This window comes from Agromyces binzhouensis (assembly GCF_042672355.1).
Classification (GTDB): domain Bacteria; phylum Actinomycetota; class Actinomycetes; order Actinomycetales; family Microbacteriaceae; genus Agromyces; species Agromyces binzhouensis.
Map to the genome: position 1 here is coordinate 108602 of NZ_JBHXVJ010000001.1, position 55429 is coordinate 164030.

General features: G+C 72.2%; 55 protein-coding genes (2 of these 55 cut by a window edge). 20 read left to right on the forward strand and 35 right to left on the reverse strand.

The features are described 5' to 3' along the window. Both ACFVHK_RS00570 and ACFVHK_RS00575 read right to left on the reverse strand, forming a co-directional pair. Positions 1–834 carry the 5' portion of a solute symporter family protein gene (locus ACFVHK_RS00570; RefSeq protein WP_129234772.1) on the reverse strand. 780 nt of this gene lie to the left of the window's left edge, so the window shows 834 of its 1614 coding nt (coding positions 1–834); the start codon lies at positions 832–834; the stop codon falls past the left edge of the window. After that, positions 834–1202 carry a DUF485 domain-containing protein gene (locus tag ACFVHK_RS00575; protein WP_129234771.1) on the reverse strand — a complete coding sequence of 123 codons (369 nt, stop codon included), beginning with the start codon at positions 1200–1202 and terminating at the stop codon, positions 834–836. The genes ACFVHK_RS00570 and ACFVHK_RS00575 overlap by 1 nt, the downstream gene beginning before the upstream one ends. A gap of 180 nt (positions 1203–1382) precedes the next feature. On the opposite strand from ACFVHK_RS00575, the gene ACFVHK_RS00580 reads away from it, so the two are divergent. Genes ACFVHK_RS00580 through ACFVHK_RS00595 form a run of 4 tightly spaced genes read left to right on the forward strand, consistent with a single transcriptional unit; the run spans position 1383 to position 5231 of the window. After that, the gene (locus ACFVHK_RS00580; protein ID WP_376927109.1) at positions 1383–2615 is read left to right on the forward strand and encodes a sensor histidine kinase; all 1233 of its coding nucleotides are present in this window, start codon (positions 1383–1385) and stop codon (positions 2613–2615) included. Further along, entirely contained in the window at positions 2612–3349 is a 738-nt protein-coding gene (locus tag ACFVHK_RS00585) for a LytR/AlgR family response regulator transcription factor (protein WP_376927110.1), read from the forward strand. Before ACFVHK_RS00580 ends, ACFVHK_RS00585 begins: the two co-directional genes overlap by 4 nt. Before the next feature lie 59 nt (positions 3350–3408). Further along, positions 3409–3768, forward strand: a complete 360-nt coding sequence (locus ACFVHK_RS00590) for a hypothetical protein (RefSeq protein ID WP_376927111.1) — start codon at positions 3409–3411, stop codon at positions 3766–3768. Beyond that, on the forward strand, positions 3765–5231 hold the full coding sequence (locus tag ACFVHK_RS00595; protein ID WP_376927112.1) for a sodium/solute symporter: 1467 nt from the start codon (positions 3765–3767) through the stop codon (positions 5229–5231). The genes ACFVHK_RS00590 and ACFVHK_RS00595 overlap by 4 nt, the downstream gene beginning before the upstream one ends. A 59-nt stretch (positions 5232–5290) precedes the next feature. On the opposite strand, the gene ACFVHK_RS00600 is transcribed toward ACFVHK_RS00595, so the two are convergent. The 5 genes from ACFVHK_RS00600 to ACFVHK_RS00620 all read right to left on the reverse strand — a co-directional run bounded on the left by ACFVHK_RS00600 (position 5291) and on the right by ACFVHK_RS00620 (position 10378). Continuing rightward, positions 5291–5944, reverse strand: a complete 654-nt coding sequence (locus ACFVHK_RS00600) for a GNAT family N-acetyltransferase (RefSeq protein WP_376927113.1) — start codon at positions 5942–5944, stop codon at positions 5291–5293. 172 nt (positions 5945–6116) lie between these two features. Next, positions 6117–7403, reverse strand: coding sequence for an adenylosuccinate synthase (locus ACFVHK_RS00605; RefSeq protein WP_376927114.1), 1287 nt, complete (start codon positions 7401–7403; stop codon positions 6117–6119). Between the two features lies 1 nt (position 7404). Next, a complete protein-coding gene (locus tag ACFVHK_RS00610; protein ID WP_376927115.1) occupies positions 7405–7953 on the reverse strand; it encodes a DUF3151 family protein in 549 nt (182 codons plus the stop codon). A gap of 83 nt (positions 7954–8036) precedes the next feature. Further along, positions 8037–8816, reverse strand: a complete 780-nt coding sequence (locus tag ACFVHK_RS00615) for an NAD(P)H-hydrate epimerase (protein ID WP_376927116.1) — start codon at positions 8814–8816, stop codon at positions 8037–8039. Between the two features lie 119 nt (positions 8817–8935). Beyond that, positions 8936–10378 (reverse strand): S8 family peptidase, encoded by a 1443-nt coding sequence (locus ACFVHK_RS00620; RefSeq protein ID WP_376927117.1) that lies wholly within the window; start codon positions 10376–10378, stop codon positions 8936–8938. 208 nt (positions 10379–10586) lie between these two features. On the opposite strand from ACFVHK_RS00620, the gene argG reads away from it, so the two are divergent. From argG to ACFVHK_RS00635, 3 genes are all read left to right on the forward strand, one after another. After that, positions 10587–12014 (forward strand): argininosuccinate synthase, encoded by a 1428-nt coding sequence (gene argG, locus ACFVHK_RS00625; RefSeq protein ID WP_376927118.1) that lies wholly within the window; start codon positions 10587–10589, stop codon positions 12012–12014. 196 nt (positions 12015–12210) lie between these two features. Further along, positions 12211–13686 carry a cardiolipin synthase gene (cls, locus tag ACFVHK_RS00630; RefSeq protein WP_376927119.1) on the forward strand — a complete coding sequence of 492 codons (1476 nt, stop codon included), beginning with the start codon at positions 12211–12213 and terminating at the stop codon, positions 13684–13686. A 119-nt stretch (positions 13687–13805) separates the two neighbouring features. Next, positions 13806–14444, forward strand: coding sequence for a TetR/AcrR family transcriptional regulator (locus ACFVHK_RS00635; protein ID WP_376927120.1), 639 nt, complete (start codon positions 13806–13808; stop codon positions 14442–14444). A 69-nt stretch (positions 14445–14513) separates the two neighbouring features. Here ACFVHK_RS00635 and ACFVHK_RS00640 read toward each other — a convergent pair whose 3' ends face one another. The 3 genes from ACFVHK_RS00640 to ACFVHK_RS00650 all read right to left on the reverse strand — a co-directional run bounded on the left by ACFVHK_RS00640 (position 14514) and on the right by ACFVHK_RS00650 (position 16510). After that, positions 14514–14882, reverse strand: a complete 369-nt coding sequence (locus ACFVHK_RS00640; RefSeq protein WP_129234446.1) for a DUF4440 domain-containing protein — start codon at positions 14880–14882, stop codon at positions 14514–14516. Positions 14883–15162: 280 nt separating this feature from the next. After that, positions 15163–15795, reverse strand: a complete 633-nt coding sequence (locus ACFVHK_RS00645) for a TetR/AcrR family transcriptional regulator (protein WP_376927121.1) — start codon at positions 15793–15795, stop codon at positions 15163–15165. An 82-nt stretch (positions 15796–15877) separates the two neighbouring features. Beyond that, positions 15878–16510, reverse strand: a complete 633-nt coding sequence (locus tag ACFVHK_RS00650; RefSeq protein ID WP_376927641.1) for a TrmH family RNA methyltransferase — start codon at positions 16508–16510, stop codon at positions 15878–15880. Positions 16511–16684: 174 nt separating this feature from the next. Here ACFVHK_RS00650 and ACFVHK_RS00655 point away from each other — a divergent pair, with 174 nt between their 5' ends. From ACFVHK_RS00655 to ACFVHK_RS00685, 7 genes are all read left to right on the forward strand, one after another. Continuing rightward, positions 16685–17602: a metal ABC transporter substrate-binding protein gene (locus ACFVHK_RS00655; RefSeq protein WP_376927122.1), complete on the forward strand. Its 918-nt coding sequence runs from the start codon at positions 16685–16687 to the stop codon at positions 17600–17602. After that, positions 17599–18387, forward strand: coding sequence for a metal ABC transporter ATP-binding protein (locus ACFVHK_RS00660; RefSeq protein ID WP_129235699.1), 789 nt, complete (start codon positions 17599–17601; stop codon positions 18385–18387). The genes ACFVHK_RS00655 and ACFVHK_RS00660 overlap by 4 nt, the downstream gene beginning before the upstream one ends. Before the next feature lies 1 nt (position 18388). After that, on the forward strand, positions 18389–19285 hold the full coding sequence (locus ACFVHK_RS00665) for a metal ABC transporter permease (protein WP_376927123.1): 897 nt from the start codon (positions 18389–18391) through the stop codon (positions 19283–19285). An 80-nt stretch (positions 19286–19365) separates the two neighbouring features. Beyond that, positions 19366–20025, forward strand: a complete 660-nt coding sequence (locus ACFVHK_RS00670; protein WP_376927124.1) for a metal-dependent transcriptional regulator — start codon at positions 19366–19368, stop codon at positions 20023–20025. A 52-nt stretch (positions 20026–20077) separates the two neighbouring features. After that, positions 20078–21721: an FAD-dependent oxidoreductase gene (locus ACFVHK_RS00675; RefSeq protein ID WP_376927125.1), complete on the forward strand. Its 1644-nt coding sequence runs from the start codon at positions 20078–20080 to the stop codon at positions 21719–21721. Next, positions 21718–22107 (forward strand): UBP-type zinc finger domain-containing protein, encoded by a 390-nt coding sequence (locus ACFVHK_RS00680; RefSeq protein ID WP_129235255.1) that lies wholly within the window; start codon positions 21718–21720, stop codon positions 22105–22107. Before ACFVHK_RS00675 ends, ACFVHK_RS00680 begins: the two co-directional genes overlap by 4 nt. Positions 22108–22184: 77 nt before the next feature. Beyond that, a complete protein-coding gene (locus ACFVHK_RS00685; RefSeq protein WP_376927126.1) occupies positions 22185–22982 on the forward strand; it encodes an HAD-IIA family hydrolase in 798 nt (265 codons plus the stop codon). Between the two features lie 4 nt (positions 22983–22986). Here ACFVHK_RS00685 and ACFVHK_RS00690 read toward each other — a convergent pair whose 3' ends face one another. The 8 genes from ACFVHK_RS00690 to ACFVHK_RS00725 all read right to left on the reverse strand — a co-directional run bounded on the left by ACFVHK_RS00690 (position 22987) and on the right by ACFVHK_RS00725 (position 31111). Beyond that, a complete protein-coding gene (locus tag ACFVHK_RS00690; protein WP_376927127.1) occupies positions 22987–23694 on the reverse strand; it encodes an NUDIX hydrolase in 708 nt (235 codons plus the stop codon). A gap of 34 nt (positions 23695–23728) precedes the next feature. Next, complete coding sequence (locus ACFVHK_RS00695; RefSeq protein WP_376927128.1) at positions 23729–23956, reverse strand: hypothetical protein; 228 nt, start codon at positions 23954–23956, stop codon at positions 23729–23731. A 10-nt stretch (positions 23957–23966) separates the two neighbouring features. After that, a complete protein-coding gene (locus ACFVHK_RS00700; RefSeq protein ID WP_376927129.1) occupies positions 23967–24914 on the reverse strand; it encodes a nucleoside hydrolase in 948 nt (315 codons plus the stop codon). Then, positions 24911–25849: a PfkB family carbohydrate kinase gene (locus ACFVHK_RS00705; protein WP_376927130.1), complete on the reverse strand. Its 939-nt coding sequence runs from the start codon at positions 25847–25849 to the stop codon at positions 24911–24913. Before ACFVHK_RS00705 ends, ACFVHK_RS00700 begins: the two co-directional genes overlap by 4 nt. Next, entirely contained in the window at positions 25846–28707 is a 2862-nt protein-coding gene (locus tag ACFVHK_RS00710; RefSeq protein ID WP_376927131.1) for a septum formation family protein, read from the reverse strand. The genes ACFVHK_RS00705 and ACFVHK_RS00710 overlap by 4 nt, the downstream gene beginning before the upstream one ends. Further along, positions 28704–29273 (reverse strand): orotate phosphoribosyltransferase, encoded by a 570-nt coding sequence (gene pyrE / locus ACFVHK_RS00715; RefSeq protein WP_376927132.1) that lies wholly within the window; start codon positions 29271–29273, stop codon positions 28704–28706. Before pyrE ends, ACFVHK_RS00710 begins: the two co-directional genes overlap by 4 nt. A gap of 73 nt (positions 29274–29346) precedes the next feature. After that, positions 29347–30762, reverse strand: a complete 1416-nt coding sequence (locus tag ACFVHK_RS00720; RefSeq protein WP_376927133.1) for a threonine/serine exporter family protein — start codon at positions 30760–30762, stop codon at positions 29347–29349. Between the two features lie 226 nt (positions 30763–30988). Next, a complete protein-coding gene (locus ACFVHK_RS00725) occupies positions 30989–31111 on the reverse strand; it encodes a hypothetical protein (RefSeq protein WP_277985213.1) in 123 nt (40 codons plus the stop codon). A 138-nt stretch (positions 31112–31249) separates the two neighbouring features. Here ACFVHK_RS00725 and ACFVHK_RS00730 point away from each other — a divergent pair, with 138 nt between their 5' ends. Then, positions 31250–32197, forward strand: coding sequence for a LysR family transcriptional regulator (locus ACFVHK_RS00730; RefSeq protein WP_376927134.1), 948 nt, complete (start codon positions 31250–31252; stop codon positions 32195–32197). A 7-nt stretch (positions 32198–32204) separates the two neighbouring features. Here the strand turns inward: ACFVHK_RS00730 and ACFVHK_RS00735 are convergent, their stop codons facing one another. Then, the gene (locus tag ACFVHK_RS00735) at positions 32205–32597 is read right to left on the reverse strand and encodes an SHOCT domain-containing protein (protein ID WP_376927135.1); all 393 of its coding nucleotides are present in this window, start codon (positions 32595–32597) and stop codon (positions 32205–32207) included. Positions 32598–32799: 202 nt separating this feature from the next. On the opposite strand from ACFVHK_RS00735, the gene ACFVHK_RS00740 reads away from it, so the two are divergent. Next, entirely contained in the window at positions 32800–35469 is a 2670-nt protein-coding gene (locus ACFVHK_RS00740; protein ID WP_376927136.1) for a LuxR C-terminal-related transcriptional regulator, read from the forward strand. Here the strand turns inward: ACFVHK_RS00740 and ACFVHK_RS00745 are convergent. The 3 genes from ACFVHK_RS00745 to ACFVHK_RS00755 are packed head-to-tail and all read right to left on the reverse strand — an operon-like array spanning position 35441 to position 36343. Then, on the reverse strand, positions 35441–35659 hold the full coding sequence (locus tag ACFVHK_RS00745) for a hypothetical protein (protein WP_376927137.1): 219 nt from the start codon (positions 35657–35659) through the stop codon (positions 35441–35443). The genes ACFVHK_RS00740 and ACFVHK_RS00745 overlap by 29 nt on opposite strands. 59 nt (positions 35660–35718) lie before the next feature. Continuing rightward, positions 35719–35883 (reverse strand): hypothetical protein, encoded by a 165-nt coding sequence (locus ACFVHK_RS00750; protein ID WP_376927138.1) that lies wholly within the window; start codon positions 35881–35883, stop codon positions 35719–35721. Between the two features lies 1 nt (position 35884). Next, positions 35885–36343, reverse strand: a complete 459-nt coding sequence (locus tag ACFVHK_RS00755) for a DUF6325 family protein (protein WP_376927139.1) — start codon at positions 36341–36343, stop codon at positions 35885–35887. Between the two features lie 184 nt (positions 36344–36527). Here ACFVHK_RS00755 and ACFVHK_RS00760 point away from each other — a divergent pair, with 184 nt between their 5' ends. Together ACFVHK_RS00760 and ACFVHK_RS00765 are read left to right on the forward strand one after the other, a co-directional pair. After that, positions 36528–38894 carry a sulfatase-like hydrolase/transferase gene (locus ACFVHK_RS00760; RefSeq protein ID WP_376927140.1) on the forward strand — a complete coding sequence of 789 codons (2367 nt, stop codon included), beginning with the start codon at positions 36528–36530 and terminating at the stop codon, positions 38892–38894. A 61-nt stretch (positions 38895–38955) separates the two neighbouring features. Continuing rightward, positions 38956–39747, forward strand: a complete 792-nt coding sequence (locus ACFVHK_RS00765) for an enoyl-CoA hydratase/isomerase family protein (protein ID WP_376927141.1) — start codon at positions 38956–38958, stop codon at positions 39745–39747. A 59-nt stretch (positions 39748–39806) separates the two neighbouring features. Here ACFVHK_RS00765 and ACFVHK_RS00770 read toward each other — a convergent pair whose 3' ends face one another. The 4 genes from ACFVHK_RS00770 to ACFVHK_RS00785 are packed head-to-tail and all read right to left on the reverse strand — an operon-like array spanning position 39807 to position 42974. Beyond that, positions 39807–40571, reverse strand: a complete 765-nt coding sequence (locus tag ACFVHK_RS00770) for an HPr family phosphocarrier protein (protein WP_376927142.1) — start codon at positions 40569–40571, stop codon at positions 39807–39809. Beyond that, positions 40568–41227 (reverse strand): dihydroxyacetone kinase subunit DhaL, encoded by a 660-nt coding sequence (gene dhaL / locus ACFVHK_RS00775; RefSeq protein ID WP_376927143.1) that lies wholly within the window; start codon positions 41225–41227, stop codon positions 40568–40570. Before dhaL ends, ACFVHK_RS00770 begins: the two co-directional genes overlap by 4 nt. 2 nt (positions 41228–41229) lie before the next feature. Continuing rightward, a complete protein-coding gene (gene dhaK, locus ACFVHK_RS00780; protein WP_376927144.1) occupies positions 41230–42222 on the reverse strand; it encodes a dihydroxyacetone kinase subunit DhaK in 993 nt (330 codons plus the stop codon). After that, positions 42219–42974 carry an MIP/aquaporin family protein gene (locus tag ACFVHK_RS00785; RefSeq protein ID WP_129235610.1) on the reverse strand — a complete coding sequence of 252 codons (756 nt, stop codon included), beginning with the start codon at positions 42972–42974 and terminating at the stop codon, positions 42219–42221. Before ACFVHK_RS00785 ends, dhaK begins: the two co-directional genes overlap by 4 nt. A 135-nt stretch (positions 42975–43109) precedes the next feature. Here ACFVHK_RS00785 and ACFVHK_RS00790 point away from each other — a divergent pair, with 135 nt between their 5' ends. After that, entirely contained in the window at positions 43110–43895 is a 786-nt protein-coding gene (locus ACFVHK_RS00790) for an IclR family transcriptional regulator (RefSeq protein ID WP_376927642.1), read from the forward strand. 33 nt (positions 43896–43928) lie between these two features. Here the strand turns inward: ACFVHK_RS00790 and ACFVHK_RS00795 are convergent, their stop codons facing one another. The 9 genes from ACFVHK_RS00795 to ACFVHK_RS00835 all read right to left on the reverse strand — a co-directional run bounded on the left by ACFVHK_RS00795 (position 43929) and on the right by ACFVHK_RS00835 (position 54221). Beyond that, positions 43929–45464, reverse strand: coding sequence for a CoA-acylating methylmalonate-semialdehyde dehydrogenase (locus ACFVHK_RS00795; RefSeq protein ID WP_376927145.1), 1536 nt, complete (start codon positions 45462–45464; stop codon positions 43929–43931). 90 nt (positions 45465–45554) lie between these two features. After that, positions 45555–46874: an aspartate aminotransferase family protein gene (locus ACFVHK_RS00800; protein WP_376927146.1), complete on the reverse strand. Its 1320-nt coding sequence runs from the start codon at positions 46872–46874 to the stop codon at positions 45555–45557. Between the two features lie 73 nt (positions 46875–46947). Next, complete coding sequence (locus tag ACFVHK_RS00805; RefSeq protein WP_376927147.1) at positions 46948–48090, reverse strand: ABC transporter substrate-binding protein; 1143 nt, start codon at positions 48088–48090, stop codon at positions 46948–46950. Positions 48091–48184: 94 nt separating this feature from the next. Then, positions 48185–49060 (reverse strand): ABC transporter permease, encoded by an 876-nt coding sequence (locus ACFVHK_RS00810; RefSeq protein ID WP_376927148.1) that lies wholly within the window; start codon positions 49058–49060, stop codon positions 48185–48187. Then, positions 49057–49950, reverse strand: coding sequence for an ABC transporter ATP-binding protein (locus tag ACFVHK_RS00815; RefSeq protein WP_376927149.1), 894 nt, complete (start codon positions 49948–49950; stop codon positions 49057–49059). The genes ACFVHK_RS00810 and ACFVHK_RS00815 overlap by 4 nt, the downstream gene beginning before the upstream one ends. Next, positions 49947–50876 carry an ABC transporter permease gene (locus ACFVHK_RS00820; RefSeq protein WP_376927150.1) on the reverse strand — a complete coding sequence of 310 codons (930 nt, stop codon included), beginning with the start codon at positions 50874–50876 and terminating at the stop codon, positions 49947–49949. The genes ACFVHK_RS00815 and ACFVHK_RS00820 overlap by 4 nt, the downstream gene beginning before the upstream one ends. Further along, a complete protein-coding gene (locus ACFVHK_RS00825) occupies positions 50873–51889 on the reverse strand; it encodes a TIGR03842 family LLM class F420-dependent oxidoreductase (RefSeq protein WP_376927151.1) in 1017 nt (338 codons plus the stop codon). The genes ACFVHK_RS00820 and ACFVHK_RS00825 overlap by 4 nt, the downstream gene beginning before the upstream one ends. Positions 51890–51908: 19 nt before the next feature. Then, positions 51909–53345: a dihydropyrimidinase gene (gene hydA / locus ACFVHK_RS00830; protein WP_376927152.1), complete on the reverse strand. Its 1437-nt coding sequence runs from the start codon at positions 53343–53345 to the stop codon at positions 51909–51911. A gap of 27 nt (positions 53346–53372) precedes the next feature. Then, entirely contained in the window at positions 53373–54221 is an 849-nt protein-coding gene (locus ACFVHK_RS00835) for a nitrilase-related carbon-nitrogen hydrolase (protein WP_129234631.1), read from the reverse strand. A 262-nt stretch (positions 54222–54483) separates the two neighbouring features. Between ACFVHK_RS00835 and ACFVHK_RS00840 the strand changes: the two genes are divergently transcribed. Then, a protein-coding gene (locus ACFVHK_RS00840; RefSeq protein WP_376927153.1) for an aminotransferase-like domain-containing protein crosses the window boundary here: on the forward strand, positions 54484–55429 show its 5' portion. The gene runs 452 nt beyond the window's last position; the window shows 946 of its 1398 coding nt (coding positions 1–946); the start codon lies at positions 54484–54486; its stop codon lies off the right edge, out of view.

The window sequence follows — 55429 nt, forward strand, 5'->3', positions numbered from 1 at the left end:
CGGGACCGTGTAGAAGCGCATGAGCACGTGCGGCAGCGCGGCGGTGCCGAGCACGAGCGCGAGGCCGAGCGACATGAAGTCGATCTTGCTGACCTCGGAGACGCCGTACTTCAGGCCCGGGTCGAGGATCGCGGGGTTCTCCGCCACGGCGACGGCCTTGTCGAGCAGCGCCGAGAAGTCGAAGCCGTTGAGCGCGAGCACCCAGACCGTCATGACGCCGGCGCCCGCGATGAGCAGCACGGCCTTGATGATCTGCACCCAGGTGGTGCCCTTCATGCCGCCGACGAGCACGTAGAGGATCATCAGCGCGCCGACGACCGTGATGACGACGGCCTGGCCGACCTGGTCGCCCACGCCGAGCAGCAGCGACACGAGGCCGCCCGCACCCGCCATCTGCGCGAGCAGGTAGAAGAAGCACACCACGAGGGTCGTCGTGGCCGCGGCGATCCGGACGGGCCGCTGCTTCAGGCGGAACGAGAGCACGTCGGCCATCGTGAACTTGCCCGTGTTGCGGAGCAGCTCCGCGACGAGCAGCAGCGCCACGAGCCATGCGACGAGGAACCCGATCGAGTAGAGGAACCCGTCGTAGCCGTTCAGGGCGATCGCGCCGACGATGCCGAGGAACGAGGCCGCCGACAGGTAGTCGCCCGCGATGGCCGAGCCGTTCTGCCCGCCGGTGAAGGATCGGCCGGCCGCGTAGTAGTCGGCCGCGGTCTTGTTGTTCCTGCTGGCGCGGAACACGATGACCATCGTCACCGCGACGAAGGCGCCGAAGATGCCGATGTTGAGCCAGGGGTTGCCGGGCGAGCTGGTCGCCGCTTCGAACGCGAACATCAGCGCACCGCCTTCTCGGTCTCGAAGTCGCCGGACTCGATCTCGGTGCGGATCTTCTCCGACTGCGGGTCGAGCCGCTTGTTGGCGTAGTGGACGTACCACATCGTCACGGCGAAGGTGGTGACCACCTGTGCCAGCCCGAGGACCATCGCCACGTTCACGCTGCCGAAGACGCGCGTCGACATGAAGTCGACCGCGTAGACGGCGAGCAGGACGTAGGCGAAGTACCAGACGAGGCATGCCGCGAGGACGGGGAAGACGAAACTGCGGTGGGTCTTGCGGAGCTCCTGGAACTCCGGGGATTGCTGCACGGCGGGGTAGTCGACGTGACTCAGGTCGACTTCCGCACTCAGGGCCTCATTGCCCATGGCGTCTCTCCTTCGAGGGGATGCGGCCGGGGCTGGCCCCGCGCCGCTGCGGTCGCAATGCGTCCATGCTGACCGCGCGGATGCCGCGAATGGGGCCCGGACCGCTCGTCGTCGGTGAGCGGCGCCGACCGTGCGACGAACGGCGCGGCGCGGCGACGAACGACGGATACAGTGACGTGCATGCCCGAGTCGATGCTGCTCGCCGCCGCTGCCGGCGTCGTCGCGGGCGCGCTCGCCGTGGGCGTCGTGGTGCTGCTCCGGCGCCTCGCGGTGCAGTCGAAGGACCTCGGCACCGACGCCGAGCGGGCCACCTACGAGACGCTGCACCTCGCCTCGCGGGCCGCGAAGCACCTGCGGGGCGACATGACCGAGACGGATGCCGCGCGCGCTGCGCGGCACCTCAAGGCGCTGCTCGGCGCCGACACGCTCGCGCTCGTTATGACGGGCGGCCCGGTCGCGGTCGACGGCGACGAGACGCTGATCTCCGCCGCGGAGCGGCTGGCCGTCGAGGCCGTGGAGACGGGCCGCTCGCAGGTCGAGCGGCGCGTGCCGACGCCGTCCGGCGAGACGGATGCCGCGGCCGCGCCGATCGTCGCGGACGGCGTCGCGGTCGGCGCGGTGGTGGCCTTCGCGGGGCGGGTCCGCGCGGGCCTCGTTCGGGCGACGGGCGAGGTCGCCGAGTGGGTCGCCGCGCAGGTCGAGCTCGGCGAGCTCGACGCGTCGCGCGCGGCGCTCGCCGAACTCGAGGTGCGCGCGCTCCGCGCGCAGATCAGCCCCCACTTCATCTACAACTCGTTGAACGCGATCGCATCGTTCATCAACACCGACCCGGCGAAGGCGCGCGAGCTCGTGCTCGAGTTCGCCGACTTCACGCGGTACTCGTTCCGCCGGCACGGCGACTTCACGACCGTCGCCGAGGAGCTGCGCTCGATCGACTCGTACCTGAAGCTCGAGCGCGCGCGATTCGGCGACCGGCTGAAGGTGACCCTGCAGGTCGCGCCCGAGGTGCTCTCGACCGTCATCCCGTTCCTGTCGATCCAGCCGCTCGTCGAGAACGCGGTGCGGCACGGGCTCGAGGCGAAGGAGGGCGGTGGGCGCATCACGATCACCGCCGAGGACCGCGGCGCGTTCGCCGAGATCACCGTGGAGGACGACGGCGTCGGCATCGACCCCGAGGTCGCCGCGCAGGTGCTCGCGGGAGGCACGCCGGGCGAGCACGTCGGGCTGCGGAACGTCGACGCGCGGATGCGGCAGGTCTACGGCGACGAGCACGGGCTCGTCGTGGAGACGAACGTGGGTGCGGGCACCCTGGTGCGCATGAGCGTGCCGAAGTCGCAGCCCGGTCGCTCGGCGGCATCCGTCGACGTGCGCGCGGGCCGACCCGCCGAGCCCGATGGGAGACTGGTGCCGTGATCTCGGTCCTCATCGCCGACGACGAGCAGCCCGCCGTGGACGAGCTCGCGTTCCTGCTCGGCCAGGACCCGCGGATCGGGACCATCCACCGCGCGACCTCGGGCGCCGAGGCCATCCGGATCCTGACGCGCGAGCCCGTCGACGCGGCCTTCCTCGACATCCACATGCCCGGGCTGTCGGGGTTCGACCTCGCCCGCGCATTGCAGCGCTTCGAGCACAAGCCCGCCTTCGTGTTCGTGACGGCCGACGAGGAGGGCGCGCTCGAGGCGTTCGACCTCGCCGCGGTCGACTACCTGCTGAAGCCCGTGCGCACCGAGCGGCTGCACCGCTCGATCACGCGGGTCGTCGAGTCGATGGGCCAGGGGCAGGCGACGGATGCCTCGGCGTCGCGCCCGGAGATGGTCGCCGTCACGCTCGGCGGCACGACCCGCATGATCCGGCGGGACGACGTGCGCTACGTCCAGGCGCAGGGCGACTACGCCCGGCTGCACACCGACGAGGCGAGCTACCTCGTCCGCGTGCCCATGTCAGACCTCGAACGGCAGTGGGCGGAGGCCGGCTTCGTGCGGGTGCACCGCTCGTACCTCGTCGCGCTCCCCCACGTCACGCGCGTCCGGCTGGGCGGCGATCGGCCGACGATCGTGGTCGGCCAGGCGGAGCTGCCGGTGAGCCGGCGGCTCCTGCCCGGGCTCCGCGAACGACTCGAGGCGGCGACGCCGCGGGCGAGGCCGTGAGCGGGGGCGCGCCGGGCGGCGACGAGCACGGTCCGACGGTACCGCCGCCCCGGGTTCGGGTGACCGCTCCGCGGAACGGCGGCCCCGCGGCATCCGACCGCCGACCCGCTGCGCGCGTGCGCAGGCCCGGGACCGACACGGGCCCCACCGACATCCACTCGGTCTACGTGCGCTCGCTGATCCGGTCGCAGCTCCGCCTCGCGCTGATCTGCGCCGGCGGGTTCGTGCTCGCGACGGTCGTGTTCGTCCTCGCCGTCGTCGCGCCCGCGCTCGACGGCGTGTTCGTCGCGGGCGTGCCCGTCTCGTGGCTGCTCCTCGGCTTCGGCGTGTACCCGCTCGCGATCACCGTCGCGGCGCTGTACGTGCGGGCCGCGTCGCGCAACGAGGCCCGGTACCGCTCCCTCGCGGAGGAGGAGTGAGCCCCGCGGTCGGCTACACGGCGATCGTCGCCGTGGCCCTCGTGTCGGTGCTCATCGGGTTCTACGGGCTGCGGATCTCGCGCACGACGAGCGACTTCTACGTCGCGAGCCGCACGGTGCGGCCGTGGTGGAACGCGTCCGCGATCGGGGGCGAGTACCTGTCGGCGGCGTCGTTCCTCGGCATCGCGGGGCTGATCCTGCTCACCGGCGCCGGCGGCATGTGGTTCCCGATCGGCTACACGGCCGGGTACCTCATGCTGCTGCTCTTCGTCGCCGCTCCCCTCCGGCGTTCGGGCGCGTACACGATCCCCGACTTCACCGAGGCCCGGCTCGAGTCGGTCGCGGTACGGCGGGTCACGAGCGTGCTGGTCGTGGTCATCGGATGGCTGTACATCGTGCCGCAGCTCCAGGGCGCCGCGCTCACGGTTCGGATCACCACGGGCCTGCCGAGCTGGGTCGGCTCGGTCGCCGTCGCGGCGCTCGTCGCGGTCGTCGTCGCGTCGGGCGGCATGCGCTCGATCACGTTCGTGCAGGCGTTCCAGTTCTGGCTGAAGCTCGCGGCCATCGCGGTGCCGGTCATCGCCCTGCTCCTCGTCACGGGCGCCGTCGAGCCCGAGCTCGCGCCTCCGCAGGCCTTCCCGGTCTCCGACGGTCCCGGTGCGCTCGACGTGTACCGCACGGTGTCGCTGATGGTCGCGCTGCTCCTCGGCACGCTGGGCCTGCCCCACGTGCTGGTGCGGTTCTACACGAACCCCGACGGGCCGGCCGCGCGCCGCACGACCGTCATCGTGCTCGTGCTGCTCTCGGTGTTCTACGCGTTCCCGACCCTGTTCGGGCTGCTCGGCCGGGCGTTCGCACCCGACCTCGCGACGCCGGGCGACGCCGACGCCCTCGTGCTCGTCCTGCCCGATCGCCTGCTCCCGGGCGTCTGGGGCGACCTGCTCACCGCGCTCGTGATCGGCGGCGCGTTCGCGGCGTTCCTCTCGACGTCATCGGGACTCGTGGTGTCGGTCGCGGGCGTCATCTCGCAGGACCTCCTCGGCGGGAGCGTCCGCGGCTTCCGCATCGCGGCGTTCGCGTCGACCGCGGTGCCGCTCGTCGTCGCGTTCGCGACCGAACCGGCGGGGCTCGCGGGCAGCGTGGGCCTCGTGTTCGCGTTCACGGCGTCGACGCTGTGCCCGGTGCTGCTGCTCGGAATCTGGTGGCGCGGGCTGACCGCGCGCGGTGCGATCGCGGGCATGGCGACCGGCGCGACGCTGTCGGGGGCGGCGATCCTCGGCGGCGCCCTCATCACGGCGGCGGCGCCCGCCATCCGCCCGCTCATCGAGCAGCCCGCGGCCTGGACGGTGCCGATCGCCGTACTCGTGACCGTGCTCGTGTCGCGCGCCGACCGGAGGCGGATGCCGCGCGGCACCGACGCCTTCCTCGCGCGGTTGCACCTGCCGGAGCGCGGCCGGGGCTGATCGGCCTCGGCGCACGGCTCGTCCCGATCCTCGGCTCGGCCCGATCCTCGGCGGACCCGCTACTCGGCTCGCTGCGGCTCCTGCAGCGTCACCGGTCGGTCGCCCCACTCCGCGAGCCGCGCCTCGAGGCCGGCCCGCACGGCGGGCCAGTCGTCGACGAGGATCGCGTACACCGCCGTGTCGCGCCACGTGCCGTCGGGGCGGCGCATCGCACGGCGGTGGATGCCCTCGAAGGTCGCCCCGAGCTTCAGGATGGCGGCGCGCGAGCGCGAGTTCACGGCATCCGCCTGCAGCTTCACCCGGCCGAACCCGTGGTCGAATGCGAGCCCGAGCATGAGGAGCTTCACCTCCGGGTTCACCGCGGTGCCCCACACACGAGGGTCGAAGCCCGTCCAACCGATATGGGCGGACTCGTTCGGCAGGTCGAGGTCGCCGAGCTTGGTCGCGCCGACGAGCGCGCCGTCGTCGGGTCCGCCGCGCAGGCGCACCCCGAAGGGGATCGCGTCGGCGGCGGGCGTGTAGGAGGCGCGTGCGAAGGCCGCGAAGGCCGCGTCATCGGCGGGGAGGCCGGACGGCCCGCCGCCGAAGCCGCCCGCGAAGACCTCGGGGCGCCCGATCGCCGTGCGCAGGGCCGGGACGTCGTGCTCGGTGATCGGAGCCAGGGCGACGTGACGGCCTTCGAGGGTGTGGATGAGCGGGCGGCGGGCTGGCACCGGCCCAGTCTGGCACGGTCGGCGGCACGTGCCCTCGCGCGCTTCGGGAGGAAGAACTCCCCGACACGCCGAGGCGGGCGGATGCCGCCACGGCGTGTCGTCCGGAAGTTCCTCCCGTACGGTCGAGCCGGTCGAGCCGGTCGAGCCGGTCGAGGAGGTCGAGCAGGTCGAGCTAGTCGAGCAGGTCGTGCAACTGCACGATCTCGTCGCGGCCGGGGCCGACCCCGATCGCGGAGAACCGCGCCCCCGACATCGCCTCGAGCTCGCGAACGTAGCTCTGGGCGTTCGCGGGGAGGTCCTCGAAGGAGCGCGCGCCCGAGATGTCCTCGGTCCAGCCGGGGAACTCCTCGTAGACGGGCTTGGCGTGGTGGAAGTCGGACTGCGAGACCGGGACCTCCTCCATGATCACGCCGTCGACGTCGTACGCGACCGCGACGGGGATGCGGTCGACGCCCGTGAGCACGTCGAGCTTGGTGAGCACGAAGTCCGTCACGCCGTTGACGCGTGCCGTGTACCGCGCGATCGGGGCGTCGTACCATCCGGTGCGCCGCCGACGACCGGTGGTCGTGCCGAACTCGTGACCCTTCTCGGCGAGGAACTCGCCCCACTCGTCGAAGAGCTCGGTCGGGAACGGACCCGAGCCGACGCGGGTCGTGTAGGCCTTCACGATGCCGATGACGCGGTCGATGCGGTTCGGCGCGATGCCCGAGCCCGTGACGGCGCCGCCCGACGTCGCGTTGGACGACGTCACGAACGGGTACGTGCCGTGATCGACGTCGAGCATGGTCGCCTGGCCGCCCTCGAAGAGCACGGTCTCGCCGGCCTCGAGCGCCCGGTGGAGCAGCAGCGAGGTGTCGGTGACCATCGGGCGCAGCCGCTCGACGTAGCCGAGCAGCTCCTCGACGATCTCGTCGACCCCGATCGCGCGGCGGTTGTAGACCTTCACGAGCAGGTGGTTCTTCTGGTCGAGCGCGCCCTCGACCTTCTGCCGCAGGATGTTCTCGTCGAAGAGGTCCTGCATGCGGATGCCGACGCGGTTGATCTTGTCGGCGTAGCTCGGGCCGATGCCGCGACCCGTCGTGCCGATCTGGCGCTTGCCGAGGAAGCGCTCGGTGACCTTGTCGAGCGTGCGGTGGTACTGCGTGATGACGTGCGCGTTCGCCGAGATCTTCAGCTGCGACGTGTCGACGCCGCGGGACTCGAGCCCTTCGATCTCCTCGAAGAGCACCTCGATGTCGACGACCACGCCGTTCGCGATCACCGGCGTGACGCCCGGCGTGAGGATGCCGGAGGGCAGCAGGTGCAGGGCGTACTTCTCGTCGCCGACGACGACGGTGTGCCCGGCGTTGTTGCCGCCGTTGAACTTGACGACGTAGTCCAGGCGCGAGGAGAGCAGGTCGGTCGCCTTGCCCTTGCCCTCATCGCCCCACTGTGCTCCGATCAGCACGACTGCGGGCATGTCAGTCCTCTCCTGCCGCGTCGGCGGCGTCGGGTTCGGCGATGGGTTCGCCGGTGCGGGCTTCGGTGCCGACGATCGGGGCGATGAGCCCGGCCGCGGCGCCGACGACGGTGATGACCTGGGTGGGCGTGAACTCCGAGGCGATGCGGGCGGGCGCCTCGGCGTCGGCGGCCTCGAGGGCGGATGCCGCGCGCGCGGCCCGATCGTCGAGACCCAGCCGCGCGGCCGCGCGACGCTCGGCATCGAGGGCGCGCAGGTAGGCCCGGTTCGGCTCCTCGGACCACGGCACGGGTTCGCCCGCGCTCCACCCGGAGGCCTCGAGCGACTCGCGCGCCAGGTCGACCGCGACGACGGCGTAGGCGAACGCATCGAGCGCGCGCCCTTCCGAATCGGCCCGATCGGCCAGCTCGGCCCACGCGAGCGGCGAGGACGGGTGGTCCACGACGACTCCGGCGACCGACCCGCGAGCGGCCTCGCTCAGCGCCTGCCGCACCTCGGGTTCATCGGCGAGCACCGCCTCGGGCTCGGGTGGGGTCTGTTCCTGAGTCACACTCAACCGTAACGCATGGGGTTCGGGCGGCCCGGGAGCGCGGGAGGACGACCGCGGGGCCCGCCGGCCGGCGAGGCGTGCCGTCAGGGAAGGTCGTGCCGCCCCCCGCCCGTCACGACCGGCTGCACCCCGGCGAGCGCCCGGCCGAGCCCGAGGTCGACGAGCACGACGCGTCCGACGACCTCCACCGCGGGCCCGAACAGCAGCCCCGCCTTCACGGCGCCCATCGTCACCGTCACGTCCGCCGGAAGCACCGTCGGGTCGGGCACGCGCCCGTCGTCGGGCGAGATCCCGCTCGGCAGATCGACGGCGACGACGAGCGGATGCCGCGTGCCGCTCCCGGCACGCGCGACCCACTCCGGCCCGAGCACCGTGCGCACGCGCGCCACGACCTCGCGAGCCGTGCCCCGCAGCGCGGGGCTCGCGGCTGCGCCGATGCCGAGGATGCCGTCCACGATCACGTCCGCCGCTCGGACCGCCGCGTCCACTGCGTCGGGCGCGGCCTCCGGGTCGAGGTCGCGTGCGCCCGCGGCGTGCGCCGCGAGTGCGCCGGACTCGTGCAGGCGCGACCCGACGGCCACGATCCGAACCTCGGCGCCGCGCGCGGCGAGGTGCGCCCCGGCGAACAGCGCGTCGCCGCCGTTGTCGCCCGACCCGGCGAGCACGACGACGAGCGGTCGCTCGCCGTGCACGGGGCCGTGCGTCTCGGCGATCAGCCGCGAGACCTCGTCGGCGAGGGCGTCCGCGGCGCGCTGCATGAGGGGTTCGCCCGCCTCGAGCAGCGGGCGCTCGGCCCCGCGGACCTGCTCGGCCGTGTAGCCGTCGCGCGGCGACGGGGAGGCGTGGCGGTCGGCGGTGTGCATGCGGCCGAGCCTACGCCGCGGCATCCGCAACGCCACCGGTTCGTCGGATCGCGGACCCCGGGCACGCGAGAGGGGCCGGGCCCGGAGGCCCGACCCCTCACGGTGGATCGCTCAGCGCGTCACTGCACGACGTTGAACGCGTTGACGTTGCCGGCTCCGTAGAAGCCGTTGCGCTCGCCGCCCGTGCACGTCGCCGGGTAGCCCGGACGCGGCTCGTAGACGCCCTCCGGGCACTCGAGTGCCGTGGCGGTGCGCTCGAGGAACGACGCGAGCTGGCCGACCTTCATGTCGGGGTGCGCCGAGATCGCCAGCGCGGCGACGCCGGCCGCGTGCGGGCCCGCCATCGAGGTGCCCTGCGACCAGCCCCAGCCGCCCGGGACGGTCGAGAGCACGGCGTCCGTGATGGTGGACGACGCGCCACCGGTGCGGAAGCGCGTGTCACCGCCCGGAGCGGTGACGTCGACGACGCCCTGGCCGTACGAGGAGTAGTAGCTCTTCTGCTCGGTCGGGCCGACGGCCGAGACCGTCACGACGCCCGGCGCCTCGGCCGGGAGGTCGCGGCACGCGCCGTTGATCGTGCGGTCCTCGACGGGGTAGCTGCCGTCGTTCGGGCTGCCGTCGTCGATGAACTTGTGCTGCAGGTCGACGTTGCTGTTGCCGGCCGACGCCACGGTGAGCGTGCCCTTCGACTGCGAGTAGCTCAGCGCGCGCTGCACGGCCTGCCAGACCGGGCGCTGGCGCGGGTCGTTCACGCAGTTGAACTCCCACGGGTCGATGTAGTAGCTGTTGTTCGTGATCGGCATGCCGTGGTCCGCGGCCCAGAGGTAGGCGCAGATCGCGGCCTCGGGGTAGATGTAGCCGTCGTCGTTCACGACCTTGACCGAGGCGACCTTCACGCCGGGCGCGACGCCCGCGATGCCGACGCCGTTGATCGCCGCCGCGATCGTGCCCGCGACGTGCGTGCCGTGCGACGACGTGGTGTTCCGCCACGCGGCCGGATCGGTGTCGACGACGCCGCCGAGGCACGAGGCGCTCTGGTCGAACGCCACCTGCGATGCGAGGTCGGGGTGGGTGTAGTCGATGCCCGAGTCGAGCACGCCGACGACGACCGACGGGTCGCCCGTGGTCACCGCGTGCGCCTCGGGGACGTCGATCTGCTCCATGTCCCACTGGTAGCTCCAGTAGGGCTCCGCGGTCGGGTCGCCGGTCGCCTCGAGCGCCGACTCGTCGAGCACCTCGATCGCCTCGTCGTCGATCAGCGTCGTCCCGAGCCCGTCGGTCGAGGCGACGGACTGCACGCCCGCGCCGACGACCGAGGTCTCGAACGCCGTGTTCGTCGACGACGCCACGAGCACGCCGATCTGGTCGTAGCTGGCGACGACGGTGCCGCCGGCCGCCGCGACGCGCTTGGCGGCGGCCTTCGTGTTCGCGCCCTGCGGCGCGAGCACGAGGTAGGTGCTCTCCGGGCCGGCCGCGGCGGCGGGCACGGCGGCTGCCGTCCCGACCAGGCCCACGGCCAGGGCGACGGCGGATGCCGCGCCGATCACCTTGTGGTTCCTCATCCTGTCTCCGTTCGATGTGCGTGGAGTGGTGCACCGACGGCAGCGTGGGCCGTCGGACCGGCGTGTCCAGTGGGTGCGACGATCGGCGGCGTCGGTGTAGGGCCGCGCGGCCGGTCCGGCGAGCCTATCGGCGTGTCCCCCGTCCGGGGGATATCCCTTCCCGTCGGCGCGTCGTCTCGCGCGCATGCGCGCAAGTAGGCTTGTCGGCATGTCGAAAGTCCTCTCGAGCCTTCCCGTCGGCGAGCGCGTCGGCATCGCCTTCTCCGGGGGTCTCGACACCTCCGTGGCGGTCGCCTGGATGCGCGAGAAGGGTGCGGTGCCGTGCACCTACACCGCCGACCTCGGCCAGCCCGACGAGCCCGACGTCGAGGCCGTCCCCGGCCGCGCGGTCGAGTACGGCGCCGAGATCAGCCGACTCGTCGACGTGAAGACCGCGCTCGTCGAGGAGGGCCTCGTCGCCCTGCAGTGCGGCGCCTTCCACATCCGCTCGGGCGGCAAGACGTACTTCAACACGACGCCGCTCGGCCGCGCGGTCACGGGCACGATGCTCGTGCGCGCCATGATGGAGGACGGCGTCGACATCTGGGGCGACGGCTCCACCTACAAGGGCAACGACATCGAGCGGTTCTACCGCTACGGCCTCATGGCCAACCCCCGGCTGCGCATCTACAAGCCCTGGCTCGACAGCGCGTTCGTCACCGAGCTCGGCGGGCGCACTGAGATGAGCGAGTGGATGCAGGCCCGCGACCTGCCCTACCGCGCGTCGGTCGAGAAGGCCTATTCGACGGATGCCAACATCTGGGGCGCCACGCACGAGGCCAAGAAGCTCGAGGAGCTCGACGCCGGCGTCACGATCGTCGAGCCGATCATGGGCGTGCGCTTCTGGGACGAGTCGGTCGCGATCGAGGGCGAGGACGTCACGGTCCGGTACGACCAGGGCCGCCCGGTCGCGCTCAACGGCGTCGAGTTCGACGACCCGGTCGAGCTCGTGCTCGAGGCGAACCGCATCGGCGGGCGCCACGGACTCGGCATGAGCGACCAGATCGAGAACCGCATCATCGAGGCGAAGTCGCGCGGCATCTACGAGGCGCCCGGCATGGCCCTGCTGCACATCACCTACGAGCGGCTCCTCAACGCCGTGCACAACGAGGACACCGTCGCGAACTACCACAACGAGGGTCGCCGCCTCGGTCGCCTCATGTACGAGGGCCGGTGGCTCGACCCGCAGTCGCTCATGCTGCGCGAGTCGATCGTCAAGTGGGTCGCCTCGGCGGTCACCGGCGAGGTCACGCTGCGGCTCCGCCGCGGCGACGACTACACGATCCTCGACACGTCGGGCCCGGCGCTCAGCTACCACCCCGACAAGCTGTCGATGGAGCGCGTCGGCGACCAGGCGTTCGGCCCCGAGGACCGCATCGGCCAGCTCACCATGCGCAACCTCGACATCGCCGATTCGCGTGCGCGCCTCGAGCAGTACGCGGCGCTCGGCATCGTCGGCGGCGCCACCGCGCAGCTCGTGGGCGAGATCGCCGCGGGCCGGGCGTCCGAGATCCTCGCCGGCGAGGCCGAGACCGCGCTCGACGCGGCGACGGATGCCGCGAACGAGGCCGCCGCGTTCGACCTCGGCACCGACTGACACGCGCGCGTTCCGGGCGCCACCGGCCGGAACGCGGCATCCGTGCCCGGCCCCGCCCGACTGGGCCGCCTCTCGCGCGCACGGCGCAGTCGGTGCCATACTCGGCGACATCCGCGCGCCGCGTGACGCTGCGCGCCTCGCGACCGCTCGGGGAGGCTGCGATGCACGACCGTATCGACCGTCGGGACGTTCGGGCATGAGCGGCGGCGAGTGGGCCGCGGTCGTCGGCGGCCTCGTGGTCCTCCTCGACTGGGTGATCCGCATCGCGGCGCTCATCATCATCCCCAGGGACCGGAAGCCGACCGCCGCGATGGCGTGGCTGCTCGCCATCTTCCTGATCCCGTTCGTCGGCATCCTGCTGTACCTGCTCATCGGCAACATCCGGTTGCCGAAGCAGCGGATGGCGCGGCAGCAGGAGGCCGACCGGATGATCGCCGAACGGACGGCCGACCTCGACCTCGTCGCCGATCACGAGGCGTGGCCGGCGTGGTTCGACTCGACGGTCGCGCAGAACACCCGGTTGACCGGCCTGCCCGCGACATCCGGCAATCGTGCGACCCTGATCGACGACTACCAGGGCTCGATCGACGCGATGGCGGCCGACATCGCCACCGCGTCGCGCTTCGTGCACGTGGAGTTCTTCATCGTCGCGTTCGACGACACGACGCGGGGCTTCTTCGCGGCGATGGAGGACGCGGTCCGCCGGGGCGTCCGCGTCCGGCTGCTCATGGACCACATCGCCTCGTCGAAGGTCCCCCTGCACAAGGCCACCGTCGAGGAGCTGGACCGGATCGGCGTCGAGTGGCACTACCTGCTGCCCGTGCGGCCGTTCAAGGGCGAGTGGCAGCGGCCCGACCTGCGCAACCACCGCAAGATCGTCGTCGTCGACGGCGTGGTCGGGCACATGGGGTCCCAGAACCTCATCGACCGGAGCTACGACTCGCCCAAGAACCTCAAGCGCGGCCTGAAGTGGCAGGAGCTCGTGGCGAGGGTCACCGGACCCGCCGTGGTCGAGCTCAACGCGGTGTTCCGCTCCGACTGGTACGCGGAGACGGGCGAGGTGCTCGGAGCCGAGGCGAACACGCCGGTCGAGGAGCTGCAGGTCGACACCTCGGCCGATGCGTTGGACTGCCAGGTCGTGCCGAGCGGTCCGGCGTTCGAGAGCGAGAACAACCTGCGGCAGTTCCTCACCCTGGTGAACTCGGCGCAGGAGCGGGTCATCATCACGAGCCCGTACTTCGTGCCCGACGAGGCGATGGTCTACGCGATCACGTCGGCGAAGCTGCGCGGGCTCGACGTGCAGCTGTTCGTGTCCGAGATCGGCGACCAGGGCGGGGTGTGGCACGCCCAGCGCTCGTACTACCGCGCCCTGCTGACCGCGGGCGTGCGGATCTGGCTGTACCCGGGCCCGTTCATCCTGCATGCGAAGCACGTCTCGATCGACGACGACGTCGCCGTGATCGGCTCGAGCAACATGGACATCCGGTCGTTCGCGCTGAACTTCGAGGTCACGATGCTCGTCCGCGGGGCGTCGTTCGTGGCCGACATGCGCGAGGTCGAGGCTCGCTACCGGGAGCTCGGGCGCGAGCTCACGCTCGAGGAGTGGAACCGCGAACCGGCGTCGGCGACGTTCCTCGACGGCATCGCACGCCTCACGTCGGCACTGCAGTAGTCGACGACGGATGCCGCGGGCCGCGGCGCGCGCCGGTGCGCGCGGCACGTGGCTGGGCGTTCGCTGCGCGTTCGCGAGAACTTGCACATCGATGTGCATGTTCTCCGTAGACTGGCCGGATGCCGTCCGACACCGACGCGGGCCGCCGCTCTCGCCGTCGGGACGCGGCGCAGAACCGCGAAGCCCTCCTCAACGCCGCCGTGGTGATCCTCGCGACCGAACCCGATGCGTCGCTCGAGGCCGTCGCGGCCGCCGCGGGCCTGAGCCGCCGCGCACTCTACGGGCACTTCTCCGGCCGCGACGAGCTCATCGTCGCACTGATCGAGCGGGGGGCCGAGCGGCTCGTCGCCGCGGCATCCACCACCGACCACGCCGACGCGCCCGTCGCGATCGCACTCCTCTGCGCGCGCCTGTGGGACGCCGTCGACCATGTGCGCCTCCTCGCGCAGGTCGCCCTCCGCCAGCCCTACGTCGAGCGCGCCGCGTCGTCGCTCGACGCCGTGCGCCGGCGCCTCGCCGCGTTCGTCGCCCGCGGCGTCGCCGACGGCACCGTGCGCGACGACATCCCCCAGGCCGTCCTCGCGCGGCTCATCCAGGAGTCGGCGCTCGCCGTGCTCGCCGAGGCCGCGCGCGCCGACCTGACCGATCCGGAGGGCCGCCGTCTGGTCATGCTCGCCGCGCTGGGCACGGCCGGGCTCTCCTGGCGCGAGGCCGGCGCGCTCATCGCCGACACCCCGGAACTCGCCGGGGAACACTGAGGATCGACCTCCACGGCGTGCCCGACCCCGTGCCGAGCGGCGCACTGCGGGAGCGCCCCGAGGGGCCCGCTAGGCCGGCGTCTGCTGGTGCGCGGCCACGTGCCACGCGCCGTCGGCGTAGAGGTAGGTGGTCGACATCCTGAGGTCGGCCACGTCATCGCCGCGCCGCGCGACCGCGCGGTAGGCGAGGATCCCGGCCCGGTCGCCGAGTCGGACGATCGCGGGCTCGTGGATCTCGTAGGCGTCCCACGGCGGCGAGCTCCGGAAGGCGGCGATCACGTCGTCGCGCCCGAGGAACGCCCCCTCGACGATCATGACCGCGTCACGGGTCATCGCGCGGGCGTAGTGCTCGCCGCCGTGGCCGTCGAGGATGGCGCGCCATCCGGCGTGCTCCTCGTGGAGGAGTCGGGCGGGCAGATCGTCGGTGATCTCGGTCATGCGGCCACGCTACGCCTACATCCGGTTGCGGCGCGTGAAGATCGCGAAGCGTCTGGCCGTACCGCTCGAGCTTCGGCCGCTGGTGCCCCTTCCGGGCGTCCTCCACCGCGAGGCGATGCGGCCCGAACTCCGCGGCGACGACGTCGAGGTCGGCATCGGTCGGTCGGTCGGTACAGGCCGATCGAGGCGAATCCGCCGTGGCGCTCGCGGGTCCCGGAGGTCTCCTCGAGCGACGCCGGCGTCGCGACCGCACGAGGCACGAGGCCCCGGCCGGCCCGGCTCAGTGCGTCACGGCCCAGCGGCTCCGGTCGGGCGTGGCGCGCGAGCGGACGAGCACGCCGGCTTCGAGCCCCAGCCGCGCCTCGGCCGTGCGGAAGGCGATCCGGTCGGCCTCCGCCTCGTCGATGAGCCCGAGGGCGTGGTGCTGCACCGCGAGTCCGTCGATGAGCGCCGTGAGGGTCCGTGCGTCGGCCTCCGGGTCGGCGCTCGTGCCGTCGCCGGCCGCGACGATGCGTCGGATGATCCCGGCGAGGCGAGCGTCGGAGTCGCGATGGTGGCGCGTGAGCGACGCGTGCAGCTCGGGGTTGCGCGGCGCCTCGCTCCACGCGTCGATCCAGACGAAGTAGTGGTCGCGCGGGGTCGTCGAGAGCCAGTCGGCGAGCGCGGGGATCGGCTCGAGCCGTGTCGCGAGCTCCTCGTCCTCGGCCGCCTCGGCGAGCACGGCGGCGTCGAACGCCGCGGCGACGAGCTGCTCGCGCGTGGCGAAGTAGTGGCGGATGAGGCCGTGGACCACCCCGACCTCGGCGGCGACGTCGCGCAGCGTGACGCGCGCGAAGCCGTCGCGGGCGACCAGGCGGAGCGTCGCGGCGATGATCTGCTCGCGGCGCTCGGCGGGGTCCAGTCGGGTGGCCATCCTCCGATGGTAGGCCGCTCTTGTCCGCGTGGCCAATCGAATTCCGGCCGGTCGCGCCGGCGGACGCGGCCCGCACGCCGCGTCACGGACGTGCGTGCCGCCGCACCCATTCGTGCATGACGATCGCCGCGGCCGCGCTCGCGTTGATCGATCGGGTCGACCCGTACTGCGTGATCTCGACGACGCGATCGGAGGCGGCCAGCGCCTCCTCGCTCAGGCCGGGACCCTCCTGCCCGAAGAGCAGCACGCACCGCTCGGGCAGCTCGACGAGGTCGACGGGCTCCGAGCCCTCGACGTTGTCGACGGCGACGACCGGCAGCCCCTCGGCCCGCGCCCAGTCGGTGAAGTCGGACACGTCGGGATGGTGCATGAGGTGCTGGTACCGGTCGGTGACCATCGCGCCACGTCGATTCCATCGCCGGCGGCCGATGATGTGCACCGTCTCGGCCGCGAAGGCGTTCGCCGTTCGCACGATGGAGCCGATGTTGAGGTCGTGCTGCCAGTTCTCGATGGCGACGTGGAACGGATGCCGCCGGGTGTCGAGGTCGGCGACGATCGCGTCGAGCGACCAGTACCGGTAGCGGTCCACGACGTTCCGGCGGTCGCCGTGCTCGAGCAGTTCGGGGTCGTAGCGGGAATCGTCGGGCCAGGCTTCGCGGCCGCCGGGCCACGGTCCGACCCCGTGCAGCGGGAGCGACGGCTCCTCGTGCGGCACGTCGTCGGCGGTGCCGGGCGCGGCAGCGCCATCCGCTCGCTCATCGACCACGCGACCACGCTAGCCGCAGGCGCGCTGGAGCGCCTGCGGCGCTCGGCCGGAGCGACCGCGGGAGCGCCGACGCATGAGACCCAAGGTGCTTTCGGCTCACCGAAAAGACGCTACGATTTCGGTATGCCGAAACGTGCCGCCGTCGCCACGATGCTCACCGCCGCAGCCCTCGCGCTCAGCGGCTGCTCCGGCCTGCCGGCGAACGGCGAGGACGACGGTCGCCCCGTCGTGCTCACGACCTTCACGGTGCTCGCCGACATCGCCGACGAGGTCGCCGGCGACCACCTCCGCGTCGAGTCCATCACCAAGGTCGGCGCCGAGATCCACGGCTACGAGCCGACGCCGGGCGACCTGCGACGCGCGTCCCAGGCCGACCTCATCCTCGACAACGGGCTGAACCTCGAGGCGTGGTTCGAACGGTTCGTCGCCGACCTCGACGTGCCGCACGTGGTCGTCAGCGACGGCGTCGAGGTCATGTCGATCGCCGACGGCGAGGCGGAGGGACTGCCGAACCCGCACGCGTGGATGTCCGCGCTCAACACGCAGGTCTACGTCGACAACATGGTCGACGCGTTCTCCGAGCTCGATCCCGCGCACGCCGACGACTACGCCGCCAACGGCGAGGCCTACCGGGCCGAGCTCCAGGCCGTGCACGACGAGATGATCGCCGAGCTCTCGGCGCTGCCGGCGAACGAACGGGCGCTGGTGACCTGCGAGGGCGCGTTCTCCTACCTCGCACGAGACGCCGGGCTCACCGAGCAGTACCTCTGGGCCGTGAACGCCGAGCAGCAGGCGACGCCGCAGCAGGTCGCCGCGACCATCGAGTTCATCGACGAGCAGGGCGTCCCCGCGGTGTTCTGCGAGTCCACCGTCTCCGACGAGGCCATGCAGCAGGTGGTCGAGGCGACGGATGCCGCGTTCGGCGGCGTCCTCTACGTCGACTCGCTCTCGGAGCCCGACGGCCCCGTGCCCACCTACCTCGACCTGCTCCGCCACGACGCGGAGGTCATCACCGAGGCGCTCACCGGGGGCGCACGATGAGCGGCCCCGCGACATCCGCCCGCCGCCCTCCGACGGGCGAGGCCGCGCTCGACGTCCACGGGATCACCGTGCACTACGGCGACGTGCTCGCACTCGACGACGTGAGCCTGACGCTCCGCCGCGGCACGATCTGCGGGCTCATCGGCATGAACGGGTCCGGCAAGTCGACGCTCTTCAAGGCGATCATGGGCAACGTCCGCCCCGACCGCGGCACCGTCTCGATCGGCGGCCGATCGCCGCGCCAGGCGCGGAGGGCGGGCGCGGTGGGCTACGTGCCGCAGAGCGAGGAGGTCGACTGGTCGTTCCCCCTCAGCGTGCACGACGTCGTGATGATGGGCCGGTACGGGTTCCAGGGGTTCACGCGGCGACCGCGGCGCGCCGACCGTGACGCCGTCGCCGAGGCGCTCGACCGCGTCGAACTCGCCGACCTGGCCGACCGCCGCATCGGCGCGCTCTCCGGGGGGCAGCGCAAGCGCGCATTCGTCGCGCGCGGCCTCGCGCAGGGGGCCGACCTGCTCCTGCTCGACGAGCCGTTCGCGGGCGTAGACAAGCGCAGCGAGGCGACGATCACCGACCTGCTGCGCGAGCTCGCGGACGGCGGAGCGACCGTGCTCGTGTCCTCGCACGACCTCGAGGCGCTGCCGCGACTCGCCGACGAGGCGATCCTCCTCCTGCGACGCGTGCTGCTGCACGGAACGCCGGCCGAGGCGCTGCAGCCGGAGCAGCTGGCCCGGGCGTTCGGCCTCGACCTCGCGACCCGGCGGCCGACCGACGGAGGCGACTGACATGCTGCTCGACCTGCTGCTCGAACCGCTCGCCTACGACTTCATGCAGCGCGCCTTCCTCGTCACCATCACCGCCGCGATCGTGTGCGGCGTGCTCAGCTGCTGGCTCGTGCTCATCGGGTGGTCGCTCATGGGCGACGCGGTCTCGCACGCGGTGCTGCCCGGCGTCGTGATCGCGTACCTGCTGGGGACGCCGTTCGCGGTCGGAGCGCTCGTGTTCGGACTCGGCGCGGTCGCGCTGATCTTCCTCGTGCGCTCGACGAGCCGCGTGAAGGAGGACGCCGCGATCGGCGTGGTCTTCACGACGCTCTTCGCGCTCGGGCTCGTGCTCATCTCGGTCGTGCCGAGCCAGACCGACCTCGGGCACATCCTCTTCGGCAACCTGCTCGGCGTGAGCGCAGCCGACCTGGTGCAGGTGCTGGCGCTCGGGGCGTTCACGCTCGTCGTCCTCGTGCTCAAGCGCCGCGACCTCACGCTGTACGCGTTCGACCCGACCCACGCGCACGCGATCGGGCTGAACCCGAAGGTCCTCGGCGCGTTGCTGCTCGGGCTCCTCGCGCTCACGGTCGTGGTGGCGCTGCAGGCCGTCGGCGTCGTGCTCGTCGTCGCCATGGTCATCATCCCCGGAGCGACTGCGTACCTGCTCACCGACCGCTTCGCGCGGATGCTCGTGATCTCGCCGGCCATCGCCGCGGCCTGCGCGATCGTCGGCATCTACGCCAGCTACTACCTCGACGCAGCGTCGGGCGGCATGGTCGTGCTGACGATGGGCGTGGTGTTCGCGCTCGTCTACCTCTTCGCACCGCGGCACGGCGTGATCGGCCGGAGCCTGGCCGCCGCGCGCCGCCGACGCACGAGTGCGGCGCGGACCACCGAGACCGCACGGCAGCCCGCCTGACGGGGTCGTGGGGCGACGCCCGCCCCGGGCCATCCTCCCGCCGCGCCCCGCGCCGAACGGACGCGGGTATGGTGGGGCCGATGCCCGCGACCAGCAGCCCCGCCGTCGAGGACTACCTCAAGACGATCTACGGCCACACCGAGTGGCAGCCCGACGCGATCACGCCGTCCGGGCTCGCCGCGGCGCTCGGCGTCGCCCCATCGTCCGTCACCGAGATGGTGAAGAAGATGGCCGCGCAGGGGCTCGTGCAGCACGTGCCCTACGGCGCCATCCGCCTCACCGACGACGGCCGCGCCCGGGCGCTCGCGGTGGTCCGCCGCCACCGGCTCATCGAGACCTGGCTCGTCCGCGAGATGGGCTACGCCTGGGACGAGGTGCACGACGAGGCCGAGGTGCTCGAGCACGCGGTCTCCGACCGGCTGCTCGAGGCCATCGACGACCGCCTCGGCCGGCCCGAGCGCGATCCCCACGGCGACGCCATCCCCCGGGCCGACGGCACGCTCGTGAGCGAGCCGTCGGTGCGCCTCGACGAGGCGACCGCGGGACACGTGGGCCGCGTCATCCGGATCAGCGATCGCGACCCGGCCGTGCTCCGGGAACTCGAGACGGCCGGGGTGGGTCCGGGCAGCGAACTGCGGGTGACGGATGCCTCGGAGCCCGCCGCCGTCGGCGTCGCGCTCGGCGGCGCCGACCACGCCATCCCGCGCACCGCCGCGGCCGGCATCTGGATCACCGCCTGAGCAGTCGCTGAACCCCCTGCCGCACGCGCCCTCCGTCGGCGAGGATGGGGGGATGGGCGCTGCCGGCGAGAAGATCACCCCGGAACTCACTGACGCGCAGTGGTCGCGACTCAGACGCTACGGCGCGCCGCAGGACGTCGCCGAGGGCGACGTCCTCTTCGCGGCCGGCGACCGGTCGTACGACCTGATCCTCGTCGAGACCGGCGAGGTCGAGGTCGTGCGCGAGGCGCTGTGGTGGACCGAGGAGACGCAGCTCGCCCGCCTCGGCCCCCGCACGTTCGTCGGCGAGCTCGGCCTGCTCAACGGGCAGCGGGCCTTCCTGACCGCACGCGTCACCGCGCCCGGGCGGGTGCTGCGCATCGACCACGACGCGCTCCAGCGGATGATGGCCGAGGACGACGAGCTCTGCGACCTCATGCTCCGGACGCTCTGGGCCCGCCGCGAGCTGCTCCGGCACGGTCCGGCCGCATGGACGCTGAAGCTCGTCGGATCCCAGTCGCAGGAGTCGCAGGCCCTCCGCCGCTACGCCGAGCGGCTCGAACTCGTGCACACGTGGATCGACGTCGACGACCCCGAGCTCACCCACGACATCTGGTCGCACGGCTACACGCGCGACGACCTGCCCGTCGCCATCGTGCAGGGCGAGATCGTCCGCAACGCCACGCCGGGCCGGGTCGCCGAGATGCTGGGACTCGCCTACGCGTCGGAGGACGACACCGAGTTCGACCTCGCGGTCGTCGGCGCCGGGCCCGCCGGCCTCGCGGCGGCGATCTACGGGGCCTCGGAGGGGCTCCGCACCGTGCTGCTGGATGCCGTCGCACCGGGCGGCCAGTCGGCGACGACGTCGCGCATCGAGAACTACCTCGGCTTCCCGTTCGGCGTGAGCGGCGGCGCCCTGACGTCGCAGGCCTCGCTGCAGGCGTTCAAGTTCGGGGTGCGCATCGCGGCGCCGTGCCCGGTCGTGAAGCTCGACGCCGAGACCGGAGCGCACCGACTGCTGCTCGCCGACGGCGCGATCGTCCGGGCACGCGCGGTCGTCGTCACCACCGGCGTCGCGTACCGCGGCCTCCCGATCGCCCGATGGGACGAGTTCGAGGGCGCCGGCATCCACCACGCCGCGACGGCACTCGAGGTCCGACAGGCCTCCGGGTCCGACGTCGTGGTCGTCGGCGGGGCGAACTCCGCCGGGCAGGCCGCGCTCGCGTTGGCGCAGGGCGGATGCCGCGTTCGGCTCGTGGTGCGCTCGGGCGAGCTGGGCGACCGGATGTCGAGCTACCTCGTCGACCGGATCCGCGAGGACCCGCGCATCGACGTGCACACGGGCACCCAGGTCTCCGCGCTGGACGGCGACGGGACGCTCGCACGCGTGACGCTCACCGGCGCAGTCGACGAGACGGTCGACTGCCGGGCCCTGTTCTGCTTCATCGGCGCGGTCCCCGCCACCGACTGGCTCGCCGACCTGGAGCGCGACGACGACGGCTTCGTCCGCACCGGCGCCGACGTGCTCGCCCTCGGCGACGTCTGGCGCACGGCGGGGCGGATGCCGCTGCCCTTCGAGACCTCGGTGCCACGCGTCTTCGCCGCCGGCGACGTACGCCGCGGGTCGATGAAACGCGTCGCCGCCGCGGTCGGCGAGGGCTCGAGCGCGGTAGCGTCGGTCCATCGGGCGCTCGCCACGGCGGAGGTGTTTGCATGAACGGCACGCAGGACGCAGACGGTCGCGGCGGCGACCCCGAGGCGACCGTCGATCCGGAGCTCGCGCCTGCGCCCTCCGGCACGGGCTGCGCCGAGTGCCTCGACCTCGGCGGCTGGTGGTGGCACCTGCGGCGCTGCGTCGACTGCGGGCACATCGGGTGCTGCGACGCATCCCCCGGGCAGCACGCGCGCCGGCACGCCGAGGAGGAGGGGCACGTCGTCGCGGCGTCGTTCGAACCCGGCGAGGAGTGGTTCTGGGACTACGCCGCCGAACGAGGCGCACGGCACGTGCCGCTCGCCCCGCCGCGGTGGCGGCCGGAGGACCAGGCCTGCCCCGGGCCGAACGGCAGCGTTCCCGAGAACTGGCAGGAGCTGCTCCACCCGTGACCAGCGACGCGTCGCGCGTCGCGCGCGCGGCATCCGCCGTTCATCGCGCTGTGATGCGGGCGGCCTAGGCTGTGCCCATGGCGAAACGCGATGAGGTCGAAGCCTGGCTCACCGACATGGACGGCGTGCTGGTGCACGAGAACCACGCCCTCCCCGGCGCGGCCGACCTGCTGCGGCAGTGGGAGGACGCGGGCACGCCCTACCTCGTGCTGACGAACAACTCCATCTTCACGGCCCGCGACCTGTCGGCGCGGCTCCGCTCGTCGGGCCTCCACGTGCCCGAGGAGCGCATCTGGACCTCCGCGCTCGCGACCGCGGACTTCCTCAAGCAGCAGGTCCCCGGCGGATCCGCGTTCGTCATCGGCGAGGCCGGCATCCTCACCGCGCTGCACGAGGCCGGCTTCATCATGACCGAGACCGACCCCGACTTCGTCGTCGTGGGCGAGACCCGCAACTACTCGTTCGACGCGATCACGAAGGCGATCCGGCTGATCGGCGCGGGCGCCCGGTTCATCGTGACCAACCCCGACGCCACCGGGCCGAGCGCCGACGGGCCGCTGCCCGCGACCGGGGCGATCGCCGCGCTCATCACCAAGGCGACCGGACGCGAGCCCTACGTCGTCGGCAAGCCCAACCCGATGATGTTCCGCTCGGCGCTGAACAAGATCGGCGCGCACTCCGAGCACACCGCGATGATCGGCGACCGCATGGACACCGACATCGTGGCGGGCATCGAGGCCGGCCTGCACACGGTGCTCGTGCTCACCGGCATCAGCGACCAGCGCGAGATCGAGAAGTACCCGTTCCGGCCCGACGAGATCCTCGACGGCGTGTTCGAGCTCGTCTCGAGCGAGCCCGTCGAGTCCGACCTGTAGCCGGTCACTCCAGGTCGAGCTCGCGGGCGCGATCCCATGGCTCGGTCCACGCGAGCGCCTCGAACATCGCGTCGAGGACCATCGCCGTGAAGCCCCAGACCAGTCGGTCGGCGCCGCCCGACGTGACGAGGAAGCCGGGCCCGCGCCACTCGTCGCCGTCGCGGCGGAGCACCGTCGTCCGCCGGTTCTCCGGGTCGAGCAGGTCGGCGACCGGCGTCCGGAAGACGGCCGACGACTCGGCCACGTCGACCGCGTGCACCGGGCTCGGCTGGGCCCACCACCCGAGCACCGGGGTCACGAGGTGGCGCGAGTAGGCGAGCGGGATGGGATCGAGCTCGCCGAGCACCTCGACGCCCGTGGGGTCGAGCCCGGTCTCCTCGCGCGCCTCGCGGAGCGCCGCGGCGACGACGTCGGCGTCGCCGGGCTCCACGCGGCCGCCCGGGAACGCGATCTGGCCCGCGTGGGAGCGCAGCGTGTCGGCGCGCGCGAGCAGCAGCACGTCGAGGTCGCGCGAGACCGCCGCGGCCTGCGCCTCATGGTCGCTCGGCAGGCCGTCGAGCACGCCGAAGAGCACGAGCACCGCCGCCGCGCGGTCGGCCGCGGAGTCGATCGGCGGCCGGGCCGACCGCCAGACGTCGCGCAGCTCCTCGTCACCGACGAGCGCGGTCAGCTGCGTGCGCGCCGATCGGATCGCGCCGTCCCGGGAGGTCACCCGTCGAGCGTAGCCCGGGTCGTCGTGGTGGCGGTCAGCGGAAGCGATCGTCGTCGCCCTCCCCGTTCGCGGACGGATCGGACGGCGGTCTCCCGGTGAGGTCGCCGCCCGTCGACTCGCCGGGATCGCTGCCGGAGGCGTCGGCGTCGAACGGCTCCTCGTCGCGCGGCCGGCGCGACCACCGGCTCTCGTGGAGGAAGACCTGCGTCACGATCACGAGCCCGACGATGACGATGCCGGCCACCCAGAACGTCCAGTCCATGCGCGCCCCCTCAGGCCAACCGTGCCACGGCGTCCTCGACGCCCGCCCAGAACCGCTCGACGTCGATCCCGACCGCGACGTACGCGTTCGGTTCGCGTCCGAGCATGCCGTCGAGGTCGACGCTCGTCGCACCGACCGTCTCCGACCCGATCAGCTCGACGTCGAGTCGCGTGCGCGCGACCTCCACCGAACCGGGGTCGGCCAGCACGGCGACCGCGACCGGATCGTGCAGCGGGCCGTCGGGCATGCCGAAGACCTCGTCGTTGGTCCGGCAGAAGAACTCGAGCAGCTCGTCGCCGAACGCCGACGTGCGGTTGCCGATCGCCGCGAGGCGCTCGCGCACGCGCGTCGTGACGAGTGCGCGATGCGTGACGTTGAGTCCGACCATCGTGAACCGGATGCCGCTCTGCAGCACCAGGTCGAGCGCCTCGGGGTCGACCCATGCGTTGAACTCGGCATAGGGCGTCGCGTTGCCGCGTTCGGTCGAGCCGCCCATCCACACGACCTCGCGGATCCCCGGGACGAGGTCGGGCCGCTCGCGCAGCAGCACGGCCACGTTCGTGATCGGTCCGGTCGCGATGATCGCGACGGGCTCGGATGCCGCGGCGAGCGTGTCGGCGATGAGCTCGGTCGCGCCGCGCGCATCGAGCGGGACCGGCGACGGGCCCGCGTCGGGGTCGGGCAGCGCCGGGCCGCCGAGGCCGTTCTCGCCGTGGATCCACTCGGCCGTCGACAGCTCGCGCGCGAGCGGGCCGGGAGCGCCGGCCGCCACCGGCACGTCGGTCACGCCGGCCACCGAGAGCGCGATGCGCGCGTTGCGGCTCGTGTGCTCGAGCGGCACGTTGCCGCCGACGGTGGTCACGGCCAGCAGGTCGAGCGCGGGATGCCCCGCGGCGAGCCAGAGCGCCATGACGTCGTCGTGCCCCGGGTCGCAGTCGACGATCACGGGCACGGTCATCGGAGCTCCGTCCGGTCGGCGAGGGCGAGCACGTCGACGCGGCCGGCATACGAATCCACGGTGCCGCGCGACTGCACGGCGATGGCACCGGCCGCGACCGCGATGCGGACGGCGTCGGGCAGCGACCTGCCCTCGGCGAGCATCGCGGCGAGTGCTCCGGTCGCGGCATCCCCCGCGCCCGTCGTGTCGACGGCCTCCACCCCGGGTGCCGTCACGATCCACGATCCGTCGGCGTCGGCAGCGACCGCGCCGCGCGCTCCGAGGGTCACGACGACCGATCGCGCCAGGTCGCCGACGACGGATGCCGCGGCATCCCGCCACGCCTCGGCCGGTGCGTGATCGGGCAGGGCCGCACCGATGCCGACCGCGCGCGCCTCGTGCACGTTGACGACGAGCGGATCCGCGATCGCGACGGCCGCGGCCGCGACGCCGACGGGTGGTGCGAGGTTCAGCGCGAACCGCGTGCCGGCCTCGTCGCAGGCGACCGCCAGCGCCTCGATCGTCGGCACGGGCAGCTCGCCCTGCGTGAGCACGAGCTCGGCGGCGGCGATGCGCTCGCGCTCGGCGGCGACCACGTCGGCGCCGACCGCGGAGTTCGCCCCCGCCGTGACCACGATCGTGTTCTCGCCCGACGCGGCCACCGTGATCTGGGCGACCCCGGTCGGCGTCCCCGCCACCGTCGCCACGGCCTCCGTCGGAAGCCCGAAGCGGGCGAACGCCGCACGGGCGACGTCGGCCGCGGCGTCGTCGCCGAGGCGCGCGACGAACTCGACGTCGGCCGAGCAGAGGTGGGCCGCGATGGCCTGGTTGGCGCCCTTGCCGCCGAGCGCGACACGGTGGCCGTGCGAGTGGATGGTCTCGCCGGGCTGCGGGAAGGCGTCGACGTAGCTCGTCGCGTCGACGTTCACCGACCCGACGACGACCAGCCGGCTCATGGTGCGGCGGGTCCGGGGCCGGCGAGGCCGACCGCCAGCGGCTCGCCGCTCACCTGCTCGACGAAGCAGTAGTAGCTGCGCTGACCGGCGTCCCACTGCTCGGCGGTCACGGGGAACGCGGTGAGCATCTGCAGCTCGCCGACTCCGCTCGCCGCGGCCGGATCGATGACGCCCTCTGCGGCGCAGAGCTCCTGCGACTGCGTCGCCAGGGCCTCCTCGCCCGGGAACTCGGTCGCCTCATCACCCGCGAAGGTGCCGCGGTAGGCGAGTTGCGCCGTGTGCGGGCTCGCGCAGTCGACGACGGTGAACTCCTCGGCCCACGCCGACTCGAAGGGCTCGAGGCACTCGGTGCCGAAGAGGGCCTGCCACGAGTGCACGCCCGCGGGCTGCGGTGCCGTCGGTGCCGCGACGGGCTCCTCGGTCGCCACGGGCGCGGCCGTGCCGGCGTCGCCCGGTGCGAGGAATCGGGTGCCGAACGCCACGACGGCGACGATGAGCACGACGAGGGCGAGCGCGCCGGCCGCCCACGTCAGGATCCTGACGGGAGACCGGTCGCGTCCTGCGTCGTCGGTGCGCGCCGCGGGCGTGGCACGATGCCCTCCGCGGTCGTCGTCGCCGGCTCGCGGCTGCGACCCGGGCGCATCGCCGAAGTCGTCCCAGTCGCCCCGCGCGTCGCGCGCGAAGGGATCGTCGGCGCCGGCCCCGGAGCCGTAGCCCGCCTGGCGAGCCTGCGGCCGATCGTATTCGGTCTCGGCGGCGGATGCCTCGACCACCGACATGGGCCCGGTCGCTCCGAAGCCCGCCCCGCCGAACAGCGCGGCGAGGCCGTCGTCGCCCGTGCCGTTCGACTCCGGTCCGGGTCGATCCTGTCGCTCGGTCGTGCGCTCGTCGACGTCGTACGCGGCCCACGGGTCGTCGAGGGCCGGCCGGTCGACGTCGGCGGCCCGCTCGTCGCGGGCATCGAGGCCGAAGGGGTCGTCGCCCGGGTCGTCGGCGACGACCGGCGCGCCGGCGCCGCGACGCGGGCCCGGCGCCTGGTCGTCGTCCGCCTCCTCCTCGGTGGGGACCTTCGGGTCACGACCGGCGGGATCGGGGGTCAGGTTCCAGAGGTAGCCCGCCTGCGCGAACTCCCGCGCGCGGGGCGACTCGTCGGCATCCCACGCGTCTGCGGTCGGCCGGTCGGATGCGGGGGCGTGTCCCCGCTCGTCGAGGTCGTCGGCATACCAGCGCACCTCGTCGGCCGGCTCGGCATCCGGCTGCCCGATGCCCTCGCGCCAGTCGGTCGGCTCGTCGGACCACGCCCCGTCCGCCTGCGAATCGCGGTCGCCCTGGCGCCACAGTTCGCGCAGGTCGTATCCGTCCTCGTGGACGGACGCCTCGTCGTGCGCACCGAACTGCTCGTCGCCGTACGCCCCGGTGTCCGCGTACGCGTCCGGGCCGAACCCGCCCTCGTCGCCGTTCCGGTCCGCCGGCGCACCGAAGCCGTCCTCGGCGAAGGCGGCACCGTCGAAGGGGCCGTTCGGGTCGTCCTCGTCGTAGCCGTACGCACGACCGTCGTAGCCGCCGTTCGCGTCGTAGGCCGGCCGAGCGTACCCCTGGCGGTCGTAGCCGTCGCGGTCGTAGCCGTCCTGGTCGTAGCCGTCCGGGCCGTAGCCCTCGTGGTCGAAACCGTCTCCGTGTCCGCGACCGTCGCCACGGCCGGCGTCGCCGTCGTACGTGCCCCCGCGGGCCGCGAAGTCCTGGACGTACCCGCCCGGTCCGGCGCCGGCCGGGCCGACGCCCGGTGCCTCGCTCGGCCCGACGGGGTCGACGAAGCCGGCGCCATCCGTCCAGCCCGGCTCGTAGCCGCCCTGCTCGTACACGCCCTGCTCGTAGCCGTCCGGGCCGAACCGACCCTGCTGGGGGCCTCGGCTGTCGTACGCCGCCGCATGGTCGTACGCCGGCTGTTCCGCATAGGCGCCCTGCTCGGCGTACGCCCCGCGGTCGAATGCCTGCTCGTCCGCGTAAGCGTCCGGGTCGTGTCCGACGGCGCCCTGCTCTGCGGCCGCAGGCTGATCGTCCTCGTGCAGCGCCGACCAGAGCTCATCCGCGAAGTCGTCGGGCGCACCGGCACCGGCGGACGGCGTCACGGGCGTGAAGGAGCGACGCGCGACCGGCGGCGGCGCGAAGCCGACGAACGGCGACTCGCCCCCGGACTGCTCCGGTTCCGGCTCGGGGCCCGGCTCGGACCGACCGGCGGGCGGCATGGTCGACGGGTCGGCGAGCCGGCGGAAGGCGGCGCGCAGCCCTTCCTCTGTGTCGAGCGGCTGACGTTCCTGCTGCTCGCCCCAGGTCAGTGCGAAGTTCGCGGGCGGGGTGACGGGCCCGGGCGGAGCGGGCGGGGGCTCGGGCTGTCGCGTGAACGCCGGCGGCACGGTGCCGCCGACGGGCGGCTCGACCGAGCTGAGGCGATCGTCGGACGGCGGCTCGGCGATGCGCGGCGGCTCGGCCGGTGCGCTGTTCCACGCCTGCGCGTCCCAGGCCGGCTGGTTCCAGGCGGGCGTCGCGGGCGTCGCGGCGGGGCCGGGCGCGGTGCGCTCGATGGGCTCGCCCACGACGGGCATCGCCCGGGTCGGCGCGTCGTCGGCCGGTGCGGGTTCGGCCACGGAGAACCAGTCGAGCGACTCCTCGCTGCGCCGGCGGGGGCGGGACTGGGGCGCCGGCTCCGCCCGCGGAGGCTCGGGAGCGGGTGCGACGGGAGGCTGCGCGGCCTGACGGCCCTCGAGGTCGGGTCGACGACCGCTGCCGAGCTGACTCATGAGCCAGTCGGTGTCGTCGTCGAATCCGTTCGCGTCGTAGCGTCCGTCGCGTCCCGTCATGACAATCCCAGATCCTTCAAGCCGATGGCCGCGAGGTAGGGGACTCCCGCGGCTTCGATGACCTCGCGTGCACCCGTGTCGCGATCGACGACGACCGCGACGGCCGCGATCTCGGCGCCCACGGCGCGCAGCGCCTCGATGGCCTTGAGCGGCGAACCGCCGGTGGTCGACGTGTCCTCGAGCACGATGACCCGCTTGCCCGCGACATCCGGCCCCTCGACCTGCTTGCCGCGCCCGTGGTCCTTCGGCTCCTTGCGCACGACGAACGCGTCGTAGGCGAGCCCGCGTGCGGCGCCCTGGTGCAGCACGGCGGTCGCGATGGGGTCGGCACCCATCGTCATGCCGCCGACGGCGACCACGTCGGGGACCTCGGCGATGAGGTCGATCATCACCTGGCCGATGAGCGGCGCGACGCGGTGGTCGAGGCTCACCTTGCGGAGGTCGACGTAGTACGAGGCCTTCTTGCCGCTGGTCAGCGTGAAGTCGCCGTGGAACACCGCCTCGTTCGAGATGTGCTCGATGAGCTGTCGGCGGGCCTCGGTGGACTGGGGATTCCGGGACGTCACCCGAATACTCTAAGTCTCCAGCGCCTGAGAGGAACGTGCGGATGTCCCGGTGGACGCGACCGGCTCGTCGCGTTCAGGCGTCCGGGTCGAGCCGGGGCGGCTTCGGCGCGGCGTCCGGGTCGCGCCGGGGCGCCTTCGGCGCGGCGTCCGCGATCCGCGACAGCATCGAGTCCTCCCCCGGGCCCAGTACCGACGGGGGGTCGACGTGGAACTCGGCGATCCCCGCCGCGCTGCGCCGGATGAACCGGTAGATCGCCGAGCCGATGAAGACGCCGAGCGCGATCGACATCACCGTGACGAAGGCGGCGGCGACGTCGTCGATGCCCGCCGATTCCTCGACGGCGCCCTCGGTGAGACCGATGAGCCCGGCGGCTCCGGGCACGAGCACCCAGAACGCGGGCAGGAAGGCGATCTGCGACGGTACGCCCCGCGGCAGGTCCTCGATCCACAGCACGAGCGGCGTGACCACGAGCGCACCGAAGAACCCGCTGACGGGCGCACCGAGCAGGATGGCGCCGAGCTGCTGCGCGCCGTAGGCGACGACGAGCGCCAGGATCACCCAGCCGTACGATCGCCCCGGGGCGGCGAAGTGCAGGTAGACGCCGATCCCGTAGAGCACGAGGCCGATCCCGGCGATCCACCAGGGAAGCGTCTGCTGCACCTCGCGGGGCACGTACTCGTCGTCTCCGATCCCCACGACGGTGCCCGCAGCGAGGATGCCGAACGCGAGCAGCGCGAGCTGTACGACGCCCGACCCGAGTCGCGAGGTCCCGGCCACCATCTGCCCTGCCGCGAGCTCGCGGACGCCAGTGGTGAGCAGTGCCCCCGGCAGGAAGGTCGCGAGCGGCGCGATCAGCACGCGCAGCGGATCGCCGATCTGGACCACGGGTGCGAGCAGGAACACGATCACGGCGCACGCGAACGACGCCGCGACCGGGAGCACGAGCGACAGCGTCTGCGAACGCGTCAGCTTCGCCACACCGATGAGGGCGCCGAGCCCGAAGCCCAGGACCGCCGCCTGCCAGCTCGGCGCGAGGAGCAGCACGAGACCGGCGGTGAGCAGCGCGTGCCCCAGGGTGCGCATGAACCAGTGCCGGGTCGGCGGCATGGCGCCGATCTCGTTGAGGCGACGGATGCCGTCCGCCGGACTGATCCCGGCGGATCGCGCGGATCGCGCGAGGGCCGCCATGGCGGCGATCTGGTCGAACCGGAACGACGCCCGGACCGAGGTCAACGAGATCCGCCCGTTCTCGCCCTGCCCGGTCTGGACGAACGCGATCGTCGGGAGGACGACGACGTCGACCTCATCGACCCCGTACGCGTGTGCGATGTCGATGATCTCGGCGCGGATGCGGTCGGTGGACTCGGCCGAGGCGGTGAGGCCCTCCGCGAGGCCGAGGAGGAACGTCCGGATCACGGCCCGTTCGGCGGGCGAGCGTTCGGTCTCGCTCGGCTCGGGCGGCGGCGGGGTCGTCGGGGTCGTCGGCATCCGTTCGCTCCTCGGTTCGCGTCGGAGCGCGGTGCACGGGCGTGCGCCCGGCGCCCCGGCGGTGCGGTCACGCTATCCCCCGGCGCGATCGGATGTCGAGTCGCCGACGCGACGGGCGGCGAGGCCCGACCTGGGGCGTGGCGGAGATGCGAAGGGCCGCCCTGCGGGGTGTCCCTCCCCCGCACGGCGGCCCTGCTCGGAGACCTTCGGCTCCGCGACGCGCGACCTAGACGGTGCGCGCGAACGTCTCGCGCGGCTGGCGACGGTATCCGTCGCGCGCGGTGACGACGATGGAGCTGACGATGCCGGCGATCGAAGCGGCGGCGAGCATGGCGAAGACGGAGAACACGGCGGTTCCTTTCGAGGAGTTCGTTGGAATGTCGGGCGACTCGGTGCGCCCTTGCACGTGTCCGACATCACCTATTGTGCCCTCGAAAACCGTTCAGCACAATTCCATAGAACTACATGAACCATGTAGCATTTCTACATGGATGTGCGCCGACTCGACCTGCTCCGCGAACTCGCCGAACGCGGCAGCGTGACCGCCGTCGCCGAGGCGACCGGGCGGACCCCGTCCGCCGTCTCCCAGCAGCTCAAGGTGCTCGAGCGCGAGGCGGGGATGCCGCTCACCGAGCGGAGCGGCCGCGGGGTCGTGCTGACGAGTGCCGGGCACGCGCTCGCCCGCAGTGCGACCGAGGTCGCCATCGCGCTGGAGCGCGCCTCGTCGCTGTGGGACCAGTTCCGCAACCACCCGAGCGGCGAGGTCACGCTGCTGACGTTCCCCACGATCGGCGCCACGCTGCTGCCGCAGGTGCTCGCCGACCTCCGCTCGGTCGCAGGTCTCGTCGTGCGCGCCACCGACCTCGATCCCGAACTGGCCGAGTTCCCCGACCTCACGAACGAGTACGACATCGTGCTCGCCCACACCATGCCCGGCGAACTCCCGTGGGGCGGGCGCGGCCTCCGCGCCCTCCCCCTGCTCACCGAGCCCCTCGACATCGGACTGCCCGCCGATCATCGACTCGCGTCGCGCTCGCACGTCACCCCGGCAGACCTCGTCGACGAGACCTGGCTCGGCGTCCCGGCCGGCTTCCCGTTCGAGCGCATCCTGCACGCGATCGAGCAGGCCGGGGGCCGGCGCGTCGAGGTGAGCCAGCGGTTCAGCGACATGCGCATCGTCGAGGCGTTCATCGGCGCTGGCCTCGGCATCGCGTTCGTGCCCCGCTACACCTCGGGCGTGCTCCCCGAGAACATCGTGCTGAAGCCGCTGCGGAGCGTGGCATCGGTGCGCCAGATCTTCGCGCTCGTGCGGCCGGATGTCGCGGAGCGGCTCGCCGTGCGCACCGTGCTCGAGGTCCTGGTCGACCGGGCTGCGCGACTCCAGGAGTCCCACGAGACCGCCGCGCGCGATCTGGCCGCGGCGGCCTCGTCCTGAGCCTCGGTCAGGAGGCGGACGCCAGCGCCTTCGCCTTCAGCGCGTCGAACTCCGCCTGGGTGATCGTCCCCGCGTCGAGCAACCGCTTCGCCGACTCGATCTCCGCCGCGGCCGAGCCCTCGCCGGAGTTCGCGACCGACCGGATGTACTCGTTCGCCTCGGCCTGCGCGGCCTGCGACCTGGCCGCATTGCGTTCGGCCATGCCGCGACCCCTCGCGATCAGGTAGATGAACGCGGCCAGGAACGGCAGGAACACCAGGAACAGCACCCACAGGGCCTTGCCCCAGCCGTTGAGCGTGTGGTCGCGGAAGATGTCGACGAAGACGCTGATGAAGATCCAGATGCAGGCGAACAGGACGTAGATCCAGAAGAGCCAGACGAAGAAGTCCCAGATGCTCATTGCGGCGATCCTTTCGGTCACGGGGGCGCGGGCCACGCCCATCGGTTCGGAACGTATCGACGCGGGCACGAGCGCCGCATCACCCCGATCGGATGATCCGACGCCCGCGATCCGAGCGCGCATGGGACCTTGGCCATGTCGGAGCGCCACCCGGGGATGACAGACTGACCCGGACATCGACCTGCACCGGTTTGGGGGCGAGGTGCTCGAGCCACCGCCATCCGAGGTCCTGATCGACCGGCCGGCGCTCAGGACCCGGCTCGACGGCGCCCTCGAGGGCCCGCTCACCCTGCTCGTCGCGCCGGCCGGCGCGGGCAAGTCGGTGCTGCTCGACCAGTGGCGGGCTCGGCACGACGAGGTCGTCACGCTCCGCATCGACATCGATGCGGACGACGACGACCCGGTGCGCCTCAGCCGTCGGCTGCTCGCCGCAGTGACCGGCGTCCGACCCGCCGCGGCCGGACTCGAGCGCCTCACGGCCCTCGGCGCCGAGGGGATCGGCGAACCCCTGCTCGAGGGTCTCGCCGCCGAGCTCCGGTCGTTCCCCGAGACCGTCATCGTCCTCGACGACCTCCATCACCTCGCCAACCCTCGGCTCTTCGCGGATCTCGGACGACTGGTCACGCTCCTCCCATCGAACGTGCACGTCGTGCTGTCCACCCGGGTCGATCCTCCGATCGCGTGGAGCAGCCTCCGGCTGCGGAATCGGATGCTGGAGATCCGGCAGGGCGAGCTCGCGTTGGATCGGAGCGAGGCGGCCGAACTCGTGCAGCGTGTCGCCCGTCGGGAGCTCCCCGGTCCAGCCCTCGATGCGGTCATCGACCGTGCCGAGGGCTGGGCCGCAGGGCTGCAACTGGCGGGCCTCGCCTTCAGGTTCGCCGGCGGCCCCGAGGCATCCGATTCGCTCGTCGCGGGCATCGCGGGCAGCGACCGGCTCATCGCCGACTACCTCACGGAGGAGGTGCTCGAGGCGGTGCCCGAGGTCGATCGCGACCTCCTCCTGCGGCTGTCACTGCTCGACACGATGACCGCCGAACTGGTCGATCACGTACTGGAGCGGACAGGCGGCCAACGACTCCTCGAGCGGCTCGAGGACGAGTCGCTGTTCGTCGTGGCGCTCGACCCGGATCGGGCGCGATTCCGCTTCCACCATCTCTTCCGCGAGTTCCTCAGGTACCGATCACGCTCCGAGGATCCCGAGGCCCAGCGGACCCTGCTCGTCCGCGCGGCCGAGTTCCACCTGGGGCGGGACGAGGTCGCGCCGGCGGTCGAGTACCTCCTGCGCGCACGGGACTGGGGCCGCGCGCTCGACGCGATCATGACGCGTGGGAGCGAGGTCTTCGAGACCGGCGGGATGCGGACCGTCGTCCGGTGGATCACCACGGTGCCCGAACCCGAGTGGGCCGGGCGACTCGAGGTCGTGCTCGAGCTCGGCATCCTGGTCGGCATGCTGGGCGAGTCGGGGCGGGCCGGCGGCCTGCTCGGTCGCGTCGCCGCCGATCCGAGGGCCACCGTCGGGCACCGGATCGCCGCCGAGGCATGGCGCTCCGCCCTCGCGCAGTGGAATCCCCGACCGGAGGAGGGCATCCGAGCGGCGGATCGGGCGCTCGCACTCATCGCCGCGCATCCCGACGCGCCGTACCCCGACGTCATGCGGCTCACGAGTCCGGTCCTGATGACGACCCTCGCGATCGGCTCGCGGGCACGCGCGCAGTTCATCGCGGGCGACGAGGATGCCGCCGGGTCGTCGTTCGCGCGCGCACTCGAGAGCGACGGCATCGCCTACCCGCCGTTCCGGGTCGGCGCGCTCGGGTCATCCGCGCTCCTGCACATCTGGCAGGGTCGGGCGGGCGCGGCCGAGCTCCTCGCGAGCGAGGCGATCGACACGGCGGCGACGGCCGAGCTGCTCGCGCACCCCGTGATCGCCGACGCCTACCTGGCCAGGGCGTTGACCGCGGCCGAACGCGGGATGCCCGGTGCCGCGGCGGCACACCTCCGCGACGCGATGCTGCGTGCGGAGGCGAATCACCGGTCGCAGCTGATCTGGGCGGGACGGTACGTCGGCGGCCTCGTCGCGGCGTCGGAGGGTCGCGACGACGACGCCCTCGACCAGGTCGACCTCGCACGCGGCGGCGATCTGTCGGCACCCGGCCCGGCGATCCTGGACCGCCTGCGCGGACTGCGCCTCGGCGTCCTCCGACGCACGGGTCGGGCCGAGCAGGCGCTCCGACGCCACGGCGGTACGGGACCGCTCGGCCCGTCCGTCGCCTTCGAGACGGCGGCGGCCGCACTCGACCTCCGCGACCGCGCGGCCGCGCGTCGGCTCGTCGGCGAGATGCCGACGCCGGCGCACGACTCGCCACTGGGCGACATCCGTCGCTCCCTGCTGCTCGGCTGGATCGCCGAACTCGACGGATCGCACGAGCACGCCATCGCACATGTCGAGGACGCGCTCGACCGCGCCGAACCCGAAGACCTCGTCGCCGTGTTCCTCGAGTGCGGGCCGGTCGTGCTCGACCTCGTCGGCGAGCGATCGATCGATCGGGGCGGCGTCGCCGCGAGGGTCGCGACGCTCCGGAGCGACGGTCGTCACGTCATCGCGCCCTCCGACGGCACTCCCGCCTCCGACCCGAACGCCGGGCTGCCGGATCCGCTCACGAGCCGCGAACTGGAGATCCTCGCGTTCCTGCCCGACCACTCCACCAACGCAGAACTGGCGAGTCGCTGCTTCGTCTCCGTGAACACGGTGAAGACCCACACCGCGCACATCTACCGCAAGCTCGGCGTCTCGGGCCGGAGCGCGGCCATCGCCCGGGCTCGTGAGCTCGGCCTGCTGGATTCCGTCAGTCGTCCCGACCGGGTACGTGCGTGACCGACTCGATCTCGACGTCGAACCCGTGGAGCAGTTCGAGCAGCCCCACGAGCCGGGCCTGATCCGGGACGGTTCCGAGCAGGTGCGTCGAGCCCGAACCGGTGCGAACGACATCGAAGCCGACGAACTCCTCCACGATGATCGGCGGGAGCTCGCCCCTCACGAGGATGTCGAATCGCTCGGTGCCCATGTCGCCCTCCCGATGCCGATGGTCGAACCGCGGCGACCGCCCCGGCTCACGCGTCGCGGCTAGATCCGGCGTCGTCGTCGTCCCGGCGTCACCGCGGCACCGACCACCGCGGCCTTCGCCACGGGGGCGGGGCCGGGGCGCATCGCGGTGCCGACCACCGCGGCCTTCGCGACGGGCGCGCGGACCACGCCGACCCGTCCCACTCGTGCTGGTCTCAGCGGCATGTCAGGCTCCCGTTCCCTCGAGCTCCACATCGGCCTCCAGCGAGGCGATGATGTCCTGGATGGGGATCCTGCCGTCGGCGATCAGTCGGCCGCCCGCGCGGCGTGCGGCGGACGCGAACGGGGCAGCCCACACGTTCTCGTAGACGAGCACGCCCGCGACACTGCCCGGATCCATGGCGTTGGCGAGGTTCGCGACGTCCTCGGCCGCCAGCAGCTCGGCCAGCTGCGCCTCGAGCTCGACCAGCGCACCCAGCTCGCCCGCGTCGGACAGCTCGATGGCGTCCACGACGCCGTCCTCGTCCTTGGTGAGGACGATGACGTCGATCACCCGGATCGTCCCCGCCTGCACGAGGTTCAGGAGTTCCTCGGCGATCTCGCCGGTGAACGTCGAGTGCCCGGCCGGGAATTCGATGACCAGGAAGTCGACCGGTCCCAGTCCGTCCAGATCCTGTTCGGTCATGTCGATCAGCCCTCTGCTTCCGTGCGTCGCCGTCGGTGCGAATCCCCACCGCCCTCAGGTTCGTCGCAGCAGGCGATCGGGGCATCACCCGAACCGGGTGATTCGGCGCGTGTTCGGGTTCGTTAGCGTGTGCTCGGCCGGCCCGCGCGCGGGCCGAGCACGGACGCTTCCTGGGGGGAATCTCATGCGACCTGACCGCCACGCACGAACCATGCTGCCGATCCCGGACCGGCCGCGACCGGGCCTGACCACCTACGACGCCAAAGACCCGGACACCGCATATCCGCCGATCGAGCCGCTGCTCCCCCCGGAGGGCGCTCCCAACGTCCTGGTCATCCTCCTCGACGACATCGGGTTCGGTGCATCGAGCGCGTTCGGGGGCCCGTGCGCGACGCCGAACGCCGAGAAGCTGGCGGCCGGCGGCCTGCGGTACAACCGCTTCCACACCACCGCGCTCTGCGCGCCGACGCGGCAGGCGATGCTCACCGGCCGGAACCACCACTCGGTCGGCATGGGCAGCATCACCGAGACCGCCACCTCGGCGCCGGGCAACAGCTCGCTGCGACCGAACACCAAGGCGCCGCTGGCGATGACGCTGAAGCTCAACGGCTACTCGACGGCCCAGTTCGGCAAGTGCCACGAGGTGCCGGTCTGGCAGTCCTCACCCATGGGACCGTTCGACGCGTGGCCGTCGGCCGGCGGCGGGTTCGAGAAGTTCTACGGCTTCATCGGGGGCGAGAACAACCAATGGGATCCGGCGCTCTACGACGGCACGACCCCCGTCGAGCCGCCCGCGACGCCGGAGGAGGGGTACCACCTCACCGAGGACCTCGCCGACCACGCGATCAGCTGGATCCGCACCCAGAAGTCGCTCATGCCCGAGAAGCCGTTCTTCGTGTACTTCGCGCCGGGTGCCACGCACGCACCGCACCACGTGCCGAAGGAGTGGGCGGACAAGTACGCCGGGCGGTTCGCCGACGGGTGGGACGTGCAGCGCGAGCGCACCTTCGAGCGCCAGAAGGACATGGGCGTCATCCCGGCGGACGCCGAGCTCACGCCACGGCACGCCGAGATCCCGGCGTGGGACGACATGCCCGACGACCTCAAGCCGGTGCTCGAACGCGAGATGGAGGTCTACGCGGGCTTCCTCGAGCACACCGACCACCACGTCGGCCGTGTGATCGACGCGGTCGCCGACCTCGGCATCCTCGAGAACACGCTCATCTACTACATCGTCGGCGACAACGGAGCATCCGCCGAGGGCACCGTGAACGGCGCCTTCAACGAGATGGCGAACTTCAACGGGATGGCGGCGCTCGAGACGCCCGAGTTCATGCGATCGAAGGTGGACGAGTTCGGTTCGCCGACCTCCTACAACCACTACGCCGTCGGCTGGGCGTGGGCGATGGACACCCCGTTCCAGTGGACGAAGCAGGTCGCCTCGCACTGGGGCGGCACCCGCAACGGCACGATCGTGCACTGGCCGAACGGCATCGCCGAGCAGGGCGGGCTCCGGTCGCAGTTCACCCACTGCATCGACGTCGCGCCGACGATCCTCGAGGCCGCGGGCATCCCCGAGCCGACCGTGGTGAACGGCGTGCAGCAGTCGCCCATCGAGGGCACCAGCATGGTCTACACGTTCGACCAGCCGGAAGCGCCCGAGCGCCACGACCTGCAGTACTTCGAGATGTTCGGCAACCGCGGCATCTACTACAAGGGCTGGAGCGCCGTCACCAAGCACCGCACCCCGTGGGTCCTCGTCGGCGGAACGGTGCCCGCCTTCGACGACGACGTCTGGGAGCTCTACGACGGCAACGTCGACTACAGCCAGGCCCGCGACCTCTCCGCGGAGCAGCCCGACCGGTTGCACGCGCTCCAACGGCTCTGGCTGATCGAGGCGGTCAAGTACAACGTGCTGCCGATCGACGACCGCACCGGAGATCGGCTCAACCCCGACCTCGCAGGCCGGCCGACGCTCATCCACGGCAACACCCAGCTCCTCTTCGGCGGCATGGGCCGGCTCTCGGAGAGCAGCGTCGTGAGCATCAAGAACAGGTCGTTCTCGGTCACGGCCGAGGTCGTGGTGCCCGAGGCCGGGGCCGCCGGCGTGATCATCGCGCAGGGCGGCCGGTTCGGCGGATGGAGCCTGTACGTGAAGGACGGCCGCGCGAAGTTCGTGTACAACGTGCTCGGCATCCACGAGTTCCCGACCGAGGCGACCGAGGTCCTGCCCCCGGGCACGCACCAGGTGCGCATGGAGTTCGCCTACGACGGCGGCGGGCTCGCGAAGGGCGGCGACGTCACGCTGTACTACGACGGGAACGCCGTCGGTACGGGTCGGGTGGCGGCGACGCAGGCGATGGTCTTCTCGGCCGACGAGACGACCGACATCGGCTACGAGAGCGGAACGACCGTGTCGCCGGACTACACCGCCGCCACGAGTCGGTTCCGGGGAGCCATCAACTGGGTCCAGATCGACCTCGGCGACGACGACCACGATCACTTCATCGACCCGGAGGAGCGGCACCGCATCGCGATGGCGACGCAGTAGGTGCGAGCGGATGCCGCGGTGCCGGGCGGATGCCGCTGCGGCCGGCGAGTAGCATCCGATCATGCCCGACGACGTGATCCTGTTCGACGTGCGCGACGGCCTCGCGCACGTGACGCTGAACCGACCGGCCCGGCTCAACGCGGTCGACCCGGTGGCCATCGCGAGGTGGCAGGAGCTGGCGCACGAGATCGCCGCGCGCGACGACATCGGCGCGGTGCTGTTCGATGCGGCGGGTCGCGCGTTCTGCGCAGGCGGCGACGTGCTCGCGATGTCGCGGCTCGCGGAGTCCGGGGTCGGCGGGGGGAGCCCGGCCGAGGTCGTCCGGGGGCTCGCCGACCGGATCCACGACGGGCACCGGGCGCTGCGCGAGAGCACGAAGCCGATCGTCGCCGCCGTGCAGGGGCCCGTCGCCGGCGGCGGCCTCGGGTTCATGCTCGTGGCCGACCTGGTGATCGCGTCGGAACGCGCGACCTTCGCGAGCCGCTACAGCGACATCGGGCTCACCCCGGACTGCGGCGTGAGCACGCTGCTTCCCGAGGCGGTCGGGGTGCGCCGCGCGCTCGAGCTCACGCTCACCTCGCGCACGCTCTCCGCGACCGAGGCACTCGACTGGGGCCTCGTCGCCGAGGTCGTCGCACCCGAGGCGCTCGAGGCGCGGGCCCGCGAGGTCGCGGACGGATGGCTCGCCGGCGCGACGCACGCGTTCGGCCAGGCGAAGCGGCTCGTGCACGCCGGACGGGCCCGATCGTTCCAGGCGTCGCTCGACGACGAGGCCGCGACGATCGGCGCATCGATCGAGACGGCCGACGCGCGCGCGGCGATCGCCCGGTTCGCGGCTCGCGCGTCGCGCTGACCACGCGCCGGCACGGCGGGCCGACAGGGCTGCCGGCCCGCCGTGCCCCGGCGGTCGTCTCAGGGGGCGACGGACGCGGGCACCTCGCCGAACCCGTCGGCGAGCAGCCGTCGCAACGCGGCGACGGCCGTCGCGGCGTCGGGCCCGCTGCCGTCGAACCTCACGGCATGGCCCTGCTTGGCTCCGAGCGACATCAACCCGATCATGCTCCGCGCCGGCACCGGTCCGGTGCCCGTGGTGAGGTTCGTCACGTCGACGACCGCGTCGAACCCGCCGACCGCCTGCACCAGGAGCGCCGCGGGCCGGGCGTGCAGGCCATCGGGATTGACCACCACCTCGTCCGCCGACCGCGGCTCGCTCGACTCGGCGGGCGCCCCGGCGGGCACCGGATCGACCGACTCCGCGGGCGCCGCCGCGGGCACCGGATCGACCTGCTCCCGCTTCGCGTCGAGCGCCGCGGCGGACTCGCGGGCGACCTCGTCGAGCGGCGCGCCCGTCGCGGCCAGCACGAGCCCCGCCGTGATGCCCTCCACGAACGGCCCCGCACCGACCACGACCTCCGTCGTCGACTCCCTGAGGTCGAGGGCGAGCCCGGCGCTCAGCACGGCCGAGCCGAGGTCGGTGACGACGAGGACGCCCGGGACTCCTCGTCCGGCGAGCTCGTCGATCGCCGCGGCGACGGCCGCCGCATCCGTGCCGAACCTGCCGTCGGAACCGGCGGCGATGCGCACGGGCGGCGCCTCGCCGTGCACCATCTCCAGGCCCAGCTCGACCGCGGCCTCGGCGAGCGCCGGACTGTGCGAGACGACGACGAGCCCGATCATCCGACGCGCTCCGATCGTGCGTCGGCGAGGGCCTCGACGAGGATCGCGGCCGAGGTCGCCCCGGGATCGAGGTGATCGGCGCTCCGATCGCCCAGGTAGCTCGCCCGCCCCTTGCGGGCGACGAGCGGGATGGTCGCGTCGCGCCCGACCGCTGCAGCGGCGGCCGCGGCGCGGAGCGACTCGACGAGCGGGCGACCTCCGGCCGCGGCGGCGCTCAGCGCCTCGGCGGCCGGTTGGAGGGCGTCGACCATGGTCTTGTCACCCGGCTCGGCTCGGCCGCGGGCCACGACCCCGGCCACGCCGGCGCGGAACGCGTCGGCGAGGCCCGCGGTGTCGAGGTCCGGGGCCGGGCCGACGGACTTGGCCATCTCGAGGAACAGCGTGCCGTACAGCGACCCGCTCGCTCCTCCGACCGTCGACACGAGCGCCATCCCGGAGGACTTCAGCAGTGCACCGGCATCGTCCGGCGGCGCGTCGGCGAGACGCTGCCGCACCGCACCGGTGCCCCGGGCGATGTTGGTGCCGTGGTCGGCGTCGCCGATCGCCGAGTCGAGCGCGGTCAGCCGCTCGGCCTCGGCGGTGATCCGCTCGTCGAAGCGGAACATCCACGCCACGAGGTCGTCGACCGTCAGGCGGCCGTCCTCGGTCGCGGTCATCGCTACACCCCCCATCGGAGCGCCGCGGTGCTCACGGGTGCGTCCCAGAGCCGCAGCATCTCGTCGTCCGCTCGGAGCAGGGTGAGGGAGCATCCGGCCATGTCGAGGCTCGTGATGTAGTCGCCGACGAGCACTCGTGCGACGGTGATGCCGCGCTGCTCCAGCAGGGAGGCGACGGCGCCGTACATCAGGTAGAGCTCGATGAGCGGCGTGCCGCCGAGCCCGCTGAGCATCGCGATCACGGGCGCCCCGGTGAAGTCGTGGTCGGCCAGGATCGCCGACACGAGCGTCTCGGCGATCTCCGACGCGGAGGCCAGCGGGGCGCGCGTGCGGCCCGGTTCGCCGTGGATGCCCACGCCCATCTCGATCTCGTCCTCGGGGAGGTCGAAGCTCGGCTTGCCCACCGACGGAAGGGTCGCGCTGGTGAGCGCCACGCCCATCGACCGGCCGTTCTCCGAGACGCGCGTCGCGACGGCGTGCACGGCATCGAGGTCGGCGCCCTCCTCTGCGGCGGCCCCGGCGATCTTCTCGACGAGGACGGTCGTGCCGACTCCCCGGCGGCCGGCGGTCCAGGTCGAGTCCTCGACGGCGACGTCGTCGGCGACCAGCACGGTCTTGACCGCGATTCCCTCCGCGTCGGCGAGCTCGGCGGCCATCTCGAAGTTGAGCACGTCGCCCGTGTAGTTCTTGACGATGAACAGCGCCCCGGCGCCGGTGCTCACCGTCTGGACGGCGGCGAGCATCTGGTCGGGGGTCGGCGAGGTGAAGACCTCGCCGGCGCAGGCCGCGTCGAGCATCCCGGGGCCGACGAAGCCGCTGTGCAGCGGTTCGTGGCCCGAGCCTCCGCCCGAGATCAGGGCGACCTTGCCGGGCTTCGGCGTCGCCCGTGCGACCACCCGAGCGGCGAGGTCGACGGCGAGTTCGGGGTGGGCCGCCGCGACGCCCTTCAGGGCGTCGGCCAGCACCTCCGACGGTGCATCGATGAGCTTCTTCATGCGCGTGCCTCCTCTTCGACGAGCGCTTCGGTCAGGGTGGTGCGGTCGGCCCGGGTGCGGGAGACCAGGCCGAACGCGAGGCCGGCGAGGACGCCGCCCGCGAGTTCGGCGATGACGTAGACCGGCCACTGCTCCCACTGCACGGTGCCCCCGAGGAGCTGCTGCACGAGCATCGGGCCGGTGGTGCGGGCCGGGTTGATGGACGCGCCGGTGGCGGGCGCCACCGGGATGATCGCGGCGAAGACCACGAGGCCGATGACGAGCCCGGCGAATCCGGGGGCCGCCTTGCGGTGGATCACGCCGAAGACGGTGAAGACCAGCAGGAACGTGCCGAGGAACTCGGCCGTGAACGCCTGCCAGATCGGGATGTCGCCGTAGGAGGCGACGCCGAGTCCGAGCTCGCTGGCCTGCGGGCCGAGGGCGCCGACGATCGCGAACGCGCCCACGGTCGCACCGAGGAGCTGCGCGACCACGTACCCGGGCACGTCGCGCCAGGCGAACTTGCCGGTCACCGCGAGGGCGAGCGTCACCGCGGGGTTGATGTGGTTGCCCGAGATGTAGCCGAACACGTACACCGTCGCGACGACGATCGTGCCGAAGGCGAGCGAGATGAAGCCGAGATCGGCGGGGGCGAAGGGCGCGTCGCCCCTCACGAGTGCGAAGGCCGGCACGGAGCCGACGCCGACGAACACGAGGAAGGCGGTACCCAGGAACTCGGCGGCGAGCCGCTGCCAAGTCCGGTTGTCATCCATGATCTGCGTTCTCCCTTGAACGAGGTGATGCCAGACGATTCGGTATTGTCGAATGGCTTTCGGTAATACTGAATGGTGGACCTTCCGTCCCGCGCTGTCAAGAACCAGACAGAATGGGGATGCACCGTGGGCGCGATGACGGAGGGGGAGTCGGTGATCCAGTCGATCGACCGCGCGGCGAAGATCCTCACGCTGCTGCAGGGCTCGCGCCGCATGGGCATCTCCGAGCTCGCGGCCGCGCTCGACCTGCCGCCCTCGACCGTGCACGGCATCGTCAAGTCGCTCCAGGCGCACGGGCTCGTGGCGCAGCAGCCGAGCGGGAACCGCTACGTGCTGGGGCCGGCGCTCCTCAAGCTGTCGAGCGTCTACCTCGACACGCTCGACGTCCGTGCGCGCGCGATGCGCTGGATGCACGAGCTCTCGAGCCGCACCGGCCTCGCGACCCGCCTCGGCGCGGAGCTGTTCGGCGAGGTCATCGTCATCCACCACGACCGACGCCCGGACGGCACCGAGCAGATGCCCGAGACCGGCCTGACGATCCCCAGCCATGCCTCGGCACTCGGCAAGGTGCTGCTCGCCTACGACGCGGCGCACGCCGCGGACGCGCTGTCGCGCCCGCTGACGGCGCTCACGGCGGACACCGTCACCGACCCGGACCGCGTCCGGGAGGGCCTCGAACAGGTCCGGCGGGACGCGCTCGGCTTCGAGAACGAGGAGGCCGTCATCGGCGAGTCCTCCGTCGCCGCGCCGGTCTGCTCGGAGGACGGCGACGTCGTCGCCGCGGTCGCGGTCGTCATGCCCTCGAGCGAGTGGCCGCCCTCCGACACGGTCGTCGGCGCACTCCGCGACGCCGCACGGAGCATCTCGCGCGACCTCGGGGCGCCGACCTGGCCGCCGCGCCCGCCCGCTCCGGCAGGGTGACGCGGCGGCCGACCCGAACCGACCGGCCTCGGGTCAGTCGTGCTGGGGGAAGCCCAGGTTCAGCCCGCCGTGGCTCGGGTCGAGCCAGCGCGACGTGATCGCCTTCTCCTGCGTGAAGAAGTCGAAGCCGCGCGGGCCGTAGGCCTTCGCGTCGCCGAAGAGCGAGTCCTTCCATCCACCGAACGAGTGGTAGGCCACGGGCACGGGGATCGGCACGTTGATGCCGACCATGCCGACCGTCACCTCGCGCTGGAAGCGCCGCGCGGCGCCGCCGTCGTTCGTGAAGATCGCGGTGCCGTTGCCGTAGCGCGAGGAGTTGATCAGCTCGAGGCCGTCCTCGTAGCCGTCGACCCGCACGACCGAGAGCACCGGTCCGAAGATCTCGTCGCGGTACACGGCCGACGAGGTCGGCACCTTGTCGATGAGCGTCGGGCCCATCCAGAACCCGTCGGGCTCGCCGTCCACCTCGGGGTCGCGGCCGTCCACGACGACGGATGCCCCGTCCTCGCCGGCCACGTCGAGGTACCCGGCGACCTTGTCGCGGTGCTCGCGCGTGATGAGCGGACCCATGTCGCAGCCGCGGGTGCCGTCGCCGGTGACGAGCCGCGACATCCGCTCGCTGATCTTCTCGACGAGCTCGTCGGCGATCGAATCCACCGCGACGACCGCCGAGATCGCCATGCAGCGCTCGCCGGCCGAACCGAACCCGGCGTTCACGGCCGCGTCGGCCGCGAGGTCGAGGTCGGCGTCCGGAAGCACGAGCATGTGGTTCTTCGCGCCGCCGAGGGCCTGCACGCGCTTGCCGTTCGCCGTCGCCGTCGCGTAGATGTAGCGCGCGATCGGGGTCGAGCCCACGAACGAGATCGACCGGACGGTCGGGTGCTCGAGCAGCGCGTCGACGGCGACCTTGTCGCCGTGCACCACGTTGAAGACGCCGTCGGGCAGCCCTGCCTCCTGGAACAGCCGCGCGAGCCAGACCGAGGCCGACGGGTCCTTCTCCGACGGCTTCAGCACGACCGTGTTGCCCGTCGCGATCGCGAGCGGGAAGAACCACAGCGGCACCATCGCCGGGAAGTTGAACGGGCTGATGATGCCCACGACGCCGAGCGGCTGGCGCAGCGAGTAGACGTCGATGCCGGTCGAGACGTTCTCGGAGTACTCGCCCTTCGTGTACGCGGGCATCGCGCACGCGAGCTCGACGACCTCGAGGCCGCGCGCGATCTCGCCCGCGGCGTCGCCGAGGACCTTGCCGTGCTCGCTCGTGAGGATCGCGGCGAGCTCGTCGGTCCGCGACGCGAGCAGCTCGCGGAAGCGGAACATGACCTGCTGCCGCTTGGCGATCGACGCGTCGCGCCATGCGGGGAAGGCCCGCGCGGCGGCCTGCACCGCGGCATCCACGTCGTCGGTCGATGCGAAGCGCACGCGCCGCTGCTCGACGCCGTGCGCGGGGTTGTAGACGGGTCCAGTGCGGTCGGAGTCGCCCGAAGCCGGGCCGCCGTCGATCCAGTGCTCGACGACGTCTGCGGCCTGCGTGCCCTCGGCGCTGGGGGCGGTCTGGGTGTCGGTCATGGTCTCGTTCCTTCCGAATCGAGGTGTCCGGGTCGTTTCGTAGGGGTGGTGGGTGCCGCGGCGCCCCGGACGGAGGCCGCGGCATCCGTCTCACACGTCGACGGTGCCGAGCACCTCGTCGTAGATCGCGGTCGCCTGCTCGACCTCCTCGGCCGTGACCACGCAGGGCGGCACGACGTGGATCCGGTTCTCGGCGACGAACGGCAGCAGGCCCCGCTCGACCAGCGCGCCCTTGACGCGTCCGACCTCGGCGGCGGGCAGTGGCGCGCGCGTCTCGGGATCGGCGACGAGGTCGAGCGCCCAGAAGACGCCCTCGCCGCGCACCTCGCCGATCACGGCGTGCTTCTCGGCGAGCTCCGTGAGGGCCGGGGCGATGGCCTCGGCCCCGACGCGGCGTGCGTGGTCGACGATGCCCTCGGACTCCATCGCGTCGAGCGCCCCGACGATCGAGGCCATCGCGAGCGGGTGGCCCGAGTAGGTGAGCCCGCCCGGGAAGATCCGCTCGTCGAAGTCGGCGGCGATCTCGTCGGAGATGACGACGCCGCCGACCGGCACGTAGCCCGAGTTGACGCCCTTCGCGAAGCTGATGAGGTCGGGCCGCACGTCGTAGCCGTCGAACGCGAACCAGCGCCCGGTGCGACCGAAGCCGCACATCACCTCGTCGAGGATGAGCAGGATGCCGTGGCGGTCGCACAGTTCGCGGACGCCGGCCAGGTAGCCGGGCGGCGGCACGAGCACCCCGGCAGTGCCGGGCACGGTCTCGAGCAAGACGGCCGCGATCGTCGCGGGGCCCTCGGACTCGATGACGCGGCGCAGGTGCTGCAGCGCGCGCTCCGACTCCTCCTCGGGCGTCGTCGCCCAGAACTCGGAGCGGTACAGGAACGGGCCGAAGAAGTGCACGTGTCCGCGTGCGAACTCGTTCGGGATGCGTCGCCAGTCCCCCGTCGAGACGATCGCGGCGCCGGTGTTGCCGTGGTACGACCGGTACGTCGAGAGCACCTTGTCGCGGCCGGTGTGCAGGCGCGCCATCCGGATCGCGTTCTCGTTCGCATCGGCGCCGCCGTTGGTGAAGAACACCTTGGACATGCCGCTCGGGGCATGCGACACGATCCGCTTCGCGGCCTCGCCCCTGGCGAGGTTCACGGTCGGCGGGCCGATGGTGGTCAGCAGTTCGGCCTGCTCCCGGATCGCCGAGACGACGGCCGGGTGCTGGTGGCCGATGTTGACGTTGACGAGCTGGCTGGAGAAGTCGAGGTACTCCCGGCCCGAGTGGTCCCAGACCCTCGTGCCGCGGCCGCTCGCGACGACGAGCTGCGGGGGGGTCCCCTGCGCCGACCAGGAGTGGAAGACGTGTTCGGCGTCGAGCTCGCGCGCGAGCGCGTCGAGGTCGGCGGTGAGGTTCTCGGTCATGGGCGTCGTCGCCTTTCGTGGGGTGGATGCCGCGGGGCGGGGCGTGCGGGCCGCGCCCCGCGGCATCCGTCTGCTAGTTGCCGCCCTCGTTGAGGGTGACCTCGATGGGCTCGTAGTCCTCGCCCTGGATGTCGACGCCGTCGGCCTCGAGGTTCGCGATGGCCTCGTCGACGTACTCGTTGGTGTACGACCCGTCCGGCGGGTCGGTCGTGATGACCTGCGCGCCGTCCTGGTTCTTCGTCATGAGGGCCATCTCGACGGTCGCGTCCCACTGGTCCTCGTTGATGTGGCCGATGCCGCTCGTCGAGGGCCAGATGAGCTTGTTGATCTCGTTGGCCATCCACAGCTGGTGGCTCGTGCCGAGCGTCGACCCGGCGGCGGTCACCGCGTCGGCCGCGGCCTGCGGGTCGTCGCGCTGGTCGATCCAGCCGAGGATCGCGCCCTGGATGAGCTTCACCGCGGTCTCGGCGTACTCGGGGTCGGACTCGAGCCGCTCGCTGTTGGCCCAGATCGCGTCCTGGAGCATGGCCGTGCCGACCTCGTTCCAGTCGATGACCGAGAAGTCCTCGGGCTGGTAGAGCTCGCCCGTCTCGGGGTTCACGGCCTCGAGCAGCTGCGCGTACTCGTTGTAGGTCATCGCCTGCGCGGCGTCGATCTCCTTGTTGAGCAGCGCGTTCATGTCGAAGTTCTGCTGCACGATCGTGTAGCCCGACGCGTCGACCTCCGTGAGGCCCGCGAAGAGCTCCCACTCGTTGCCGAAGCCCCAGCTGCCGATCTGCTTGTCCGAGAGGTCCTCCGGCCCGTCGATGCCGCTGTCGGCCCACGCGACCTGCAGCGTGCCGCTGCGCTCGAAGATCTGCGCGATGTTCGTGATGTTCGCGCCGGCCTCGATCGAGGCGAGCGCCTTCGGCACCCACGCGATCGCGAAGTCGACGTCGCCGGCGGCGAGCACGTCCTGGGGGACGATGTCGACGGCGCCCGGGATGATCTCGACGTCGAGGCCGAGCTCCTCCCAGTAGCCGTTCGCGTCGGCCAGGTAGTAGCCGCCGAACTGGGCCTGCGTGAGCCACTGCAGCTGCAGGGTCACGGGGGTGAGCTCGCCGTCGGCGGTGTCGCCGCCGTCGCCCGAGTCGCTGCTCCCGCTGGAGCAGCCGGCGAGCACGAGCGCGGTCGCGGCTGCTGCCGCCGCGCCCGCGAGGATCCGGTTGCGCTTCATGTGCATTCCTCTCTTGGTGGTGGTGCTCGTGGTGCGGTTCCGACCGGCGGTGCCGGTGGCTGGGGCCGGACGGCGTCGGCCGGCGGGGTCGGGGTCATCGGTGACGCGAGGCGATCCTCTCGATCAGGCTGGTGAGGACGAAGAAGACGAGGCCGAGCAGGATGGCGCCGATGACGAACGCCCACGCACGGGCGTACGCGCTCGATGCGGCGGCGGTCGTGATCGCGGAGCCGAGGCCCTGGCGCGGCCCGCCGAAGTACTCGGCGACGAGGGACGAGATGACCGCGAGCGACGAGGCGATCCGGAGACCCGTGAAGAAGTGCGACAGCGCCGACGGGATCGTGACGAGCCGGGTCAGCTGCGACGGCGTCGCTGCGTACGACCGCATGAGGTCGCGATGCACGGGCCGCACCTGCCGGAGCCCGCGCAGCGTGTTGAGGAACACGGGCACGAACGCCGCGATCGACGCGATCAGGATGCGCGCCACCTCCGACGTCGAGCCGAACAGCGTGTAGAACACCGGGGCGAGTGCCACGATCGGCACGACCGCGACCGCCGCGACGACGGGGGCGAGCATGCCGTCGATCGGCCTGGCGACGGATGCCGCGATCGCGAGCAGCACGCCGATGATCGCACCGATCAGGAGGCCGATGAGCGCGTTCAGTCCGGTCGCGAGGGTCGCCGCGAGCACCTGCGGGGCGTACTGCACGAGCTGGTCGAAGATCGCGGAGGGGCTCGCGAGCACGAACGGCGGGATGCCCGCGGCGACCACGACGAACTCGACGAGCACGACGAGGAGCACGAAGAGGGCGATCGGCGGCAGCACGAGCTTCGCGAAGCGCGCGAGCGGGCCGTCGCCGACGGGGCGACGGCCGCGCGACGGGGCGGATGCCTCGAGCCCGGGCATCGCGACCGTCGGGTCCGCCTGCGGCGGCGCGGCCTCGACGCGCTCCGGCGCTGCGCTCGTCATCGCACGTCCACCCCCCTCGGCGCACCGGCGGCGGGCGCCGTCGTCGGCCCGTGCAGCGCCTCGCGCACGGCCGTGACGCCGGCGAAGAACGCGGCGTCCTCGCGGAGGTCCTCCCCGCGCTCCGCCGCGCCGCCGAGGCGCACGTCGATCTCATCGGTGATGCGGCCGGGGCGGGGCGACATCACGACGACGCGGTCGGAGAGGTAGACCGCCTCGGGGATCGAGTGCGTCACGAACACGACCGCGGCGCCGGTCTCGGCGCGGATCTTCAGGAGCTCGGTCTGCATGCGCTCGCGGGTCATCTCGTCGAGCGCGCCGAACGGTTCGTCCATGAGGAGCAGCCGGGGCTGTTCGGCGAGCGATCGGGCGATCGCGACGCGCTGCTGCATGCCGCCCGAGAGCTGGTCAGGGTAGTGCTTGGCGAAGTCGGCGAGGCCCACGAGTTCGAGCAGCTCGGCGACACGTGCGCGGCGGGTCGAGGCATCCGCCCCGTGCAGTTGGAGCGGCAGCTCGATGTTCGCCGCGACGGTTCGCCACGGCAGGAGGCCGGCCTGCTGGAACGCGATGCCGTACGACTGGTCGATGCGGGCCTGGCGGGAGGTCTTGCCGAAGACCCGGATCTCGCCCGCGGTCGGTTCGTCGAGGTCGGCGATGAGCCGGAGCAGGGTCGACTTGCCGCAGCCCGACGGGCCGATGAGCGACACGAACTCGCCGTCGTGCACCGTGAGCTCGATGCCCGTGAGCGCGGTCACCTCGGCGCCCTTGGCACCCGTGAAGACGCGCTCGACGCCCCGGGCGACGACGGCCTCGGTCGCGTCGGCGGTGGCCGTCGTCGCGCCGCCGGAGGCCGAGGGCTCGGGGGTGGGCGTGCTCGGGTTCGGGGTGCTCATGCGACGGTCTCCTGTCGGCGGAACGGGCTGAGGAAGGCGGCGAGGAGGGCGACGAACCCGGCGGCGACGAGGCCGAGCAGCACCGCGCCGAGGATCGGGGCCCAGGGCTTCGCCGGATCGCTCGACGCGGCGACCGCGGTCTCGAGGATGAGCCGGCCGATGCCGCCCGTGAACCCGACCGAGATCTCGGCGACGACGGTGCCGACGACGGCGTTGGCGGCGGCGAGCCGCAGCGCCGGGATGAGGAACGGGACGCTCGCGGGCAGGCGGAGCCGGAACAGCGTGGTCCACCATCCCGCCGCATAGCTGCGCATGAGGTCGAGGTGCGCGGCATCCGGCGACTGCAGGCCCCGCAGGGCGCCGACGGCGACCGGGAAGAACGCGAGGTAGCTCGCGATGATCACGACCGACATCCAGCTCTCCCACGAGAACGCGCCGAACTCGAGGCGCGAGCCCCAGTTGCGGATGAGGGGCGCGAGCGCGATGAGCGGAACGGTCTGGCTGAGGATGACGAAGGGGAGCACCGCGCGCTCCGCGATGCGGAAGCCGAGCATGAGCAGCGCGAGCACGAAGCCGACGACGACGCCCACGAGCCAGCCGAGCGCGGCGACGCCGAGGCTCGTGAGCGCCGCGAGCAGCACGACCACGCCGAGCGGCAGCGCGCCCGACGCCCGGGTCACGGGCTCGACGATGCGTGCGAACATCTCCCAGATGTGCGGCATCGCCAGGTCGCTCGCGCGTGGCAGCAGGCGGATGCCGCTGCCCGTCACGCCCTCCTGCGCACCGACGAGCCAGCCGTCGGCGGGGCCGACGAGCTTGTACAGCTCCCACAGTGCGGCGAGCGCGAGGACGCCGACCACGCCCCAGGCCACCGCGCGCCAACGGTGCGCCCGCCTGGCCCGGGGGGTCGTCGTGGTCGCCGTCATGCCTTCGCCGTGAGGTGCTCGGTCATGGCGGGGATCACGGTCTCGCCGTACACCCGCATCGTCTCCTCCTTGTTGTCGTGCTGGAGGTAGCCGGCGAACTGGTCGACGCCGAGCTCGGCGAGCTGCTTCAGCTTCTCGATGTGCTCCTCGGCGGTGCCGAGTACGCAGAAGCGCTCGACGATCTCGTCGGGCACGAAGTCGACGTGGTCGTTGTCGGCCTTGCCGTGGGTGTTGTAGTCGTAGCCCTGGCGACCGCGGATGTACTCGGTGAGCGCGTCGGGCACGCTGCCGTGCTCGCCGTACTTGGCCACGATGTCGGCCACGTGGTTGCCGACCATGCCGCCGAACCAGCGCGACTGGTCGAGCATGTGCGCGCGGTCCTCGCCGATGTAGAACGGCGCGGCCACGCAGAACTTGATCGACATCGGGTCGCGCCCGACGGCCTCCGCGGCGTCCCGCACGGTCTTGATCATCCACGCGGCGATGTCGACGTCGGCGAGTTGGAGGATGAAGCCGTCGCCGACCTCGCCGGTGAGCTTCAGGGCCATCGGGCCGTACGCGGCGACCCAGACCTCGAGCTCGGAACCCGTGGACCACGGGAAGCGCAGCGTCGAGCCCTTGTACTCGACGGCCCGCGAGTTCGCGAGCTCGCGGATGACGTGGATCGACTCGCGCAGCTCGCGCATCGTCACCGGCTTGCCGTTGGTGACGCGCACGGCCGAGTCGCCGCGGCCGATGCCGCAGACGGTGCGGTTGCCGTACATCTCGTTGAGCGTCGCGAACGTCGACGCGGTGACGGTCCAGTCGCGCGTGGCCGGGTTGGTCACGAACGGGCCGACGGTCACGCGCCGTGTCTCGGCGAGGATCTGCGAGTGGATGACGTACGGCTCCTCCCACAGCAGGTGCGAGTCGAAGGTCCAGACGTGGCTGAACCCGAACTGCTCCGCGAGCTTGGCGAGGTGGACCGCCCGCGAGGCGGGCGGGTTGGTCTGCAGGACGACTCCGAAGTCCATGGCGGGGTTCCTCTCCCGATCAGATGAGGTATTGGCTCAGGCCGCGCTTGAGGTAGCGCCCGTCGCCCTTGGCGCCGACGTAGGCGTCGTCCTCGACGACGACCTTGCCCCGGCTGATGACCGTGTCGACCTTGCCGTCGATCTCGTACCCCTCCCACGCCGAGTAGTCCATGTTCATGTGGTGGGTCTTCTCGAGGCCGATCGAGGTGTGGCCGTTCGGGTCGTAGACGACGATGTCGGCGTCGGCGCCGGGCTGGATGACGCCCTTCGTGCCGTACAGGCCGAACATGCGGGCCGGGGTCGTGCTCGTGAGCTCGACCCAGCGCTCGAGCGTGATCTCGCCGGTCACGACGCCCTGGTACATGAGGTCCATCCGGTGCTCGATCGAGCCGATGCCGTTCGGGATCTTCCGGAAGTCGCCGAGGCCGAGCTCCTTCTGGTCCTTCATGCAGAACGGGCAGTGGTCGGTCGAGACCATCTGCAGGTCGTTCGTGCGGAGGGCCTGCCACATCGAGTCCTGGTGGCCCTCGGCGCGCGAGCGGAGCGGCGTCGAGCAGACCCACTTCGCGCCCTCGAAGGCGCCCCACTGGTCGCTCCGCGCACCGAGCTGGTCTTCGAGCGAGAGGTACAGGTACTGCGGGCATGTCTCGCCGTAGACGTTCTGGCCCTTGTCGCGCGCCCAGGCGAGCTGCTCGACGGCCTGCTTCGCCGACACGTGCACGACGTAGAGGGGCGCGCCCGTGAGCTTCGCGAGCATGATCGCGCGGTGCGTCGCCTCCTCCTCCATCTCCCAGGCCCGGGCGATGCCGTGGTAGTACGGGTCGGTCTTGCCCTGGTCCACCAGCTGCTGGGCGAGCACGTCGATGGCGGGGCCGTTCTCGGCGTGCATCATCGTGAGCATGCCGGTGTCGCGCGAGACCTGCATGGCCTTCAGGATCTGCGCGTCGTCCGAGTAGAAGACGCCCGGGTAGGCCATGAACATCTTGAAGCTCGTGACGCCCTCGTCGGGCAGCTTCTTCATCGCCTCGAGGGACGCCTCGTTGACGTCGCCGACGATCTGGTGGAACCCGTAGTCGATCGCGCAGTTGCCGCCGGCCTTCTCGTGCCAGGCGGCCAGCCCGTCTTCGAGCCGCTGGCCGTAGGTCTGCACGGCGAAGTCGATGATCGAGGTCGTGCCGCCGTGCGCGGCGGCGATGGTGCCCGACTCGAACGTGTCGGACGCCTCGGTGCCGCCGAACGGCAGCTGCATGTGGGTGTGGGCGTCGATGCCGCCGGGGATGACGTACTTGCCGGTGGCGTCGACGACGCGGTCGACGGATGCCGCGACGTCCGTGCCGAACAGCTCGCTGCCGGGCTGCAGGACGGCGACGATCCTCTCGCCGTCGACGAGCACGTCGGCCGCGGAACGGCCGGTGGCGCTGACGACGGTGCCGCCTGAGATGAGGGTGGTGGCCATGCGCTTCGCTCCTTCGCGTCTCGTCGGCTACGGCTTCGGGATGGACGTGTACGACTCGGGCCGGCGGTCGCGGTAGAACTGCCACGCGTTGCGGACCTGGCGGATCATGTCCATGTCGAGGTCGCGGACCACGACCTCCTCGTCGGTCTCCGATCCGTACTCGCCGACGATGTTGCCCTGCGGGTCGACGAACTGGCTCTTGCCGTAGAAGTTCACGGCGAGGTCGCCGTACTCGTTGTCCTCGAGTCCGACGCGGTTCGCGGCGCCGATGAAGTAGCCGTTCGCGGCGGCCGCGGCGGGCTGCTCGATCTCCCAGAGCCGGTTCGAGAGGCCGGGCTTGGTCGCGTTCGGGTTGAACACGATCTGCGCGCCGTTCAGGCCGAGCTCGCGCCATCCCTCGGGGAAGTGCCGGTCGTAGCAGATGTAGACGCCGATGGGGCCGACCGCGGTCTGGAAGACGGGGTAGCCGAGGTTGCCGGGCCGGAAGTAGAACTTCTCCCAGAACTTGTCGAGGTTCGGGATGTGGTGCTTGCGGTACGAGCCGAGGATCGTGCCGTCGGCGTCGACGACGACCGCGGTGTTGTAGTACACGCCGGGCTGCTCCTCCTCGTAGATGGGCAGCACCATGACCATCTCGAGCTCCTTGGCGAGGGCGGCGAAGCGCTGCACGATCGGGCCGTCGGCGGGCTCGGCGTAGTCGTAGTACTTCACGTCCTCCGTGATGCCGAAGTAGGGCCCGTAGAAGAGCTCCTGGAAGCAGATCACCTGGGCGCCCTGCTCCTTCGCCTGGCGCGCGAACTGCTCGTGCTTGTCGAGCATCGACTCCTTGTCACCCGTCCACGTGGTCTGGGTGATGGCCGCTCGAACGATCGTCATGGTGCCTCCTGAGTCGGTCGGCGTCGTTGCCGCCAGCGGTGCAGGCGTGGAGCTCAGTGCCTGCCGTGCGCGCGGTGACGCCGAGCAGTGGTGCCGAGAATCGACGCCGGGTGGGGACCGGCGGCGGGTGCCAGATCGGGGTTGCGACCCGTTCTGTTATTCTTCGGCGTGAACATTTCCCTTTTGTTTCACTCTGTGACGTGGTGGTTAAACATCCTGTCCCTTGCTTCGTGAGGAGGCAATGGTGCGATCAGGTATTCGAGTGGATGTCTCCGAACTGACCTCCCTCGCGCCCTTCGCCGACACGACGCCGCGCGGCATCGCCGCCGACCTCGCACGGCTCGTGAACAACGGGGAACTCGAGGCGGGCGTCCGCCTGCCCACGGTGCGCGAACTCGCCTCGTCGCTCGGCGTGAGCCCGGCCACCATCAGCCAGGCGTGGCAGGCGCTCGCTCGCGCCGGGCTCATCGAGTCGCGCGGTCGCGCGGGCAGCTTCGTGCGACGGGATGCCTCTGCCGGCCCCGCGATGCGCATGCGCGGCATGGCCCCGCCCGACGACCCCGTGCGGCTCGACCTCTCGAGGGGCACGCCCGACCCCCTGCTGCTGCCGGCCCTCGGCCCCGCGCTCTCGCGGGTGTCCGCACGGGCGGATGTCGGGAGCTACCAGGCCGAACCCGTCATCCCCGCGCTCGCGGCGGTCCTGCGCCGCTCCTGGCCCGGCGAGGCCGAGTCGATCGTGGTCGTCGACGGTGCGCTCGACGCCATCTCGCGCACGCTCGAGCAGGTCGTTCGATTCGGCGACCGGGTCGTCGTCGAGCACCCCGGCTTCCCGCCGTTCCTCGACCTCCTCGACCTGCTCGGCGCCGAGGCCGTGCCGGTCGCGATCGACGAGCAGGGGATGTCTCCGGAGGGGCTCGCCGTCGCGCTGCGCCGACGGCCCGCAGCCATCCTGCTGCAACCGCGAGCCCAGAACCCGACGGGCGCGTCGATGACGCCGGCCCGTGCCGCGGCGCTCGCGGGAGCCATCCGCTCGGCCGTCGACGAGCATGGCCTCGACCTCGTCGTCGTCGAGGACGACCACTCGGGACTCATCTCGACCGAGGGCGACGTCACGCTCGGCACGCACCTGCCCGACCGCGTCGTGCACGTGCGCAGCTTCTCGAAGTCGCACGGCCCCGACCTGCGCATCGCCGCGGTCGGCGGCCCGC

Bases quoted from the DNA above. Each gene is read 5' to 3' on its own strand.
- ACFVHK_RS00575 (WP_129234771.1), bottom strand. From the start codon at position 1,202: ATGGGCAATGAGGCCCTGAGTGCGGAAGTCGACCTGAGTCACGTCGAC.
- ACFVHK_RS00580 (WP_376927109.1), top strand. From the start codon at position 1,383: ATGCCCGAGTCGATGCTGCTCGCCGCCGCTGCCGGCGTCGTCGCGGGC.
- ACFVHK_RS00605 (WP_376927114.1), bottom strand. From the start codon at position 7,403: ATGCCCGCAGTCGTGCTGATCGGAGCACAGTGGGGCGATGAGGGCAAG.
- ACFVHK_RS00615 (WP_376927116.1), bottom strand. From the start codon at position 8,816: ATGCACACCGCCGACCGCCACGCCTCCCCGTCGCCGCGCGACGGCTAC.
- ACFVHK_RS00620 (WP_376927117.1), bottom strand. From the start codon at position 10,378: ATGAGGAACCACAAGGTGATCGGCGCGGCATCCGCCGTCGCCCTGGCC.
- argG (WP_376927118.1), top strand. From the start codon at position 10,587: ATGTCGAAAGTCCTCTCGAGCCTTCCCGTCGGCGAGCGCGTCGGCATC.
- cls (WP_376927119.1), top strand. From the start codon at position 12,211: ATGAGCGGCGGCGAGTGGGCCGCGGTCGTCGGCGGCCTCGTGGTCCTC.
- ACFVHK_RS00635 (WP_376927120.1), top strand. From the start codon at position 13,806: ATGCCGTCCGACACCGACGCGGGCCGCCGCTCTCGCCGTCGGGACGCG.
- ACFVHK_RS00640 (WP_129234446.1), bottom strand. From the start codon at position 14,882: ATGACCGAGATCACCGACGATCTGCCCGCCCGACTCCTCCACGAGGAG.
- ACFVHK_RS00645 (WP_376927121.1), bottom strand. From the start codon at position 15,795: ATGGCCACCCGACTGGACCCCGCCGAGCGCCGCGAGCAGATCATCGCC.
- ACFVHK_RS00655 (WP_376927122.1), top strand. From the start codon at position 16,685: ATGCCGAAACGTGCCGCCGTCGCCACGATGCTCACCGCCGCAGCCCTC.
- ACFVHK_RS00660 (WP_129235699.1), top strand. From the start codon at position 17,599: ATGAGCGGCCCCGCGACATCCGCCCGCCGCCCTCCGACGGGCGAGGCC.
- ACFVHK_RS00665 (WP_376927123.1), top strand. From the start codon at position 18,389: ATGCTGCTCGACCTGCTGCTCGAACCGCTCGCCTACGACTTCATGCAG.
- ACFVHK_RS00670 (WP_376927124.1), top strand. From the start codon at position 19,366: ATGCCCGCGACCAGCAGCCCCGCCGTCGAGGACTACCTCAAGACGATC.
- ACFVHK_RS00675 (WP_376927125.1), top strand. From the start codon at position 20,078: ATGGGCGCTGCCGGCGAGAAGATCACCCCGGAACTCACTGACGCGCAG.
- ACFVHK_RS00680 (WP_129235255.1), top strand. From the start codon at position 21,718: ATGAACGGCACGCAGGACGCAGACGGTCGCGGCGGCGACCCCGAGGCG.
- ACFVHK_RS00685 (WP_376927126.1), top strand. From the start codon at position 22,185: ATGGCGAAACGCGATGAGGTCGAAGCCTGGCTCACCGACATGGACGGC.
- ACFVHK_RS00695 (WP_376927128.1), bottom strand. From the start codon at position 23,956: ATGGACTGGACGTTCTGGGTGGCCGGCATCGTCATCGTCGGGCTCGTG.
- ACFVHK_RS00700 (WP_376927129.1), bottom strand. From the start codon at position 24,914: ATGACCGTGCCCGTGATCGTCGACTGCGACCCGGGGCACGACGACGTC.
- ACFVHK_RS00705 (WP_376927130.1), bottom strand. From the start codon at position 25,849: ATGAGCCGGCTGGTCGTCGTCGGGTCGGTGAACGTCGACGCGACGAGC.
- ACFVHK_RS00710 (WP_376927131.1), bottom strand. From the start codon at position 28,707: ATGACGGGACGCGACGGACGCTACGACGCGAACGGATTCGACGACGAC.
- ACFVHK_RS00720 (WP_376927133.1), bottom strand. From the start codon at position 30,762: ATGCCGACGACCCCGACGACCCCGCCGCCGCCCGAGCCGAGCGAGACC.
- ACFVHK_RS00730 (WP_376927134.1), top strand. From the start codon at position 31,250: ATGGATGTGCGCCGACTCGACCTGCTCCGCGAACTCGCCGAACGCGGC.
- ACFVHK_RS00735 (WP_376927135.1), bottom strand. From the start codon at position 32,597: ATGAGCATCTGGGACTTCTTCGTCTGGCTCTTCTGGATCTACGTCCTG.
- ACFVHK_RS00745 (WP_376927137.1), bottom strand. From the start codon at position 35,659: ATGGGCACCGAGCGATTCGACATCCTCGTGAGGGGCGAGCTCCCGCCG.
- ACFVHK_RS00750 (WP_376927138.1), bottom strand. From the start codon at position 35,883: ATGCCGCTGAGACCAGCACGAGTGGGACGGGTCGGCGTGGTCCGCGCG.
- ACFVHK_RS00755 (WP_376927139.1), bottom strand. From the start codon at position 36,343: ATGACCGAACAGGATCTGGACGGACTGGGACCGGTCGACTTCCTGGTC.
- ACFVHK_RS00760 (WP_376927140.1), top strand. From the start codon at position 36,528: ATGCGACCTGACCGCCACGCACGAACCATGCTGCCGATCCCGGACCGG.
- ACFVHK_RS00765 (WP_376927141.1), top strand. From the start codon at position 38,956: ATGCCCGACGACGTGATCCTGTTCGACGTGCGCGACGGCCTCGCGCAC.
- ACFVHK_RS00770 (WP_376927142.1), bottom strand. From the start codon at position 40,571: ATGATCGGGCTCGTCGTCGTCTCGCACAGTCCGGCGCTCGCCGAGGCC.
- dhaL (WP_376927143.1), bottom strand. From the start codon at position 41,227: ATGACCGCGACCGAGGACGGCCGCCTGACGGTCGACGACCTCGTGGCG.
- dhaK (WP_376927144.1), bottom strand. From the start codon at position 42,222: ATGAAGAAGCTCATCGATGCACCGTCGGAGGTGCTGGCCGACGCCCTG.
- ACFVHK_RS00785 (WP_129235610.1), bottom strand. From the start codon at position 42,974: ATGGATGACAACCGGACTTGGCAGCGGCTCGCCGCCGAGTTCCTGGGT.
- ACFVHK_RS00790 (WP_376927642.1), top strand. From the start codon at position 43,110: ATGACGGAGGGGGAGTCGGTGATCCAGTCGATCGACCGCGCGGCGAAG.
- ACFVHK_RS00795 (WP_376927145.1), bottom strand. From the start codon at position 45,464: ATGACCGACACCCAGACCGCCCCCAGCGCCGAGGGCACGCAGGCCGCA.
- ACFVHK_RS00800 (WP_376927146.1), bottom strand. From the start codon at position 46,874: ATGACCGAGAACCTCACCGCCGACCTCGACGCGCTCGCGCGCGAGCTC.
- ACFVHK_RS00805 (WP_376927147.1), bottom strand. From the start codon at position 48,090: ATGAAGCGCAACCGGATCCTCGCGGGCGCGGCGGCAGCAGCCGCGACC.
- ACFVHK_RS00810 (WP_376927148.1), bottom strand. From the start codon at position 49,060: ATGACGAGCGCAGCGCCGGAGCGCGTCGAGGCCGCGCCGCCGCAGGCG.
- ACFVHK_RS00815 (WP_376927149.1), bottom strand. From the start codon at position 49,950: ATGAGCACCCCGAACCCGAGCACGCCCACCCCCGAGCCCTCGGCCTCC.
- ACFVHK_RS00820 (WP_376927150.1), bottom strand. From the start codon at position 50,876: ATGACGGCGACCACGACGACCCCCCGGGCCAGGCGGGCGCACCGTTGG.
- ACFVHK_RS00825 (WP_376927151.1), bottom strand. From the start codon at position 51,889: ATGGACTTCGGAGTCGTCCTGCAGACCAACCCGCCCGCCTCGCGGGCG.
- hydA (WP_376927152.1), bottom strand. From the start codon at position 53,345: ATGGCCACCACCCTCATCTCAGGCGGCACCGTCGTCAGCGCCACCGGC.
- ACFVHK_RS00835 (WP_129234631.1), bottom strand. From the start codon at position 54,221: ATGACGATCGTTCGAGCGGCCATCACCCAGACCACGTGGACGGGTGAC.